At 73.1% G+C, this 56,347-nt stretch carries 47 protein-coding genes and 1 tRNA gene (2 of these 48 cut by a window edge); 23 read left to right on the top strand and 25 right to left on the bottom strand.

What is annotated here, in order from left to right; translation table 11 throughout:
* The 5 genes in view from ACWDXC_RS02360 to ACWDXC_RS02340 are tightly spaced (at most 58 nt apart) and all read left to right on the top strand, a layout consistent with a single transcriptional unit that may run on beyond the window.
* On the top strand, window positions 1–2,489 hold the 3' portion of the coding sequence (locus ACWDXC_RS02360) for a DUF4153 domain-containing protein (protein ID WP_449977172.1). 487 nt of this gene lie to the left of the window's left edge; the window shows 2,489 of its 2,976 coding nt (coding positions 488–2,976); its start codon lies beyond the left edge, outside the window; its stop codon occupies window positions 2,487–2,489.
* Window positions 2,490–2,507: 18 nt separating this feature from the next.
* The gene (locus tag ACWDXC_RS02355; protein ID WP_449977169.1) at window positions 2,508–4,034 is read left to right on the top strand and encodes an N-acyl-D-amino-acid deacylase family protein; all 1,527 of its coding nucleotides are present in this window, start codon (window positions 2,508–2,510) and stop codon (window positions 4,032–4,034) included.
* A 58-nt stretch (window positions 4,035–4,092) separates the two neighbouring features.
* The gene (locus tag ACWDXC_RS02350; RefSeq protein WP_449977167.1) at window positions 4,093–5,181 is read left to right on the top strand and encodes an alanine racemase; all 1,089 of its coding nucleotides are present in this window, start codon (window positions 4,093–4,095) and stop codon (window positions 5,179–5,181) included.
* The gene (locus ACWDXC_RS02345) at window positions 5,178–5,561 is read left to right on the top strand and encodes a RidA family protein (protein ID WP_219508358.1); all 384 of its coding nucleotides are present in this window, start codon (window positions 5,178–5,180) and stop codon (window positions 5,559–5,561) included. The genes ACWDXC_RS02350 and ACWDXC_RS02345 overlap by 4 nt, the downstream gene beginning before the upstream one ends.
* Window positions 5,562–5,570: 9 nt before the next feature.
* The gene (locus tag ACWDXC_RS02340; protein ID WP_357583919.1) at window positions 5,571–6,770 is read left to right on the top strand and encodes a hypothetical protein; all 1,200 of its coding nucleotides are present in this window, start codon (window positions 5,571–5,573) and stop codon (window positions 6,768–6,770) included.
* Here ACWDXC_RS02340 and ACWDXC_RS02335 read toward each other — a convergent pair.
* Entirely contained in the window at window positions 6,760–7,305 is a 546-nt protein-coding gene (locus ACWDXC_RS02335) for a TetR/AcrR family transcriptional regulator (protein ID WP_219508360.1), read from the bottom strand. The two genes, ACWDXC_RS02340 and ACWDXC_RS02335, sit on opposite strands and share 11 nt — an antisense overlap.
* 4 nt (window positions 7,306–7,309) lie before the next feature.
* Entirely contained in the window at window positions 7,310–7,927 is a 618-nt protein-coding gene (locus ACWDXC_RS02330; protein ID WP_449977164.1) for a LysE family translocator, read from the bottom strand.
* A 91-nt stretch (window positions 7,928–8,018) separates the two neighbouring features.
* Here ACWDXC_RS02330 and ACWDXC_RS02325 point away from each other — a divergent pair, with 91 nt between their 5' ends.
* Complete coding sequence (locus ACWDXC_RS02325) at window positions 8,019–10,769, top strand: helix-turn-helix transcriptional regulator (protein ID WP_449977161.1); 2,751 nt, start codon at window positions 8,019–8,021, stop codon at window positions 10,767–10,769.
* Here the strand turns inward: ACWDXC_RS02325 and ACWDXC_RS02320 are convergent.
* Complete coding sequence (locus ACWDXC_RS02320; RefSeq protein WP_219508363.1) at window positions 10,766–11,146, bottom strand: response regulator transcription factor; 381 nt, start codon at window positions 11,144–11,146, stop codon at window positions 10,766–10,768. The genes ACWDXC_RS02325 and ACWDXC_RS02320 overlap by 4 nt on opposite strands.
* Window positions 11,147–11,261: 115 nt before the next feature.
* On the opposite strand from ACWDXC_RS02320, the gene ACWDXC_RS02315 reads away from it, so the two are divergent.
* Window positions 11,262–11,333: transfer RNA gene (locus ACWDXC_RS02315), tRNA-Arg, on the top strand.
* A 500-nt stretch (window positions 11,334–11,833) separates the two neighbouring features.
* Here the strand turns inward: ACWDXC_RS02315 and ACWDXC_RS02310 are convergent.
* The 5 genes from ACWDXC_RS02310 to ACWDXC_RS02290 form a co-directional block, all read right to left on the bottom strand.
* The gene (locus ACWDXC_RS02310; protein ID WP_449977158.1) at window positions 11,834–12,637 is read right to left on the bottom strand and encodes a hypothetical protein; all 804 of its coding nucleotides are present in this window, start codon (window positions 12,635–12,637) and stop codon (window positions 11,834–11,836) included.
* A gap of 93 nt (window positions 12,638–12,730) precedes the next feature.
* Window positions 12,731–13,591, bottom strand: coding sequence for a polysaccharide deacetylase family protein (locus ACWDXC_RS02305; protein ID WP_449977155.1), 861 nt, complete (start codon window positions 13,589–13,591; stop codon window positions 12,731–12,733).
* A gap of 236 nt (window positions 13,592–13,827) precedes the next feature.
* The gene (locus ACWDXC_RS02300) at window positions 13,828–15,375 is read right to left on the bottom strand and encodes an MFS transporter (protein ID WP_449977152.1); all 1,548 of its coding nucleotides are present in this window, start codon (window positions 15,373–15,375) and stop codon (window positions 13,828–13,830) included.
* 48 nt (window positions 15,376–15,423) lie between these two features.
* Window positions 15,424–16,440, bottom strand: a complete 1,017-nt coding sequence (locus ACWDXC_RS02295) for a helix-turn-helix domain-containing protein (RefSeq protein ID WP_449977149.1) — start codon at window positions 16,438–16,440, stop codon at window positions 15,424–15,426.
* Window positions 16,441–16,869: 429 nt separating this feature from the next.
* Entirely contained in the window at window positions 16,870–17,688 is an 819-nt protein-coding gene (locus ACWDXC_RS02290) for a CPBP family intramembrane glutamic endopeptidase (protein WP_449977146.1), read from the bottom strand.
* 124 nt (window positions 17,689–17,812) lie between these two features.
* Between ACWDXC_RS02290 and ACWDXC_RS02285 the strand changes: the two genes are divergently transcribed.
* Window positions 17,813–19,024 carry a sensor histidine kinase gene (locus ACWDXC_RS02285; RefSeq protein ID WP_449977143.1) on the top strand — a complete coding sequence of 404 codons (1,212 nt, stop codon included), beginning with the start codon at window positions 17,813–17,815 and terminating at the stop codon, window positions 19,022–19,024.
* Between the two features lie 131 nt (window positions 19,025–19,155).
* Window positions 19,156–19,818, top strand: a complete 663-nt coding sequence (locus ACWDXC_RS02280) for a response regulator (RefSeq protein ID WP_449978151.1) — start codon at window positions 19,156–19,158, stop codon at window positions 19,816–19,818.
* A 206-nt stretch (window positions 19,819–20,024) separates the two neighbouring features.
* Here ACWDXC_RS02280 and ACWDXC_RS02275 read toward each other — a convergent pair whose 3' ends face one another.
* Window positions 20,025–20,342 (bottom strand): hypothetical protein, encoded by a 318-nt coding sequence (locus ACWDXC_RS02275; protein ID WP_449977141.1) that lies wholly within the window; start codon window positions 20,340–20,342, stop codon window positions 20,025–20,027.
* A 39-nt stretch (window positions 20,343–20,381) separates the two neighbouring features.
* A complete protein-coding gene (locus ACWDXC_RS02270) occupies window positions 20,382–22,244 on the bottom strand; it encodes a SulP family inorganic anion transporter (protein WP_449977138.1) in 1,863 nt (620 codons plus the stop codon).
* Between the two features lie 105 nt (window positions 22,245–22,349).
* On the opposite strand from ACWDXC_RS02270, the gene ACWDXC_RS02265 reads away from it, so the two are divergent.
* From ACWDXC_RS02265 to ACWDXC_RS02255, 3 genes are read left to right on the top strand one after another with little or no spacing between them, the layout of a single operon-like run.
* Window positions 22,350–23,009, top strand: coding sequence for a GAP family protein (locus ACWDXC_RS02265; RefSeq protein WP_449977135.1), 660 nt, complete (start codon window positions 22,350–22,352; stop codon window positions 23,007–23,009).
* Window positions 23,006–24,646, top strand: a complete 1,641-nt coding sequence (locus ACWDXC_RS02260; protein ID WP_449977132.1) for a SulP family inorganic anion transporter — start codon at window positions 23,006–23,008, stop codon at window positions 24,644–24,646. The genes ACWDXC_RS02265 and ACWDXC_RS02260 overlap by 4 nt, the downstream gene beginning before the upstream one ends.
* A gap of 44 nt (window positions 24,647–24,690) precedes the next feature.
* Window positions 24,691–25,857 (top strand): DUF2254 family protein, encoded by a 1,167-nt coding sequence (locus ACWDXC_RS02255; protein ID WP_449977130.1) that lies wholly within the window; start codon window positions 24,691–24,693, stop codon window positions 25,855–25,857.
* A 3-nt stretch (window positions 25,858–25,860) separates the two neighbouring features.
* Here ACWDXC_RS02255 and ACWDXC_RS02250 read toward each other — a convergent pair whose 3' ends face one another.
* The 3 genes from ACWDXC_RS02250 to ACWDXC_RS02240 all read right to left on the bottom strand — a co-directional run bounded on the left by ACWDXC_RS02250 (window position 25,861) and on the right by ACWDXC_RS02240 (window position 29,933).
* Entirely contained in the window at window positions 25,861–27,660 is a 1,800-nt protein-coding gene (locus ACWDXC_RS02250) for an alkyl/aryl-sulfatase (protein ID WP_449977128.1), read from the bottom strand.
* Between the two features lie 51 nt (window positions 27,661–27,711).
* Complete coding sequence (locus ACWDXC_RS02245; RefSeq protein WP_449977125.1) at window positions 27,712–28,827, bottom strand: AI-2E family transporter; 1,116 nt, start codon at window positions 28,825–28,827, stop codon at window positions 27,712–27,714.
* 98 nt (window positions 28,828–28,925) lie between these two features.
* Window positions 28,926–29,933 (bottom strand): DUF389 domain-containing protein, encoded by a 1,008-nt coding sequence (locus ACWDXC_RS02240; protein ID WP_449977122.1) that lies wholly within the window; start codon window positions 29,931–29,933, stop codon window positions 28,926–28,928.
* Window positions 29,934–29,995: 62 nt separating this feature from the next.
* On the opposite strand from ACWDXC_RS02240, the gene ACWDXC_RS02235 reads away from it, so the two are divergent.
* The 3 genes from ACWDXC_RS02235 (at window position 29,996) to ACWDXC_RS02225 (ending at window position 35,170) form a co-directional block, all read left to right on the top strand.
* Complete coding sequence (locus tag ACWDXC_RS02235) at window positions 29,996–30,286, top strand: hypothetical protein (protein ID WP_449977120.1); 291 nt, start codon at window positions 29,996–29,998, stop codon at window positions 30,284–30,286.
* 47 nt (window positions 30,287–30,333) lie between these two features.
* Window positions 30,334–33,087, top strand: coding sequence for an FAD-binding and (Fe-S)-binding domain-containing protein (locus ACWDXC_RS02230; RefSeq protein ID WP_449977117.1), 2,754 nt, complete (start codon window positions 30,334–30,336; stop codon window positions 33,085–33,087).
* A gap of 115 nt (window positions 33,088–33,202) precedes the next feature.
* Complete coding sequence (locus tag ACWDXC_RS02225; protein WP_449977114.1) at window positions 33,203–35,170, top strand: hypothetical protein; 1,968 nt, start codon at window positions 33,203–33,205, stop codon at window positions 35,168–35,170.
* Window position 35,171: 1 nt separating this feature from the next.
* Here ACWDXC_RS02225 and ACWDXC_RS02220 read toward each other — a convergent pair whose 3' ends face one another.
* Window positions 35,172–36,344: an alpha/beta hydrolase family protein gene (locus ACWDXC_RS02220; RefSeq protein ID WP_449977112.1), complete on the bottom strand. Its 1,173-nt coding sequence runs from the start codon at window positions 36,342–36,344 to the stop codon at window positions 35,172–35,174.
* 99 nt (window positions 36,345–36,443) lie between these two features.
* A complete protein-coding gene (locus ACWDXC_RS02215; RefSeq protein WP_449977109.1) occupies window positions 36,444–37,085 on the bottom strand; it encodes a TetR-like C-terminal domain-containing protein in 642 nt (213 codons plus the stop codon).
* 83 nt (window positions 37,086–37,168) lie between these two features.
* On the opposite strand from ACWDXC_RS02215, the gene ACWDXC_RS02210 reads away from it, so the two are divergent.
* On the top strand, window positions 37,169–38,347 hold the full coding sequence (locus ACWDXC_RS02210; RefSeq protein WP_449977107.1) for a DUF418 domain-containing protein: 1,179 nt from the start codon (window positions 37,169–37,171) through the stop codon (window positions 38,345–38,347).
* Between the two features lie 67 nt (window positions 38,348–38,414).
* Here ACWDXC_RS02210 and ACWDXC_RS02205 read toward each other — a convergent pair whose 3' ends face one another.
* Window positions 38,415–39,956: a beta-N-acetylhexosaminidase gene (locus ACWDXC_RS02205; RefSeq protein WP_449977104.1), complete on the bottom strand. Its 1,542-nt coding sequence runs from the start codon at window positions 39,954–39,956 to the stop codon at window positions 38,415–38,417.
* 96 nt (window positions 39,957–40,052) lie between these two features.
* Window positions 40,053–41,357 carry an MFS transporter gene (locus ACWDXC_RS02200; protein WP_449977101.1) on the bottom strand — a complete coding sequence of 435 codons (1,305 nt, stop codon included), beginning with the start codon at window positions 41,355–41,357 and terminating at the stop codon, window positions 40,053–40,055.
* Window positions 41,358–41,426: 69 nt separating this feature from the next.
* On the opposite strand from ACWDXC_RS02200, the gene ACWDXC_RS02195 reads away from it, so the two are divergent.
* Window positions 41,427–42,680: a hypothetical protein gene (locus tag ACWDXC_RS02195; protein ID WP_449977099.1), complete on the top strand. Its 1,254-nt coding sequence runs from the start codon at window positions 41,427–41,429 to the stop codon at window positions 42,678–42,680.
* 17 nt (window positions 42,681–42,697) lie between these two features.
* Here ACWDXC_RS02195 and ACWDXC_RS02190 read toward each other — a convergent pair whose 3' ends face one another.
* Window positions 42,698–43,528, bottom strand: coding sequence for an MBL fold metallo-hydrolase (locus tag ACWDXC_RS02190; protein WP_449977096.1), 831 nt, complete (start codon window positions 43,526–43,528; stop codon window positions 42,698–42,700).
* A 46-nt stretch (window positions 43,529–43,574) separates the two neighbouring features.
* On the opposite strand from ACWDXC_RS02190, the gene ACWDXC_RS02185 reads away from it, so the two are divergent.
* Window positions 43,575–44,003 (top strand): MerR family transcriptional regulator, encoded by a 429-nt coding sequence (locus ACWDXC_RS02185; RefSeq protein WP_449977094.1) that lies wholly within the window; start codon window positions 43,575–43,577, stop codon window positions 44,001–44,003.
* On the opposite strand, the gene ACWDXC_RS02180 is transcribed toward ACWDXC_RS02185, so the two are convergent.
* Window positions 43,970–44,842, bottom strand: a complete 873-nt coding sequence (locus ACWDXC_RS02180) for a siderophore-interacting protein (protein ID WP_449977091.1) — start codon at window positions 44,840–44,842, stop codon at window positions 43,970–43,972. The genes ACWDXC_RS02185 and ACWDXC_RS02180 overlap by 34 nt on opposite strands.
* A 42-nt stretch (window positions 44,843–44,884) precedes the next feature.
* Complete coding sequence (locus ACWDXC_RS02175; RefSeq protein WP_449977089.1) at window positions 44,885–45,742, bottom strand: SDR family NAD(P)-dependent oxidoreductase; 858 nt, start codon at window positions 45,740–45,742, stop codon at window positions 44,885–44,887.
* Between the two features lie 79 nt (window positions 45,743–45,821).
* Between ACWDXC_RS02175 and ACWDXC_RS02170 the strand changes: the two genes are divergently transcribed.
* The 5 genes from ACWDXC_RS02170 to ACWDXC_RS02150 all read left to right on the top strand — a co-directional run bounded on the left by ACWDXC_RS02170 (window position 45,822) and on the right by ACWDXC_RS02150 (window position 49,873).
* Entirely contained in the window at window positions 45,822–46,400 is a 579-nt protein-coding gene (locus ACWDXC_RS02170) for a TetR/AcrR family transcriptional regulator (protein WP_449977086.1), read from the top strand.
* A gap of 96 nt (window positions 46,401–46,496) precedes the next feature.
* Window positions 46,497–47,729: a serine hydrolase domain-containing protein gene (locus ACWDXC_RS02165; RefSeq protein ID WP_449977084.1), complete on the top strand. Its 1,233-nt coding sequence runs from the start codon at window positions 46,497–46,499 to the stop codon at window positions 47,727–47,729.
* Window positions 47,730–47,738: 9 nt separating this feature from the next.
* Window positions 47,739–48,476, top strand: coding sequence for a class I SAM-dependent methyltransferase (locus ACWDXC_RS02160; protein ID WP_449977081.1), 738 nt, complete (start codon window positions 47,739–47,741; stop codon window positions 48,474–48,476).
* 57 nt (window positions 48,477–48,533) lie between these two features.
* Complete coding sequence (locus ACWDXC_RS02155) at window positions 48,534–49,268, top strand: MerR family transcriptional regulator (RefSeq protein WP_449977078.1); 735 nt, start codon at window positions 48,534–48,536, stop codon at window positions 49,266–49,268.
* The gene (locus ACWDXC_RS02150; RefSeq protein WP_219508392.1) at window positions 49,268–49,873 is read left to right on the top strand and encodes a hypothetical protein; all 606 of its coding nucleotides are present in this window, start codon (window positions 49,268–49,270) and stop codon (window positions 49,871–49,873) included. The genes ACWDXC_RS02155 and ACWDXC_RS02150 overlap by 1 nt, the downstream gene beginning before the upstream one ends.
* Here the strand turns inward: ACWDXC_RS02150 and ACWDXC_RS02145 are convergent.
* The 5 genes from ACWDXC_RS02145 to ACWDXC_RS02125 form a co-directional block, all read right to left on the bottom strand.
* Window positions 49,870–52,395, bottom strand: coding sequence for a glycoside hydrolase family 9 protein (locus ACWDXC_RS02145; protein WP_449977076.1), 2,526 nt, complete (start codon window positions 52,393–52,395; stop codon window positions 49,870–49,872). The genes ACWDXC_RS02150 and ACWDXC_RS02145 overlap by 4 nt on opposite strands.
* 139 nt (window positions 52,396–52,534) lie before the next feature.
* Complete coding sequence (locus tag ACWDXC_RS02140) at window positions 52,535–53,686, bottom strand: macrolide family glycosyltransferase (protein WP_449977074.1); 1,152 nt, start codon at window positions 53,684–53,686, stop codon at window positions 52,535–52,537.
* Between the two features lie 51 nt (window positions 53,687–53,737).
* Window positions 53,738–54,238, bottom strand: a complete 501-nt coding sequence (locus tag ACWDXC_RS02135; RefSeq protein ID WP_219508394.1) for a hypothetical protein — start codon at window positions 54,236–54,238, stop codon at window positions 53,738–53,740.
* A 52-nt stretch (window positions 54,239–54,290) separates the two neighbouring features.
* Window positions 54,291–55,514 (bottom strand): acyl-CoA dehydrogenase family protein, encoded by a 1,224-nt coding sequence (locus ACWDXC_RS02130; protein ID WP_449977072.1) that lies wholly within the window; start codon window positions 55,512–55,514, stop codon window positions 54,291–54,293.
* Between the two features lie 9 nt (window positions 55,515–55,523).
* A protein-coding gene (locus ACWDXC_RS02125) for an ABC transporter ATP-binding protein (protein WP_449977069.1) crosses the window boundary here: on the bottom strand, window positions 55,524–56,347 show its 3' portion. It continues 154 nt past the right edge of the window; 824 of the gene's 978 nt are visible here — the last part of the coding sequence; its start codon lies off the right edge, out of view — the gene reads right to left on this strand; it ends in the stop codon at window positions 55,524–55,526.

Below are 56,347 nucleotides of genomic sequence, written 5' to 3'. Positions count from 1 at the left end.
TGGTGGCGCAGCTCCTGGACCTGTCGCGGTTCGACTCGGGTTCACGGCTCATCGAGCCGGAGGTCGTCGAGCTCGCGCCGCTCGCCGAGCAGGCGGTGCTGGAGGCGTCGCTGGCGCGCGAGGACGTCCGGCTGCGCGCGGCGGTCCCCGCCGGGCTGGCGGTCAGCGCCGACCCCGACCTGCTGGCGCAGGTCCTGGCCAACCTGCTCGACAACGCCGTACGCCACAGCCCCTCCGGCGGGTCGGTCACCGTGACCGCCTCGGCGTCGGCGGCCGGGGTGACGCTCTCGGTCGCCGACCAGGGGCCGGGCATCCCGCGGGACGCCCGGGGGCGGGTGTTCGAGCGTTTCTCCCGCCTCGACGCCGGTCGCACCGCCGACGCGGGCGGCGCGGGGCTGGGGCTGGCCATCGTCAAGGAGATCGTCGAACTGCACGGCGGCTCCATCCGCATCGACGACTGCGCGGGGTGCCGCATGGTCGTCGATCTGCCCGGGAGGATCACCATGCCCGCCGACCGTCCTTCGGACGCCGCCCCCGTGACCGCGAGGGAGGCCGGCGAGGGTCCCCCCGTCCCCGTCCCCGTCCCTGCCGCGCTCGTCGGGGCGGCGGTGACCGGCGACGCGGCAGCCGAAGCTCCTCAGGCCGCCCCTGCGGCGCCCGCCGAGGGCCCGCCGGTCGCCCCCACACCGATGGAGCCCGTACGCATGCCGGAGAGGCCCGCCGTGGCGAAGGGGATCGGGGCGGCGGAGGGGCTGGCGCGGGTCCTGGTGGGGCTCGTCCTCGGCGTGATGGCGGGGTTCGTCGGGGGCCTGTTCCTCGCCGTGTTCGCGGCCACGGTGTTCGGTGACGGGGCCGGGCTGCTGGTGTGGGTGGCGGGGACGACGCTGGTGCTCGGGGCGGCGGGCGCGTCGATGGGCGCCGCCTCGGCCCGCCGCGCGGCGGACAGGGCCCGCGCCACGGCCGTCCCGTACCAGGGTGAGCGGGGTGCGCAGCCGCAGCCCGGCGGCGGGCCGCCCGCGTACGTGCCGCCGCCCGTGTTCCCGAGGCCGGAGGTGCCGGAGACGCCGCGCTGGCTGCTGCCGGCGGCGGCGGGGGCGGGGGTGTTCGCGGCGGTGGCGCTGCCCGACGCGCACGTCGGGCTGGGGATCGTGCTGGTCGCGGTGATGATCGGGGCGGCGGCGCTGCCCGCGGTGATGCGGCGGATGACGCCGTGGACGGTCGCGTTCGGGCTGGCGGCGTACTGGCTGATCGCGATGGCGGCCGTGCGGGACGCCGACTGGCTGGTGGGTCTCCTGCTGGTGGCGGGCGCGGGGCTGGTGGCGCTGGCGGTGTCGGGGGCCGGGCTGGGCTGGCTGGGCGTGATCAGGGGCGGCGCGTCGGTGCTGCTGGCGCTGGGGCCGCTGCCGTGGTTCGTGGCCAGGCCGCTGAAGGGGCTGGCGGCGCGGCGGCGGGTGCTGCCGACGCTGGCGGGGCTGGGCATCACGGCGGTGCTGCTGCTGGTGTTCGGGGTGCTGTTCGCCTCGGCGGACCCAGTGTTCGCCGGTTACGTGGACCGGTTGACGGCGGCGCCGGAATGGGCGGAGTCGCTGCCGGTGCGCATCTTCCTGTTCGGGGTGTTCGCGGTGCTGCTGGCGGCGGTGGTGCTGGTGGCGCTGCGGCCGGTGGTGGACCCGATCGCGCCTGAGGTGCGGGTGCGGGTCAGCAAGGCCGTCTGGCTGGTGCCGCTGACGGCGGTGAACCTGCTGTTCGCGGCGTTCGTCGCGGTCCAGATCACGGCGCTGTTCGGCGGCGACGCGTGGGTGCTGGAGACGGCCGGGCTCACCTACGCCGAGTACGCCAGGCAGGGCTTCTTCCAGCTCGTCGTGGCCAGCGTGGCGGTGCTGGGCATCGTGGCGTTCACGGCGGGGACGGTCCGGGCCGAGCGGGGCGAGCGGTGGCTGCTGTCGGCGCCGCTCGGCCTGCTGTGCGGGCTGACGCTGGTGATCCTGGTCTCGGCGCTGCACCGGATGGAGCTCTACACGGACGCGTACGGGCTGTCGCGGCTGCGGCTGTCGGTGGAGGCGACGGTGTGGTGGCTGGGCGCGGTGTTCGCGCTGGTGCTGCTGGCCGGGGCGGTCCGGCTGGCGGGGCGCGGCACGGGCTGGCTGCCGCGCACGATCGTGCTGGTGACCGCGGTCGGGCTGGGCGTCTTCGGGATGGCGAACCCGGACCTGCGGGTCGCCGAGTCGCAGGCCACGCTGCGCGGCGTGCAGAACCTCGACGCCGACTACCTGGGCGATCTGGGCGCGGAGGCGGTCCCGGCGCTGGACCGGCTGCCCGAGCCGCAGCGCAGTTGCGTGCTGGCCGACGTGGTCAGGGCCAACGGCCTGGACGAGCCGGATTCGTGGAACGGCTGGAACCTGGACAGGTCACGGGCCCGCGCCCTGCTGGCGGAACGCCCGGTGATCGCGCAGTCGTCCTGTCAGGCCGTGTCCGGCCGCGGTTCCTGATGGTTGAATCTTGGGGTGATGTTCGACGTAGTCATCAGCGGCGGCCGGGTGCTCGACGGCACCGGAGCGCCGGCGTACCGGGCCGACGTGGCGATCTCCGGCGACAGGATCGCGGCGGTGGGCCGCCTCGACGGGGCCGGCGCGGCGGTGGTGATCGACGCGGCCGGGCGGCTGGTGGCGCCGGGGTTCGTCGACTGCCACGCGCACGGCGACGCCGTGGTGTTCGACCGGGGGGTGCAGCTCGCGGCGCTGCGGCAGGGCGTGACCACGTTCGTGCTGGGGCAGGACGGGCTGTCGTTCGCGCCGGGCTCCGCCGAGACCGTCGCCTACGCCTCGCGTTACTTCGCCGCCGTCAACGGGCTGCTCACCGAGGGGCCGCTGACGGTGGCCGAGCTGCTCGACGGCTACGACCGCTCGGTGGCGCTCAACACCGCCTACCTGCTGCCGCACGGCACGATCCGCTACGACGTGATGGGCGCCTCGCCGGACGCCGCCTCGCCCGAGGACCTGGCGGGCATGCTGGCGCGCGTGGAGCGCGGGCTGTCGGAGGGCGCGGTGGGGCTGTCCAGCGGCCTGGAGTACCTGCCGGGCCGCTACGCCTCCGCCGGGGAGCTGGCCGAGCTCTGCCGGCCGCTGGCGGGCCTGCCGTACGTCACGCACATGCGGGCCTACGGCGCCCGCGCCGGGGTCGGCATGGCGGACGTGGTGGAGATCGCGCAGCTCTCGGGCGCCGCGGTGCACGTCTCCCACCTGCACGGCCCCGCCGACGTGCTGCTGCCGCTGATCGACGAGGCGCACGGCAAGGACGTCGACCTGACCTTCGACACCTACCCCTACCTGCGGGCCAGCACGATCCTGGCCATGGTGGTGCTGCCGCCGTCGGTGCCGGGCGCCGAGGTCGACAGGGCGCTGGAGATGATCGCCTCCACCGAGCTCGACGCCTGGTGGGCGGGGCTGGCGCCGACGTGGCCGAGGCTGACGATCTCGCACGCGCCCGGCCTGGAGTGGGCCGAGGGGCTGACGATGGTCGAGGCGGCCGAGCGGGCGGGCGTCGATCCCGCCGCGTTCTGCCGCCGCCTGCTCGTGGAGACCCGCCTGGAGGCCGGCTGCGTGGCCGCGCGCCCCGACGAGGGCCCGGCGGGCGAGGAGTCCGTACGGGCGGTCCTGCGGCATCCGTCGCAGACCGGCGGCTCCGACGGCATCTACGTGGGCGGCCATCCGCATCCGCGGGGGTTCGGGGCGTTCGCCCGGTTCCTCGGGCGGCACGTGCGCGAGCTGGGCGACTGGACGTGGGAGCAGGCCGTGGTGCACCTGGCCTCGCATCCGGCCAGGCGGTTCGGCATGCACGACCGCGGGCTGCTGCGGCCCGGGTTCGCGGCGGACGTGGTGGTGTTCGACCCGCTGACGGTGGGCGACCAGGCCACCTATGACGCGCCGCGCACGCTGGCCGCCGGCGTGGACGACGTGCTGGTGTCGGGTCAGCGGGTGCTGGCGGCCGGTGAGCTGACCGGTGCGACCCCCGGCCGGGCCCTGCGCCCGCGCTGACCGTACAAGATCCACAGGATAAGGTCAGAAGCGGACAAAAGGGGGAGATGTGCGGGAGATGCTTGGACACTCCGTGCTCGACGGCGAGCTCGGGTTCCCGCTCATGGTCGTGCATCGCGACGCGCTGGAGCACAACATCGCGACGATGGCCGCGTTCGCCCGCGACCACGGCCTGGAGCTGGCGCCGCACGCCAAGACGCACCTGTCGCCGGAGATCGCCGCGATGCAGCTCGACGCCGGGGCGTGGGGGCTGACCGTGGCCACGCCGCGCCAGGCGATGACCGTGCGCGAGTTCGGCGTGAGCCGGATCATGGTGGCCAACCAGGTCGTGGACCCCGCCGGGCTGCGGTGGGCGGCCGGTGAGCTGGAGCGCGATCCGGAGTTCGAGTTCCTGTCGTTCGCCGACTCGGCGGCCGGGGTGGACATCCTGGCCGCGCACGCCGGGGCGCGGCCGTTCCGGGTGCTGGTCGAGCTGGGGCACGCCGGGGGCCGGGCCGGATGCCGGAGCCTGGACGACCTGCTGGCCCTGGCCGCGTACGTCCAGCAGACCGGCGGGGTCGAGCTGGTCGAGCTGGCCGGGGTCGCCGGGTACGAGGGGTCGCTGAAGTCGGCGGAAGAGGTCCGGAAATATCTGGACCAGTTGCAGGAGGCCGCCGAGCACCTGCGCATCCGCACCCCGATCCTCAGCGTCGGGGGCAGCCAGTGGTTCGACGTGATCGGCCGCCACCTCGCCGCCACCCAGGCCCGCATCCTGCTGCGCAGCGGCGCCTACGTCACCCACGACGACGGCTACTACCGCGAGCGCACCCCGTTCAACCGGATCGACGGCGAGCTGTGGCCCGCCCTGGAGGTGTGGGCGCACGTGCTGTCCACCCCCGAGCCCGGCCTGGCGGTCGTCGGCATGGGCAAGCGCGACGCCCCGTACGACGAGGGCCTGCCCATCCCCAGGCGCGGCGGCGTCACCATCGTCAAGATGCAGGACCAGCACGCGGTGGTGCACGCCGACGGGCTCAGGCCCGGCGACCTGCTGGCCTTCGGCATCTCGCACCCGTGCACCGCCTTCGACAAGTGGCGGGCGCTTCCCCTCGTCGACCGCGAATACCGGGTCGTCGGCACCATCACCACCCGTTTCCAGGAGTTGACATGAAGAAAGAGCTCAGGACCACCGAAGGCGCCGCCCCGGTCGGCGCCTACTCGCAGGGTCTCGTGGTCGGCGACTTCGTCTACACCTCCGGCATGGGCCCGCTGGACCCGCAGACCGGCGAGATCGTCGGCGGCGACGACGTGGCCGCGCAGACCCACCAGGTCATGCGCAACCTCGGTGCGATCCTGGCGGCCCACGGCCTCGGCTTCGACGACGTGATCAAGGCGACCGTCCACCTCCAGGACCTGCACCGCGACTTCGCCGCCTACAACGAGGTCTACAAGTCCTACTTCACCGAGCCGTACCCGGTGCGCACCACCGTCGGGTCCGAGCTGATGAACATCCTGGTGGAGATCGACTTCGTCGCGCACAAGAGCGCGTAAGGTCGGCTCGTGGACAGTTCGGTGTACGTCTTCGTGGAGGACCTGCGAGGCGAAGGGGTCGAGCGGGTGCTCGACAGGATCAGCGCCTACGGCGTGGCGGGAGTCACCGTCGGCGCCGTCCACCACGCCTCCCGAGACGTCACCCCGCACGGGCTGTCCCGGCTGACCATCAGGCACGACGGGGCCCACCTGGTCCCGCCGGCCGACCTGTTCTCCGGCCTGCGGCTCACGCCGACGGCGGGGCACCAGGACGCGCTCGACGGCCTGCGCGCCGCCTGCACGGCGCGCGGGCTCAAGCTCCACGGCTGGACCGTGTTCCTGCGCAACGCCACCATCGGCGAGGCGCACCCGGACGTGAGCGTGCGCGACTGCTTCGGCGACCGGGGCGCGCTGGCCGACCTGTGCCCCGCCCACCCCGACGTGCGCGACTACGCGGTCGCCCTGGCCAGGGCCGTCGCCCGGCTCGGCGTCGACAGCGTGGTGGCCGAGTCGCTGCACTTCAGGCCGCACAAGCCGCAGCGCTCGTTCGTGCCGCTCGGGCCGATGGACGCCTACCTGTTCGGCCTGTGCTTCTGCGACTACTGCATGCGCCGCGCCACCGACCTCGGGGTGAACGCCGAGGTGGCGCGGGACGAGTGCGCCAGGATCGTCGGCAGCGTGCTCGACGGCGACCCGCCCGCGCAGGGCGAGGTGACCAGGGCCGCGCTCACCGCCTACGCCGGCCCCGAGGTCGTCGCCTACGCCCGCGCCCGCTCCGAGACCGTCACCACGCTCGTCTCCGAGGTGGCGTCCGCCGTCGCCGACGAGGGCTCCAAACTGGTGTTCATCGACTCGACCGGCGCGGTCAAGGGCTACACCGACGGCCTGCCCACGCCCGGCCTGGCCGCCCACGACGCCTGGCAGTTCGGGGTCGACCTGGTGGCGCTCGGCGACCTGGTGCCCGCCTTCGGCGTGCTCGCCTACGCCCGCGACGCCGCCCGGGTGGCCGACGACGTGGGCGCCTACCTGCGTTCCGTGGGCAAGGACCGGGAGGTGCGGGCCGTGCTTCGGCCCGGGTTTCCCGACAGCGACTCCGCCGACCGGCTGGTGGCCAAGGCGCGGGGGGCCAAGGCGGCGGGCGCGGCGGCCGTCGACTTCTACGCCTACGGGCTGGTGCCGCACCCCGTGCTGGAGCGCATCCCGGCCGCGCTGGCCGAGGTCAAGGGCTGACTCCGTCGAGGACCAGCGACACCGTGCGCTCGGCGAACCCGGGCCCGAGCGGCTGCCCGCGGAACACCGCCCGCACCCACACCGCCCCGGCCAGCAGGTCCACGATCAGCATCGGGTCGGCCGAGGCCGCCAGCTCGCCGCGCCGCGCCGCGCGTTCGAAGACCTGACGCTCGCGGGCGAACCGGTCGGCGAAGAAGCGCCGTACGTCCAGCTCCGGATGGTCGACGGCGGCGGCCAGCGCGGCCACGGCCACGTCGCGCGCCGGAGGCTCCGTCAGGAGCCGGCGCAGCCCCTCCACCAGCGCGACCAGGTCGCCGCGCAGGCTGCCCGTGTCGGGCGCCTCGAACGCCAGCAGATCGGCCTCCACCAGCGCGGCGCCGAGCAGCGCGGCCTTCGACGGCCACCAGCGGTAGATCGTCGTCTTGTTGACGCCCGACCGCTCGGCGACCCCTTCGACCGTCAGCCCCGCGTAGCCCTTCTCGGCCACCAGCCGCAACGTCGCATCGAAGATCTCCTGCTGCTTCCTCGGCGCCATGCGCTCATTTTCTCCCGGTGAACGCCGTGGCCACGCCCAGCCCCAGGTAGACGACGCCGCTGAGACGGCGTAACGCCCTGGCCCGGCTCGTCAGGCGGTCGCTGAGCGCGCCGGCCGCGAACGCGTACACGATGTCCGACAGCGTGCCCAGCGCCAGCAGCGTCAGCCCGAGCACCACGATCTGCGCCGCCGGCGAGCCCGCCTCCGGCCGGACGAACTGGGGCAGGAAGGCCAGGAAGTAGAGCGTGACCTTGGGGTTCAGCAGGTTGACCACGACGCCTTCGAGGAACACCTTGCGCAGCGGCTGCCGCTCCGGGGCCCGCGCCGCCGCCCCGTCGCCGCCGGTGAAGGCCCGGATGCCCAGATAGACCAGGTACGCCACCCCCGCCCACTTGACGATCGCGAACAGCGTCGCCGAGCGCGCGATCACGTACGACAGCCCGGCGGCGGCCGCGGCGATGTGCACGAGCGTGGCCACCTCCACGCCGACCGCGCTCACCAGTGCCGCCGCACGGCCCTGGGAGAACCCTCTGGCCATGATGTAGAGGTGATTGGGTCCCGGGATCAGCACCAGGGCCAGTGAGGCGCTCAGGAAGAAGACGAACGTCGTCCAGGAGATCACCTGATGAGGGTAAAGGCGGCTTTGGTCCGGGCAGAAGGGCCAATGCACGGCCTGAAATACGGTCCATTGCGGTGCGTGGCATAGTAACTGCGTGAATGGAACTCTCGTCGGCCGCTCGATCGAGCTCGCCCGTCTTGTCCGGGTGCTCGACGCCGCCGCCGAGGGCACCGCCGGGGTCGCCCTCATCGGCGGCGACGCCGGGATCGGCAAGTCCCGCCTGGTCGGAGAGGTGGTCTCCGAGGCGCGCGAGCGCGGCTTCAACGTCCTCGTCGGCCAGTGCGCCGAGCTCGGCGACGCGCTGCCCTACCTGCCGCTGGCCGACGCGCTGCGAAGCGCCGACCCCGAGGTGCGCGAGGCCGCCGCCGCCCACCCTATGCTCAGCCAGCTCCTGCCCGGCACCGAGGGCACGCAGTCGGCCGCGCTGACCCAGCAGCGGCTGTTCGGCACGCTGCTCGGGCTGCTGTCGGAGCTGCAGCCGGTCCTGTTCGTGATCGAGGACCTGCACTGGGCCGACCGGTCCACGCGCGACCTGCTGGTGTTCCTGAGCCGGATGGTCCAGACCGAGCGCGTGTGCGTGGCCGGCACGTACCGCACCGACGACCTGCACCGGCGCCACCCGCTCCGGTCGGTGCTGGCGGAGCTCAAGCGGCTGCCCACGGTGACGAACGTGGAGCTGGGCCCGCTCGGCTCCGGCGACATGTCCGACTATGTCATGACGCTGGGCTCGCTGGACGCCCGCGAGCTCGGCATGGTCGTCTCCCGCGCCGACGGCAACCCCTTCTACGCCGAGGAGCTCGCCGGCGCCGTCGCCGAGGGCGAAACCCTGCCCGACAGCCTGGCCAGCCTGCTCATGTCCCGCGTCGAAGTGCTCTCGCCCGCCTCCCAGCAGGTGCTGCGCGCCGCCGCCGTGGCCGGCCGCCGCGTCGAGGACGAGCTGCTGCGCGAGGTCTCCGGCCTGCCCCTGCCCGACTTCGAGGAAGCCGTACGGGAGATCGTCTCGCGCGGCCTGCTGCGCGTCCATGGCCACGGCTACGCCTTCCGCCACGCCCTCCTCCAGGAAGCCGTCTACACCGACCTGCTGCCCGGCGAACGCACCCGCCTGCACGCCGACTTCGCCCGCCTGCTCACCTCGCCCGCCGAGCTCGCCCACCACCACCTGGCCAGCCACAACCTGGCAGGCGCCGTCGCCGCCTCCGCCGAAGCCGGCCGCCTCGCCGAGCGCCTGGGCGCACCCGCCGAGGCCCACCGCCACTACGACCAGGTGCTCAGCCTGTGGGACCGCGTCACTGACGCCGCCGAACTCGCCGGCGAGAGCCGCATCGCGCTCGCCTTCCGCAGCGCCGTCATGGCCGCCGACAGCGGCGACAACCACCGCGCCGTGCACGCGCTGCGCGCCCTGCCGCCCACCTCCGAGGTCAGCGAACGGCTCGCCTACTACCTGTTCGAGATGGACGACACCGAAGGCGCCATCGCCGCCGCAGAACACGCCGTCAACACCGCCTTCGACCAGACCGCCCTGGCCCGGGCCCTCGCCACGTACGCCCGCGCCCTGCTGTGGACGCCGCGCCACGCCGAGGTCGAGCAACTGGCCCACCGCGCGCTGGAGACCGCCCGCGCCGCCGGGGCCAAGGACGCCGAGGCCGGCGCCCTGCTCACGCTGGCCACGTTCACCGAGGTCCGCCACGACGTCATCCGCGCCCACGAGCTGATCGAGCTCGCCTCCGCCGAGAGCACCGGCGACCTCGCCATGGACCTGCGCGCCCACTTCCACCACGCCCGCGTCCACTACGAGCAGGGCCTGCTCCGCCAGGCCGCCGAGGTCGCCGACGAAGGCATCCGGCTCGCCGACGAGACCGGCCTGCGCTGGAGCACCTACGGGACCGACCTGCGCTTCCTGCGCTTCCTCATCCACTACGTGGCCGGCGAATGGGACGAGGCCGAAGCCGTCGCCTCCGGGTTCGGCGCCCGCGTCGGCACCGTGCCCGAGGCCACGCTGTCGTCCTTCGCCCTGTTCATCGAGGTCGCCCGCGGCCTGCCCGCCGTGGAGAGCCGGCTGGCCTGGCTGCGCCCGTTCTGGGACGACGCGCTCGTCGTCTACATGTCACGCGGGCTCGCCGCCGAACACGCCCTGTGGACCGGCGACCCCGCCGCCGCCCTCGACCACGTCGCCGCCGCCCTCGACTCCCTCCTGCCCGGCGAATCCGGCACCGTCCGCATCGCCGCCATCGGCCTGTGGGCGATGGCCTCGCTCGGCACCACCGAAGGCGCCGACGAACTCGCCGACCGCGCCCGCTTCGCCGTCGACTCCGGCCCGGTGGGCGAACGCGGCCCCATGGGCCCCGAAGGAAACGCGTGGGCGCTGCGCGTCGAGGCCGAATGGCACCGCGTCCACGGCCGCCTCGACGTCTCCCTGTGGCGCCAGGTCGTCGAAGCCTTCTCGTACGGGTTCGTCTACGAGGAGGCGCGGGCCCGCTGGCGGCTCGCCGAAGCCCTGCTGGCCGCCGGCGAACGCGACGAGGCCCAGGCCGAGTGGGAACGGGCGCGAGAGACGGCCCTGAAGCTCAAGGCGGCCCCCCTGGAGTCGGCCCTGGCCGAGTTCGGCAAACGAGCCCGCTTCGGCGCCGGACAGTCCGGCGGACACGTGGACGGCGCCCTGACCGCCCGCGAACAGGAAGTGCTCCGGCTCGTCGCCGAAGGACTGACCAACCGGGAGATCGCCGAGCGGCTGTTCATCGCGCAGAAGACGGTCAGCGTGCACGTCTCGAACATCCTGGCCAAGCTCGGCGCCTCCACCCGCACCCAGGCCGCCGCCACCGCCCGCCGCCACGGCCTCCTCGGCTAGGGCTTCGCCGCCAGCTCCCTGACCACCTGGATCAGCTCCGCCGGATCGAACGGCTTCGTCAGATAGGCGTCGACGCCCAGGCCCCGGCCGCGCCGCTTGTCGTCATCCTGCGCCCTGGCCGTGATCAGCACCACCTTGATGTGGCTCGTCGCCTCCTCGGCACGCAACCGCTGAGCCGTCGTCCAGCCGTCGAGGCACGGCATCATCACGTCCAGCGTGATCACGTCCGGCATCACGTCCAGCACCTGATCCAGGCAGTCTTGCCCGTCGGTCGCCGTCGTCACCTCGAACCCCTCAAGGTTGAGATTGACCGCGATCAGCTGACGGATGACCTCGTCATCGTCCACGACCAGTACTTTGCCAAGAACCTCGCCCACGGCGGCAAAGCTACCCGTAGCAGGGCGCTCACGTGCGGTTTTCGCGGGATGTGTGCACGGACGGTTATCTGGTGCCGAGTGGTCGCGGGATGCTGGTAGCCTTATCACTCGTCGAGCCCCCTTAGCTCAGGGGATAGAGCACCGGCCTCCGGAGCCGGGTGCGCAGGTTCGAATCCTGCAGGGGGCACCGCTCGACAGCCAGGTCAGACATCGTCTGACCTGGCTTTTTGCGTATTGGCCGATCGTTCGGCCGTGCCCTCTCGCTGCGCTTCCGCCCGCACGATGCGGCGAGTTTCGCGAGTCGGGGGCCACTGGCAGTGCTTCCGTGCGCGATCCACGCGTTCGATCCACACCTCGTCATGTCCGGTCACGCATCGGCGACAGATCCGCTGCGGGACCTTCACGCCGTGCCCCGCCCACCCGGCCGTCTGAGCCGCAGCAACGCCCATGGACAGCCGCCCGGCGATTCCCGGCACGGACGGGTGGACTTCGGCACCGTCCGATCCGTCTTCGGGCCAGGGGGCCGGGTCGCCACGCCGGGTGCGGCCTCGATCGTGGCGAGGTCGTCGCGGTTGCAGACGACTCGCGGCCGATCCGGCGGAGGACGCGTGCCTTCAGCGGCGGGCCCGCCGACGGCTTGGCGGGAGTCACCGGATGCACGAAGGCCACTCCCTGCGTGCGGACGGCTCAGGAGGCGAGGAAATCGAAGTGGAAACCGATGACGAATAGCCCGAACGCGAGCCATCGGGCAGGGTGAGCCGGCCGAGCGCGGTCCAGCAGGAAGGCCAGGCCGCGGCTTGCCGGCAGACACAAGCCATAGATGAAAATCACCCACGGCAGCATGAAGATTCCAACGGCTATCAGCGCCATCACGAGCACGGGCGCTATAAGCATTACCAAGTAGCCTTCGGATTTCAGCTCAGATTTGGATTTTCCTGTTGCGTCGGAGGAGCTGATATACCAGAAGGGCGCCGCGAATACTGCGATGAAGAAGATCGCGAGGAGGACGCCGATCGCGATCTTCCATCTGCCGTCGAGAGCGCCGACGGCCTCGTTGTAAGCCTTGGCAGCCTCTCGCGCAGGACCGAACGTGTCATCGAACAGGCCGATGACGGCGATGATGATCCAGGTGATCGCGGAAAGGACAGAGAGTATGGCTGCCGCCCGCTCGGCGCCTCGGGTGAACCGTGCTCGCCATGGAATTCTGGCCAGTTGCTTGCCGAACGCACGGAGCGCGTCGGGGCCGATCAGATCGAGGACGACTGTAAGCGCGGCGACAAACTGGAGCGCCTTTCCCCAGCGGGCCCAGTAGAAGAGGGGCTGCCCCCAGAGGGTGGCGCCAGTGAGTTGCTGGCCGTCCCGCCAGTGCGTCCATAAATCACAGAGTTCCCCCACGTGTACAGCGTGATCGAGCGGTCGGGGTACGTCCAGCGAGATGCCGATGTCTGAGGCGTCCCTATCCGACGCTGATGGCGGACCCAGAGTTTCCATGGATCAGAAACCCTGGTCACACGGCAGACATGGAGACGGCCAGGACCCACTACTGCTTGGCCCCGGCTCGCGCAGTCGGGGCGTTCATGCTGCTCATGGCATCGTGCTCGCGTAGTGGTCGGCGATGTCGTCGCTGGTGGTCAGCCACACGCCGGGGTGCCCGGCGATGTAGGCGAGCGCCTGGTCGAGATACTTGGTGCGGAAGGCCTGCCCGATCACGAACGGGTGCAGAGCCAGCGCCATGACCCGCCCGCTCGTGGCCGAGTCGGCGTAGAGCTGGTCGAACTGGTCCTTCACCAGCTGCAGGAAGTCGGGCCCCGTCATGCCGTGCATCGTGAACAGGCCGAGGTCGTTGAGCTCCACCGTGTACGGCACGCTCAGCATGCCGGGCACGTTCAGCCGGAACGGCTGGTCGTCGCAGGTCCAGTCGAGCACGTAGCTCAGGCCGAGCTCGGCCAGCAGGGCCGGGGTGCGCAGGGTCTCGTTGAGCGCGGGGCCCATCCAGCCGCGCGGCCGGCGGCCGGTGGCCTGCTCGATCGTGGCGATGATCGCGGTCAGCTCGGCGCGTTCCTCGTCCTCGGACATGCCCGCCGGGAGGACGGAGTTGGTCCGGCCGTGGGCCACCCACGCCCAGTCGCGGGCCAGACCGGCCTGGACGATCTGCGGATAGTGGTCGCAGACGGACGAGTTGAGCAGCACGCTGGCCCGGATGCCGTGGCGGTCCAGGCTCTCCATCACCCGCCAGAAGCCGACCCGGGCGCCGTAGTCGCGCCAGCCGTGGTTGAGCGGGTCGGGCACCAGGGCCGAGGTGGCCTCGTTCAGGCTCGTCGACGGCCGGCCGAACAGGAAGTGCTCGACGTTCAGCCCGACGTAGAAGGCCACCCTGGCGTCGCCGGGCCAGTGGAGGGGCTGCCGGTCGACGATCGGGTCGTAGTCGTAGAGTTCGTTCTCCATGGTTCTCCCTTGTTCAGGCCGAGGTGAGGCGGACGAGCATCTTTCCGGTTCCGGGGCCGTGAAGCGTTCCGATGAGGGCGGCAGGCGCCCGGCCGAGTCCGTCGACGACGGCGTGGTCGCGCTGGCCCGCGCCGTGCATGACCGTGACGCCGACGGAACGGCCGCCGCGCGCGAGTCGACGGCCTCGCCGGCGGGGGCGCCGACCGGCCGGGCGGCCAGCACGATCTGGTGGCTGATCACAGGGCGGCCATCTCGGGTTCCGTCGCCCCGTCAGGGGCGCTCGCCGCGCGTACGTGCCGCAGGGTGATCAGTACGACGGCGATGACCAGTACGGCGAGGCCGGCGCTTACGGCGGCGGCCGCGGTGAAGCCGGACAGGAAGGCGTCCTTGGCCGCGGCCACGAGCCGGCCCGCCAGGGGAGAGGGGAGGGCCTCGGCGGTGCCGATGGCGCTGCCCAGCGAGTCGCGCGCGGCGTCAGGCGCGCCTGGCGGGAGGGTCGTCGCGATCTTGTCGCGGTAGACGGCGACCGCGAAGCTGCCGGTGATCGCGATGCCCATGGCCAGGCCCAGGTCGTAGGCCGTCTGCCCGGCCGCGGCGGCGGAGCCGGCCTTCTGCGGCGGGGCCGCGCGGACCGCCAGCTCGGTGCCCAGCACGCTGATCGGCCCGACCCCGAGCATGATCACCGTGGCCGCGACCGCAGCGGCCAGAGAGCTTGCCGCACCCACGGCCAGCAGATACCCGGCCAGCGACACCAGAGCGCCGAGCGTGATGACGTACGCCGGCCGCAGCCGCCGTACCAGCAGCGGCGTGAGCTGCGAGCCGAGCAGGAAGGCCGCGGCCGACGGCAGCAACCACAATCCGGCCGCCACCGGGTCGAGCCCGCCGAACAACTGCAGGAACTGCGGGATCAGGTACTCCACGCTGTTGAGCGCCATCATGGCCAGGAACAGCATGGTCAGCGCCCCGGTGAAGGACCGGTCGGCGAACAGCCGCAGGTCCAGCAGCGGCGAGGCGAGCCGGTTCTGCCGCCGGACGAACAGCACGAAGAACACCACCCCGGCCAGCCCGGCCAGCACCACCGCGGGCCGCCAGCCGTGTTCGGCGATGCGCTTGACCGCGTAGACGACCGGCAGGATGCCCAGCAAGAACATCGCCACGCTGGTCAGGTCCAGCCGTCCGGCCGCCCGGTCGCGGTACTCCGGCAGCAGCACCGGCCCGGCCGCCAGCACCAGCAGCATGACCGGGGCGCCGATCAGGAACACCAGCCCCCACCACAGGTTCGCCAGCAGCAGCCCGCCGAACACCGGACCCAGCCCGACCCCCAGCGCCAGCGCCGTCGCCCACAGCGAGATCGCCCGCGTCCGCTGGCGGGGATCGGTGAACATGGTGCTGATCAGCGACAGCGTCGAGGGCAGGATCGCGGCCCCGGCCACACCCAGCACCGCCCGCGCCCCGATCAGCAGCCCCGGGCTGGCGGCGTACGCGGACGCCACCATGACGAGCTCCACCACCAGGTACGTCGCGGCCCCGGCGAGCAGCAGCCGGCGGCGGCCGATCCGATCGCCCAGCGTGCCCATCACCACCAGGAACCCGGCGGTCATGAAGCCGTAGATGTCGATGATCCACAGGAACTCGGTACTCGACGGCCGCAGGTCAGCGGTCACGAACGGGGTGGCCAGCCACAGAACGCCCAGATCGGCGGTGAGCATCATGGTCGGCAGCAACAAGACCGCCAGCCCGAGCCACTGCCGGGGCCCGGCCTTGTGTTCAGTGCGAACGTTCATGCCGGGACCGTACGGATCAGCCCAGGCCCACCAGGAGGGCCGGGCGCGTCAGGTAGGGGACCTGACCCGCCGCAGCGCCGCGGGCCCGGAGCCGTACCAGCGATGGACCGCCCGGCGCAGCGCGCGCTGGTCGGCGTAGCCGGTGCGGGCGGCGATCGAGGCCACCGTCATGGGGGTGTTCAGCAGCAGATGCTCCACCCGTGCCCGCCTGACCCGTTCGACCTCCTCGCGCCAGCTCGTCCCCTCCTCGCGCAGGCGGCGCTGCAAGGTGCGCGGCGCCATGCGCAGCCGGCGCGCCAGGGCGGCCAGGTCCCCGTCGGGCAGGATCAGCTCGACCTCGACCCGGAAGCGGTCCAGCCAGCCCAGCACCGGCCGGGCGCCGGCCAGCGTGGTGCGCGCGTGCTCGCGCAAGATCCTGGCCAGCGCCGGATCCGCCCGCGGCAGCCGAGCCCGCGCGTCGGCGGCCGAGAAGGTGACCGAAGGCAGCGCGGCGCCGAACTCCAGCCGGTCGGTGCCGTACGCCTCGATCAGGTAGGCGTGGCGGCGGGGCGGCGCGCAGGGCAGCGTCACCCGCACCGGGGTCAGCGGCCGTCCGGCGCCCGACCGCGCCGAGGTCAGGATCAGCCCGGCCGCGAACTCCGAGATGATCGGGAACACCGGATGGCCGGCGAACACGCCACGGAAGCCGACCGTCAGCCGGCCATCGGCCTCGACGGTGACGGCGAAGGACTCCGCCGGATCGGTGATCGCCGCCGCGTGCCGGTCGCCCTCGCCGAACGCGTCGACGAGCGTGTCGGCGGTGGCGAAGAGGTAGTCCCACACCCCGAGCAGGCCGGGCCGCCACAGCTTCCACGGCAGCGTGCCGCCGCCGCGCTCGCGCAGCGCCGTCTCCCACTCCTGCCAGATGCGCACCAGAGAGGCGGACGGCAGCCGGATGCCGTCGTCGCCGACCACGTCCAGCCCGGGAACCCGCGGCAGCCGGCTCCGGTCGAGCCCGGCCGCCTCACCCGCCAACAGGACCAGTCTCGTGATGTGCGGCGGGCAGGTGTGCTCCATCCCCGTCATGCCTACCCCCGGTGATCCATGTGACCGGCCCTTCGGACCGTGACGCTAGCGATCAAGCTTCGCGCAGGGCAATGACGGTCATCACAGTGGATCCCGGTCAGATAAGCCAGGCCGGGTCGTTGCGCTGGAAACGGGACGTTCGCGGTGCCGGCCCGTTCCGGACGGCGGCGAGGCCGGCACGACGCTGAGACCTTCGGCGTGACCGCCCCGGGAGCGCCAGAGGGCTCGTCGGCGCCCGCATTAGTTGGTGTCGTCGGTGGCCGTACCGGGTCCCAGCCCACAGACGGACATGGTGGCTCGGGCACGGCACGGCACTCGTGATCGACGGGTCCGGCCGGACCCCAGCTCGGGGCCGCTCCACGTACAACGCTGACCATGGCCGAGGAAGCCGGCCGTGCGCTGACGGGCAAGTTGGGCATCTGCGTACCTTCAGTGAGCTTCGGCGGGGCCTGACGGGTCTGGGGCCGGTTGTGCACGCTTCTCCTCCTGTCCTGACCGGAGCAGCAGCAAGCCGGTGCCGGCGAGCGCGCAGGTCAGGATGACGAGGTGCACGCCATAGTGGACGGCCTCTGCCGGAAGCAGGAGGTTCGCGGTGTGCGTGCCGGTGTGCACGCCGACCGCCATCCACAGCGTCCCCGTACGCGCACGCGCCGCCGCGCACGCGAAACCGAGTGCGACGGCCTGCAGCACGTAGAGCAGGCGTTCGCCCGGTGAGTCGGCCGGGCTGCTGGAGAGGATGTGCAGCGCGCCGAACCCGACCGACACCACGATGAGCACGGCCCTCGGCGACAACCGGGCCGACAGCGTGTCGAACAGGTGCCCCCGCCACAGCAGCTCCTCCGGAAACGCCTGGCTCAGCAGGGCGAACGCGATGCCGTACGGCAAGAGACCCGCCTGGGCGAAGACCATGTCACTGGGCGGTAAGGACATCGCCCCGAGCGCCACCGACAGCATGATGGCCGCGGCCACCGGGACAGCGCCCGCCACGACTCCCAGGAACAGCTGCGGCACGGCCCGCCGGGATCGTTCCAGGCCCACGCCGGCCCAGGACTGGCCACCGAGGAAGCGCCGGACCAGGTAGACCAGCCCGAGCGAGGCCAGCGTGATCCCGATCATGCCGAGTGGCCGGTAGAGGGGGTGATCGGCGTCCAGCAGCAAGGTGACAGGAGCGGTGCCGACGACGATCTGCCCGAACGTGGCGGCGAGGGTGATCAGCACTGCCCAGACGGGGTGGGTGGCTCTTCTCATGGAAGAACACGCTAAGCAGCCGGGCCGGCCGGCACATCGGACCGGGGTCGGAACCTGGCATGACCATGGTCATGGGTCCTCGGGAGGATCACACGGCGAGGGCGTGCGGCTAAAGTCGTGCGCCATGCTGCCCTCCCTCGCCGGCCTGCGCAATCCTGACCGGCCGGACCTGTTCAGCGTGGTGTTCTGGGTGGTGCTCGCGGGCACCGCGATCGCGTACACCTCGCACCCGGGGACGACTGTCCAGATCGTGGTGTTCTCCGCCGACCTGGCGCTCGTGGCCGTGCTGTGGCTGCTGCTGCCCTGGCGGCGTGCCACCGGGTGGCGGCGTCCGGTCGCGGTGGTGTTCCTGCTGGCGACCCTCTCACTGGGCCCGGCGGGGTCGGAAGAGGTCCACATGCTGCTGACCCTCATCGCCATCGCCAACGTCGCGTTCGTGCACGACATGCGGGTCGCGACGGTCATCATCGGCTGCCTCAGCGTCGTCATGTTCGTCCTGGACGTCGCGCTGTCCGGCCATGGTCCGATGGAGGCCGTCGGTCAGACCGTGCCGTTCATCGCGTTCTCCTCGTTCGTGCTGGGCATGACGTCGGCCGTGCTGGAGGCGCGGCGCAGACGGGCCGAGGCGCAGCGGCTCCTCGCCCGCGTGCGGGAGCTCACGGTCGCGCAGGAGCGGGCGCGGATGGGCGCGGAGATGCACGACTCGATCGGTCACCACCTGACGGTGATCAAGATGAGCCTCGAGAACGCCGGACGCTTCCGGTCGCGCCGCCCCGAGACCGCCTCGGACGGGGCAGTCTCGGACGGGGCAGCCGCTTCGGACGGGGCAGCCTGGGAGGAGGCCGCCTGGGAGGAGGTGCGGCTGGCGAAGGAGACGAGCGTGGCGGCCCTGGCCGACGCCCGTCGCTGGGTCAGGGCGCTGCGGCCGCTCGCGTTGGAGGGCCAGGTGAGCGGCGCGGCGCTGGAGCGACTGGCGGCCTCGTTCGACGGCACGGGGCTGGCGGTGTGCTTCGAGGTCGAAGGGGACGAGGTGTCCCTGGAGCCGGACGTGGAGCTGGTGCTCTACCGCGTGCTGCAGGAAGCCCTGACGAACGCCGTCCGGCACTCCGGGGCCCGCCACGTACGCGGACGGCTGGTGTTCGGCGGCGAGCGGGTGGTCCTGGTGGTCGCCGACAACGGCTGGGGTCGGCGCGCGGGCGTGCGCGACGGCTTCGGCCTGCTCTCCCTCGCCGAGCGTGCCCGCGCGGTGGGCGGCTCCCTGACCGCGAGCGACCGTCCGGAAGGCGGTTTCGAAGTACGGGCGGAGCTTCCGGTACGAGTGGGGGTGGCGGCATGACGCAGGGCGAGCGCGTACCGGGCGGCGAGGACGGAGCGGGGGACAGGGCGGCGAGCGACAGGGTGGCGGGGGACATGGTGGCGGGGGACATGGTGGCGGGGGACGGGGTGGCGGGGGACAGGGCGGAGGGCATGGCGGCGATCAGAGTCCTGCTGGTCGATGACCAGGAGCTGATCCGGCGGGGTTTGCGCAAGATGCTGGAGATCGAGGACGGGATCGAGGTGGTCGGTGAGGCCGCCGACGGCGAGGACGCGCTGCGCGTGGCGGGGAAGTGCCGGCCGGACGTGGCGCTGGTGGACGCGAGGATGCCCAGGATGGACGGCGTCGAGCTCATCCGCCGGCTGTCGGCCGGGCACCCCGGCGTGGCCGCTCTCGTGCTCAGCACCTTCGACGAGGACGACTACATCTTCGGTGCGCTGGGCGGCGGGGCCGTCGGCTACCTGCTCAAGGACCGCACGCCGGAGGAGCTGGTCGACGCCGTCCGCAGGGCCGGGCGCGGGGAGACGGTGCTCGCCCCGCCCGTGGCCGGACGCCTGGTGGCCGAGCTACGACGCACCCCCGCCGTGCCGAGGGCGCTGCCGCACAAGGAGCGCCTGTCGGCCAGGGAGTCCGACGTCGCCAGGCTGGTCGCCGCCGGGGCCGCGAACCGGGAGATCGCGGCGCGGCTGCGCATCACCGAGGGCACGGTGAAGAACCACGTCTCCAGCCTGCTGCGCAAGTACGGCACCCCCGACCGCACCCGCCTCGCCCTTCTTCTCAAGGAGACCGGGGGCAGGAGCCGCACCATCACCTGATCCGGCCCTCTGGACGACGCATGGGCTGCAGGTGACCCTGGTCTCCGGCATCTTCGTCGTGCGTCTCGACGGGGCCATGCCCGCTCCACGGCCCGCCTCACGCGAGCCGGCCGTGCCTGCCGCCCGGTGTCTGGCGCCCGAAGTGCCTGCCTGCCGGTGCCTGCGAACCAGTTCTGGCGGGAGGGGTGGCCAGGGGCCGGGCGGGGTCAGCGGGGGCGGCTGTGGGCGGCTTCGGCGAGGTCGGTCCACTGGTCGGCGAAGGCGTGGGGGACGACGACCCAGTCCTTGACCACCTTGCCCTGCCCGGTCGGGTCGAAGAGGGAAGCGCCGTCCAGTTGCAGGGCGGCCGCGTGCTCGGGGGTGTCGCGGACCAGGCGGAAGACCATGGCGCCGTCTCGTTGGAGGCTGGCGAACACCTTCCCGGCCTGGTCCTTGAGCGCCGGTCTGCCCATCATGCTGGACACCAGCACGCCCAGGTCGGCCAGTTCGGCGCCGACCTGCTTGAAGTCCTCTTCCGCGCTCACCGGTGCCCCCAAGACTCGTCAGGCAGAACGGCGATCAGGCTAGCCGTCCCGGGAGGTGCTGATCAAACGGCGCCGGAGCCAGGCGCGCAACCACCGGAGCCAGGCGCGCAACCGCCGGACCGGGCTGCGCCAGATCGGGCTGCGCCAAATCGGGCTCTGCCGGATCCGGCTCCGCGAAATCCGGCTCCGCCAGATCCGGCTCCGCCCGAGGCCGCGCCGGTGTGGCCGGGTGGAGCGTACGGCGGGGCGGTGTCCGGGGTGTTCGGCGCGGTAGGCGGCGACGGCGTCGGCCACCCGGTGGAAGAAGCGGACGCGCTCGTCCAGCCCCGTTTCGCGCATGAGGGCCCGTACGGGCACGCGGGTGCGGGCGAAGGACAGCCGAACCCCGGCGCGGTCGCAGTCGTCGGCGACGCGGTGCAGGGCTTCGACGCCGGTGGTGTCCAGGTCGTAGACGGCTTCGGCGTCGATGACGATCTCGCGGAGCGGGGGTTCGGCGTCGGCGATGAGGCGGCACAGGTCGGCGCGGAGGACGTCGGCGTTGGCGAAGAACAGCGGCGCGTCGAAGCGGTAGACGACGAGGCCGGGCAGCGTCTCGGCGTCGCGGTAGTTGACGACGTCGCGGTAGGCGCGCTCGTCGCCGGTGCGGCCGAGCACGGCGGTGTAGGGCATGACGGCGCGGCGCAGCACTTCCAGGAGGGAGACGGCGACGCCGACGACGATGCCTTCGAGCACGCCGAAGGCGAGGACGCCGGCGGCGGTGACGGCGGCGAGGACGAAGTCGGTGCGGCGGAGGCGCCAGAGCCTGCGGAAGGCGGGCAGGTCGATGAGCCGGGCGGCGGTGAGGATGATGACGGCGCCGAGGGCGGCCTGGGGGAGGTCGCGGATGAGCGGCATGAGGGCCAGCAGGGTGATGATGACGGCGAGGGCGGCGCCGAGGCCGGCGAGGCGGGTGCGGGCGCCGGAGCCGGACAGCAGGGCGCTGCGGGAGTCGCTGCCGTTGGCGGGGAAGCCGCCGAGCAGGGCCGATCCGGCGTTGGCGGCGGCCAGGCCGAGGAACTCCTGCTGCGGATCGGCGTCCTCGCCTTCCTTGGCGGCCAGGGAGCGGGCGGTCAGGACGCTGCTCGCGTACACGAGCAGGGCGAGGCTGAGCGCGGGCCCGATCAGGCGCATGGTGTCGGCGAGGCCGGTCCAGGGCAGGCGCGGCACGGGCAGGCCGCCGGTGGCGGGGCCGAGGACGGCGAGCCGGTCGTCGAGCCCGGCGAGGGCGACGACGGCGGTGGCGGCGACGAGGGCGATGAGCGGTCCGGGCAGGCGCCGGGCGTAGCGGCCGATGAGCAGGACGGCGGCGGCGGTGAGGAGGGCGCAGCCGAGCGCCCACGGGTTCAGGTCGCCGAGGTTGCGCAGGACGGCGCCGATCTTGGTCAGGTGGTGGCCCCGGGGTTCGATACCGGTGACCTTGCGGAGCTGGCTGACGATGATGACGACGCCGGAGCCGGCGAGGTAGCCGGTCAGGACGGGCGTGGACAGCAGGCGCATCAGCACGCCGGCGCGGATCGCGTACCCGATCGTGAGGAAGGCGGCGATCAGCAGGGCGAGCTGGGCGGACACGAGGGCGGGGTCGCCGCCGGGCACGGTGGCGAGCGCGCCGGCGACGACGATGGCGACGGACGACTCGGGGCCGACGTTCAGGAAGCGGGCGCCGCCGAAGAGCGCGTAGCCGATCATCGCGCCGAGCGCGGTGTAGAGGCCGGCGGCGGCGGGCAGGCCGGCGAGCTGGGCGTAGGCGAACGCCTGCGGCACCAGCACCGCCCACAGCGACAGGGCCGCGAGGAGGTCCGGGCGCAGCCAGGCCCGCCGGTAGCCGCGCAGGGCGGCCCAGCCGGGCATGGCGGACAGGTTCACCCGGTTCCTCCCCCTGGTCGGGCTCCTCTGGTTCCTTGCCAACGGCGGGGCAAGGGAAAGCCTGGGAGAGCATCGTTCCTGCTCAAAAGGGGTACGCCAGGCCGCATGGGTGGGGTGCTGGGGGAGCTGCTGCCACTCGCGCTGGCCGTGGCGATCAGCCCGGTGCCGATCATGGCGGTGATCCTGATGCTGCTGGCGCCGCGCGCGGGCGGCACGAGCGCGGGGTTCCTGGCGGGCTGGGTGGCCGGGATCGCGGTGGCGACGGGGGTGTTCGTCGTGCTGGCGCGCACGGTGGGGCTGTCGGCGGGCTCGGGGGAGCCGTCGGCGGCGGTCTCGTGGATCAAGCTGGTGCTCGGCGTGCTCATGCTGGGGCTGGCCGGCAAGCAGTGGCGCTCGCGCGGGCGGCCCGGCCTGCCGGGCTGGATGAAGGCCGTCGACAGGCTCACGCCGGTGAAGGCGGCCGGGCCGGCCGCCGCGCTGGCGGCGGTCAACCCGAAGAACCTGATGATGTGCGTGGCCGCCGGCGTCACCATCGCGCAGGGTGCGGTGCACGAGCTCGCGCTGCTCGTCGTGTTCACGCTGCTGGCCGCGTGCAGCGTGGCGGTCCCGGTCGTCGTGTACGCGGTCGCGGCCGAGCGGATGCGGGCGCCGCTGGACCGGCTCAAGAGCTGGCTGGAGCGGGACAACGCGACGGTGATGTTCGTGCTGCTGCTGGTCATCGGCGTGGTGCTGATCGGCAAGGGCCTGGGCGGGCTGCTGCCGTGACGTGGTTCGCCGCGGGCATCAGCAGGCCGCTGGACTGGCCGAAGGAGATCACCGCCGGAGTCACGCTGGCGGCGCTGGCCATCCCGCTCAACATCGGCTACGCGCAGATCGCGGGCCTGCCGCCGGTCGTCGGCCTGTACGCGGCGATCGTGCCGATGCTGGTGTTCGCGCTGTTCTGCTCCTCGCGGCAGCTCGTGGCCAGCCCGGACGCGCCGATCGCGGCGCTCATCGCGTCGCTGCTGACGGCGATGGCGGTCCGGCCGGGCAGCGCGCAGTACGTCGAGCTGGCCTACGCCCAGGCGCTCGTGTGCGCCGGGGTGTTCCTGCTGTTCTTCGTGTTCAAGCTCGGGTTCCTGGCCGACTTCCTGTCCGAGCCGGTGCTGGTCGGGTTCATCGCCGGGCTGGCCGTGGAGATCCTCACCAGCCAGGTCGAGAAGATCCTCGGCGTCCACACCACGGCCGACCGGTTCTTCCCGGAGCTGTGGGAGATCATCACGAGGATTCCGCAGGCCGAGAAGTGGAGCGTGGTCATCGGCCTGGCGACGGTGGCGGTGATCGTCGCGCTGCGCAGGTTCGTGCCGGCGCTGCCCGGGCCGCTGGTCGCGCTGGTGGCCGCGACGGCGGTGGTGGCCTGGGCCGGGCTGGACAAGCGCGGCGTGTCGGTGCTCGGCGACGTGCCGTCCGGGCTGCCGGTGCCGCACTGGCCGTCGATCACGCTCGGGCAGTGGGCGGGGCTCGTGCCCGGCGCCATCGCGATCGCCGCCGTCACCCTGGCCGACGGCCTGCTCACCGCCCGCCGCTACGCCGAACAGCGCGGCTACCGGATCGACGCCAACCAGGAGCTGCGCGCGTTCGGCCTGGCCAACGTCGCCGCCGGGCTCACCCAGTCGATGACGGTCGGCTCCAGCGCCTCGCGCACCGCCGCCATGGACTCCACCGGCTCCCGTTCCCAGGTGCCCAGCGTGGTGTGCGCGCTCGTGGTGGCCGTCCTGGTCGCGTTCTTCTCCGGGGTGCTCGCGTACCTGCCCAACGCCGCCCTGGCGGGCATCGTGGCCGTCGCCGTCGTCCGGCTCGTCGACGTGCGCAAGCTGGCCGAGCTGTGGCGGCTGCGCCGCTCGGAGTTCTGGATCGCCGTCGTCTGCCTGCTCGGCGTCCCGGTGCTCGGCTCGCTCACCGCCGTCGTCATCGCGTTCCTGCTGTCGGCCGTGGACGTCGTACGGCGGGCCGCCCGCCCCAGCACGGCCGTCCTGCGTCCCGGCGAGCACGGCCGGTACGTGCGCGAGGAGGATCACCGGGACGGGGACGGCGAGGCCGGGCCGCTGACCGTCTACCGGTTCGAGAGCCAGCTCTTCTTCGCCAACGCCGCCACCTTCAAGGCCGACGTCGAACGTCTCGCCGAGCGGGGCGCCCGGTGGATCGTGCTGGACGCCGAGGCCATCCCCGACGTCGACACCACCGGCGCGCAGGCCCTGCGGGACACCGTCGCCCTGCTGGGCGAGCGCGGCGTCACCTTCGCCGTCTCCCGCGCCACCGCCGGGCTGCGCCGCCTGCTCACCCACTACGGCCTGACCGGGCTGACCTACTACGACTCCAACGAGGCCGCGGCCGACGCCTTCCGGGAGAGCTCAGCCCCATGAGGCCGCCGGAGAGTCCCGCAGTGTTCACCCGCAAGGGGGAACGCGTGCCCCCGGCCCTCTTCCGGCGTCCCCGGCGGCGGTTGCGGGCCGGCGTGGTCCAGGTCGGCTGCGCAGGGGCCGGGCTCGCCGCCGGGCTGATCCTGCCGAACCTGCCCCCCACGGTGCCGCTGCCCACCAGGGACGCCACCGGGGCGCTGTTCACCATCGGGTTCGGCGTGCTCGGCCTGGCCAGCGTGATCTTCTCGCTGCTGTTCCTGGTCATGCAGTTCGCCGCGGGCACGTTCAGCCTGCGGCTCACCCTGTTCCGCGACGATCCGACCGTCTGGCGCACCTTCGCCTTCGCCGTCGGCGTCTTCGTCTACACGATCACCGCGGCCCTCGTCGTCGCCCACCGAGGCGCGGTCTCGCTCAGCGTGCCCGTGCTGGCCGTGCTCCTCTCGCTCGTCGCCGCGCTGCTCATGCGCACCGTGCAGGTCCGCGCCTTCATCTCCATCCAGCTCGCCCCCTGCCTGAACGTGATCAACCGGCGTACGCGCCGGGTCGTCGACGTCGTCTACCGCAGCCCCTACCGGGCAGACCGCGAACCGCTCGACCTGCCCGCCCCGGTGTCGTCGATCCTCTGGCGGGGCAGGCCGGCCCGGCTCCAGGAGGTCGACGTGGCCGCGCTCGTCGCCCTGGCCGCCCGGCGCGAGGCCGTCATCGTGCTGCGCGCCCCCATCGGGGCGCAGCTCTTCGACGGCGACCCGCTCGCCGACGTGCACCACCACGCCGTGCCCGAACGGCTGCTGCGCCGCCACGTGCTCACCGGGCCCGAACGCGCCTTCGCGCAGGACGCCGCGTTCGGGTTCCGGCTGCTGGCCGACATCGCGCTCCGGGCGCTCTCGGCGGCGGTCAACGACCCGGTCACGGCCGTGCAGGCCCTCGACCACGCCGAGGACCTGCTGCGCCGCATCGTGGGCAAGGCGCTCGACGTGGGCTCGGCGGCCGACGCCCGCGGCCGGGTCCGCGTGGTGATCCCGCTGCCCTCCTGGGAGGACTACCTGCGGATCACGTTCGACGAGCTCATCGCCACCGCGCGCAGCCCCATGGTCCTGCTGCGGCTGCGTGAGCTGCTGCGCGGGCTGCACGAGGAGGCGCCGCGCCCCCGCAGGGACGCGGTCGCCGCCCGCCTGAGCCGCGTCGAGGCGCGCCTCGGGCAGCGGAGCGGCTGACGCTCACGGGGTCACGATCGCGAACGCCGGAGCCGGGTCGTCGAGCACGGCGGTCAGGCGGTTCAGCGCGTTCAGGTCGCCCTCGTGCCGGATGCCGTCGGCCGGCCCGCCGGTCAGCAGGCCGAGCAGGTCCCGCTTGGTGAGCGTGAGCGTCAGGTCCACCGGCCGGGACGGCGGATCGGCCTGGTGGATGAGCACGCCGTTGGACAGCGCGGTCCGGTGCCGCCGGTCCAGGTCCGTCAGGTGCCAGTCGATCGCCAGGCTCTCGTTCCACGCCTTCGGCCCGTCCACGCGGATGGCGATGGAGTCGAAGATCTGCTCCAGCGACAGGGCCTGGAGCATCTCCGGCGAGGTGGTGTCGAGGTCGGGCGGCACCACGCCGGAGGTCAGCTCCCGGGCGGCGACCAGGTAGAAGTTGCGCCAGGTGCCGTTCTCGGAGCCGTGGCCGAGCCGGGTGTAGACCTCGGCGAGCAGCTCGCGCGCCTGCCGGTCGCTGTCGTCGGCGAACACCGCGTGGTTGAGCAGCGTGGCCGCGAAGCGCAGGTCGCCCTCGTCGACGTAGCGGCGGGCGTACGACAGGACGCCCTCGCGCCCGCCCATGCACTCGACGTAGCGGCGGGCCTGCTCGACCGGCGGGTGCTCCCACAGGTGGGCCGGGTTGCCGTCGAACCAGCCGAGATAGCGCTGGTAGATGGCCTTGACGTTGTGGCTGACCGAGCCGTAGTAGCCGTGGGTGTGCCACGCCTGCTCCAGGGCGGGCGGCATCCGGATCGCCTCGGCGATCTCGATGCCCGTCATGCCCTGGTTCATCATGCGCAACGTCTGGTCGTGCATGTACGCGTACATGTCGCGCTGCTGGGACAGGAACGTGACGATGTTCTCGCCGCCCCAGGTCGGCCAGTGGTGGGAGGCGAAGACCACGTCGGCGTCGCCGGCGAACAGCGTGATCGCCTCGTCGAGGTAGCGCGCCCACACCCGGGTGTCGCGGACCAGCGCGCCGCGCAGCGTCAGGATGTTGTGCTGGTTGTGGGTGGCGTTCTCGGCCATGCAGAGCGCCCGGCGGTCCGGGACGTAGAAGTTCATCTCGGACGGGGCCTCGGTGCCCGGCGTGAGCTGGAAGACCAGCCGTACGCCGTCGATCGTCTCCTCCTGGCCGGTGCGCGTGATGTCGAGCGTGGGCGGGATGAGGGAGATGGTGCCGGTCGAGGTGGTCATCCCGAGCCCGGTGCCGATCTGGCCCTCCGGCGAGCGGGGCAGGTCGGGGCCGTACATGTAGACCGCGCGGCGGTTCATCGCGGTGCCCGCGTAGACGTTCTCCGACACCGCGTGCTCCATGAACCCGGCGGGGGCCAGGATCGGCACGTCGCCGTCGGTGACGCCGCGCACGCCGCCGAAGTGGTCGGCGTGCGAGTGCGTGTAGACGACGGCGGTGACCGGCCGGTCGCCGCGCTGCTCGCGGTAGAGCTTCAGGCCCGCCGCCGCGCACTCGTTGGACAGCAGCGGGTCGACCACGATGACGCCCTCGTCGCCCTCGATCAGCGTCATGTTCGACAGGTCCAGCCCGCGTATCTGGTAGATGCCGTCCGTGACCTCGTACAGGCCCTGTTTGACGCAGAGCTGGCCCTGCCGCCACAGGCTGGGGTGCGCGGTGTCCGGGCATTCGCCGTCGAGGAAGCCGTACGCGTCGGAGTCCCAGACGACGCGGCCGTCGGCCGTTCTGATCACCGCGGGGTCGAGCGCGGCCAGGAACCCGCGGTCGGCGGCCTCGAAGTCCGCCCGGTCATGAAAGGGAAGGTCAGCCATGAAAGCGACCTTCCCCCCGGGCGTCCTGGTGCCCGGCGGCAGCCGGTACCTTCACCCGCCCGTGGCCATCTCTTGCACCGGCTCCGGCCGCGTCGCCGCGTACGTGTCGACGAGCGCGAACAGCATCGCCACCACGGGGATGGACAGCAGCGCGCCCACCGGCCCGAACAGCGCCGCACCCAGGAGCACGGCAGTGAACGAGACCGCCGGGTGCAGGTCGACCGAGCGCGCGCTGATCCTCGGCTCCAGCGTCAGGTTCTCCACCTGCTGATACAGGATCGCCCAGCCCAGCGCCACCGCCCCCACCCACGGCTGCGGCGAGGCGAACCCCACCACCGCGGGCAGCGCGATCGAGATGTACGTGCCGATCGTCGGCACGAACTGGGCCACCACCCCCGTCCACACGCCGAGCGCCAGCCACGACGGCATGCCGATCAGCAGGAACACCGCGGCCGACAGGCACCCGTTGATCGTGGCCAGGATGAGCCGGGCCGACACGTACCCGCCGGTCTTCTCGATCGACAGTTCCCAGACGCGGCCGAAGAGCTGCTGCGGCCGGCGCGGCAGCAGGCGCGCGATCCAGTGGCGCAGGCGCGGGCCGTCGGCCGACAGGTAGAAGGCCAGCAGCAGGATGGTGATCAGGTTGAACACGGCCTTCGTCACCGCGCCCAGCAGGCTCAGCACGCCGCCGAGCACCCCCTGGGCGTACTCGGCGGCCTGCTGCGGGGTGAGGTGGATGGAGGCGAGGATGTCGTGCACCCGGTACTGGGTGCCGAGCCGGGCGTTGATCCACGAGATCACGGCCTCGGCGACGGTGGGCAGGTGGCGCAGGAGCTGCGCGGCCTGCTCCAGGAACAGGTTGCCGAACAGCCCCAGGAAGATCAGCGCCGCCAGGATGAGCGCCACCATCATCACCATCGTGGCCCGGCCTCTCGGCATCCATCTCGACAGCCTGCGCACCCCCGGCTCCATCGCCAGCGACACGAACCAGGCCAGCACCACCAGGACGACCAGCCAGCCCGCGTCGGTCAGCACGAAGTGCAGGAACAGCGCCGCCGCGACGACGGCGGCCAGCGCGAGCCCGGCCCGCGCCACGTTCGCGGGCGACAGCACCACCCGCACCTGTCGCGGCCGGTCGGCCCGCGCCGCCCTGCCCGGCTTGATCATGGGTTCCTCCTGGTCGGCTCGCCGCCGTCCAGCCTTTCAAGCGGTGGCGCGGCACGCGGGCGTGGCGCGTCAGCGGCCCAGCAAGAACGGGTAAATCCTCACGAGTCACCGCCAACCCGGCCGGCCCGGATCGTGCTCCCGCGTGTCGTCTCCACCACGACCGGCACCCCGTCCGGGATCTGCCCGCGCAGCGCCCCGAGCAGGCCGGAGACCGGCGGCAGCTCACCCGGCGTCTGCACCCGGACGCGCAGCTCCCGGGAGACCACGTCCACGCCCGCGATCGACGACCCCGGCACGCCGGCGATCCACTCGGCGGCCACCGCCTTCGCCCGCGCGCTCCACGTCGTGAGCAGCCAGCTCACCACGGTGTTCGCCGACAGCGGGACGACCACCAGGACCAGCAGCGACGCCAGCACCAGCCGGGCCCGGCGGCGGCTGCGCCCCGACTCCGCGACGGCCTCGGCCCCGTACCCCGTCGCCGTGAACACCACGATGCCGCCGAGGATCAGCGCCAGCAGGTTCGACAGGAAGAGCACCAGCGCGCCCAGCGCCAGCCAGCCCGCCCCCCGGCCCAGGCACACCCCCACGACCGCCAGCGGCGGCACCAGCGAGATCGCGATCGCCACCCCCGGCAGCACCGCCGCCACGTCCCGCCGCGCGTGCGCCACCGCCCCGGCCAGCCCGGTCGCCAGCGCCGCCACCAGATCCATCAGCTTCGGCGACGTACGCCCCGCGATCTGGCTGTTGGTCAGCAGCTCGTACGAGGCCGGCAGCAACGCCGAGAACACCACCCCGATCCCGACCACCAGCAGCCCGCCGAAGAACACGAACCCGACCGCGCCCTGCCCGCTGTGCCGCACCGTCGCCAGCGCGGTCCCCATGATCGGCGTGGCCAGCGGCGCGATGATCATCGCCCCGATCACGGTGGCCGTCGAGTCCGTCAGCACCCCGGCCGACGCGATCACCGCCGACAGCGTGAGCATCGTCCAGAACGCCGACCGCTTGGCCCCGCTGTCACCCGCCGACAGATCCAGGCTCTCGACCAGATCCTCCAGCGGGCGGCGCTGCGTGTCGGGCAGCACGCGCTCTCGAAGTCCGCTCAGCATGCCCCGAGTATCCGAGCAGGTCACGCCGGGAACCCGCACCGACACGGCTCTGGACACCGGCCGTGTCCGACCTGATTCTCGTTCCGGTCGGCTCGTGCGGCCTCGGAGGGCTGTCGGCCGCCTACCTGGCCGATCTGGCGCTGAACGAGGTCTTCGCCGCCGTCGCGTACGGGGTGCGGCGGCTGGTCAGGAACGCGCCGCCGGTCCTCGGCCACCTGTCCGGCATCGCCGCCGTGCTGACGGCCGCGTGGACGTCCCTCATACTCGGGCTCGCCGCCGCCGGGCTCTCAACCGCCTCTCCGACGCCTGGCAGCTCCGCCGCAGCGGGCACGGCTACTGATCGACCGGGATAGCGTGTCCCGTTGTGGATCGACATCCGCGCCGATGAGAGAGTACGAACGTGATCGACAGCACCGCCCTCGCCGCAGTGGAGAACGCCGTTCCGGGGATCACCCGCACACGGGCGAGCGACCGGCTGGGCATGGCCCACGACGCTTCCCATTACCTGCTGACCCCGCAGGCCGTGCTCGTGCCGGAGAGCGCCGACCAGGTGGCGGCGCTGCTGCGGACCGGGCTGCCGCTGACGTTCCGGTCGGGCGGGACGAGCCTGAGCGGGCAGGCGGTGAGCGAGCACCTGCTGGTCGACACGCGCAGGCACTTCCGTTCGATCGAGGTGCTCGACGGCGGGGCGCGGGTGCGGGTCCAGCCCGGCGCGGTGCTGCGGCAGGTGAACGCCCGCCTGGCGCCCTACGGCCGCAAGCTCGGCCCCGACCCGGCCAGCGAGTCGGCGTGCACGATCGGCGGCGTCGTCGCCAACAACTCCAGCGGCATGACCTGCGGCACCCACGCGAACACGTACCGGACGCTGGAGTCGATGACGCTGGTCCTGGCGAGCGGCACGGTCGTCGACACCGGCGCGCCCGACGCCGCGCAGCGGCTGCGCGCCCTCGAACCCGAGCTGGCGGCCGGGCTGGAACGGCTGCGCGACCGGATCCGCGGCAACCCGGACTCGGTGCGGCGCATCGAGGCGCAGTTCGCGCTGAAGAACACGATGGGCTACGGCCTCAACAGCTTCCTCGACCACGACGACCCGGTGGACATCCTCGCGCACCTGATCGTCGGCAGCGAGGGCACACTCGGGTTCGTGGCCGAGGCGGTGCTGCGCACGGTGCCCGCCCACCCGCTCGCCGCCACCGGGCTGCTCGTCTTCCCCAGCCTGCACCAGGCGATGGCCGCGATGCCCGGCCTGGTCGCCGCCGAGCCTGCCGCCGTCGAGCTGCTGGACGCCGAGTCGCTGCGGGTGGCGCAGACCGACCCCAAGGCCGACGACCTCCTGCGTACGCTGACCGTACGCGATCATGCGGCGCTGCTGGTGGAGTGGCAGGAGTCCGACGCCGGCGCGCTCGGCGAGCGTGAGGGCGCGGCCGCCACCGTGTTCGGCGAGCTGGAGCTGTCCGCGCCCGCGCGGCTGAGCAGGGACGCGGGCGGCCGGGCCGCGCTGTGGCACATCCGCAAGGGGCTGTACGCGTCCGTCGCCGGGGCCAGGCCGAGCGGCACCACGGCGCTGCTGGAAGACGTGGCCGTCCCGGTGGCCGCGCTGGCCGACCTGTGCGACGACCTGGGCGCGCTGTTCGCCAAGCACCACTACGAGCGCAGCGTGATCTTCGGGCATGCCAAGGACGGCAACCTGCACTTCATGCTGAACGAGCGCTTCGCCACCGACCTGCGGCGTTACGCCGAGTTCACCGAGGACATGGTGGAGGCGGTGCTGGGCCGGGGCGGCACGCTCAAGGCCGAGCACGGCACCGGCCGGGTCATGGCGCCGTTCGTGCGCCGGCAGTACGGCGACGAGCTGTACGAGGTGATGCGCGAGGTCAAGCGGCTGTGCGACCCGGCGGGCACGCTCAACCCCGGCGTGCTGCTGACCGACCGGGAGGACGCCCACCTGCGCGACCTCAAGACCGTCGTCACCGTCGAGCCCGAGGTCGACCGGTGCGTGGAGTGCGGCTACTGCGAGCCCGTCTGCCCCAGCCGCGACCTGACCACCACCCCGCGCCAGCGCATCGTGCTGCGCCGCGAGCTCGCCGCCGCCCAGGCCGCCGGTGACCACGCGCTCGCCCGCGAGCTGGAGGAGGAGTACGCCTACGACGCTGTCGACACGTGCGCCGTCGACGGCATGTGCGCCACCGCCTGCCCCGTCCAGATCAACACCGGCGACCTGACCCGGCGCCTGCGCGCCGAACGCCACGGCCGGGCCGCGCGCACGGGCTGGAAGAGCGCCGCCAAGCACTGGGACGGCGTCACCCGCGCCATGAACCTGGCCCTCGACACGGCGGCGAGCCTCCCGCCCGCGCTGCCCGAAGCCGCCAGCGGGCTGGGCCGCGACCTGGTCGGCGCCGAGACCGTGCCCCGATGGAGCCGCGACCTGCCGCGTGGCGGGACCCGCCGCCGCGCCGCCCCGGCCGCCTCGCCCGACGCCGTCTACCTGCCGTCCTGCCTCAACACGCTGTTCGCCCCCGCCGACGGCGGCCCCGGCGTCATGGCCGCCTTCCGCCGCCTGGCCGGGCGCGCCGGCCTCCGCCTGCACGTCCCCGAGCAGATCGCCGGCCTGTGCTGCGGCACCCCGTGGTCGTCCAAGGGCTACACCGACGGCCACGACACGATGGCCCGCCGCGTCGCGGACGTGCTCGCCGAGGCCACCGACGGCGGCCGCCTGCCCGTCGTCACCGATGCCGCCTCCTGCACCGAAGGGTTCGACAAGCTCGGCTTCCAGGTCGTCGACGCGGTCGCGTTCACCGCCGAGCGCATCCTGCCCCGCCTGCCCGAGGCCCGCCGCCTGCCGTCGCTGGCCCTGCACCCCACCTGCTCCTCGACCCGCCTGGGCCTCGACGCCGCCATCACCCGCATCGCCGAGGCCGTCGCCGAACGGGTCGTCGTCCCCGACGGCTGGCAGTGCTGCGCCTTCGCCGGCGACCGCGGCCTGCTCCATCCCGAGCTGACCGCCTCCGCCACCCGCGCCGAGGCCGCCTCCGTCACCGCCGGCGACTTCACCGCCCACGCCTCGGTCAACCGCACCTGCGAGCTCGGCCTCACCCGCGCCACCGGCAAGCCGTACCACCACCTGCTCGAACTCCTCGACCGCGTCACCAGATGACAGCGCCGATTGTCACACCCTCGTGAGAGGCTGCGGCATCGACCGGAGAGGCGGTGCCGTGTTAGAGGGTGTGGACAAGGTCCCTTGGGCGAGGATGTGGGCCGGCCGGGAAGACATGCCCGGCCTGCTACGGGAGATCGCGGCGGCGCCCGCGCACGTGGCCACGTCGCCGGTGTGGCGGCTGTGGCACGGGCTGTTCAGCGACCTGAGCGATGCGGAGGTCTACGCGGCGGCCCCCCACCTGGTGCCCTACCTGCTGGAGCTGGCCAGGATCGCGCGGCGGCCGCACCGGGAGCTGGTCCTCGACCTGATGACCGGCATCGCGGCCGCCCGGTCCTACAGTGACCCGTTCCGGAAGTTCGCCACCCGGCCCGGGACCGACCACGCGGAGCTGGCGCGCGAGGCCATGGCCAGCGGCGTCGGGGTGCTCCTGCGGCTGCTGGACGACGCCTCTCCGAAGGTCGTCGTCGAGGTGGCGCGCCTGCTGGTCCGCCTGCCCGGCACCGCCCCGCACAGCCTGCCCGCGTTACGCGCGCGGGCCCGGAAGGGATCGCGGCCGGCGGCCGACGCCGGGGCGGTGGCATGCGTGCTGGCGGTGGCGTGGCTGGCGGCGGCCGACAACAGGGAGTGGTTCGCCGGGATGCTCGCCGACACCGCCGCGCACGCCGATCTGCGGGCCGCTGCCGCCGCCGGGCTCGCGATGGCCGAGCCCGGGCAGGACCCGGCGGGCCGGCCGGCCGGCGACACCGTGATCAGGCTGGTCGCCGACGTGGCCGCCGATCGCGGCTCGGCGCTCCGGCGCATCCGATGGCACGGTGACGGCGTCACACCCCTCAGCTCGGCTCTCGCGCCGGCCGAGCACCTGCAGCGGGCCGTGGCCCGCGACCTGCTGGCCCGCCCGGAGCCGCAGGAGATCGACCACGCCCTGGACCTCGCGAGGGAGGCGATCGAGCACTGGCGGTCCGCGCCCGCCGAGCTGCTGCCGATGGTCGCCCGGCTGGTGCCCGACCTGCCGGCGGCCCCGCCGCGCGGACGCGGCCGGCTGGGAGACTGCGGCCCGCTGGTGGACGCCGTGAAGCTGATCGCCGATGCCGGGGAGGCCGCCGCCGCGCACGCCGACCTGCTGGCCGGGCTGCTGACCGGCGACCCCGCCGAGCCGTGGCCGGACGTCGCCGGCCCGGCCGTGGAGGGGCTGGCCCGGCTCGGCGACGACCGCTGCCTCCCGTGGCTGATCGCCGCCCTCCAGGACGATCACGGCAGTGATGTGAGCATCCCGGCGGTCCTCCCCGCCATGGCGGCGCACGCCGAAGCGCTCGTTCCCGCCCTGGAGACCTTCTACCGGCTGGGGCGGAACGGCATCCAGCATGTCGAGTGCCTGCGGGCGCTGGCCTCCTGGGGAGCGGCGGCGGCCCCTCTGGCGCCGATGATCGCCGAGGTCGTGACCCAGCGCTACCTGTCCATCGCGCTGCCGCTGCTCGGGGCGATCGGCCCAGCCGCCGCCGAGGTCGTGCCCCAGATACGCGCCCTGCTCGACGAGGACGACGAGCATGACAGGCACCTGGCGGCCTGGGCGCTGTGGCGCATCACCGGCGAGCTGGGCCGGGCGCCGGAGCTGCTCGTCGAGAACCTCGCCCGCTCCGGCGGTCATCACGCGGGTGAGGTCGCGCCGATGCTCGAAGACCTCGGTCACGCCGCCGGGGCCGCGGTCGCGGTCCTGCGCGCGCACTTCCACGATGCCGAGAACGGCCACCTGTTCGCCCGGGTGGAGATCGCGCGGGCGCTGTGGGCGATCACCGGCGAGAGCGACGGGCTGGCCGCCCCGCTGCTGGAGTCCGTCACCGAACGGCCGCTCACGGACCGGGGGTTCCGCCGGCCCGCGTCCGACCTGCTCGCGGTCGACGCGCTGGGCGTGATCGGCGGGGCGGAGGCCGTACCGGCGCTGGAAGCCATCGCGCACGGCCGGGCCAGGGTGACGAGCCGTGACGTGTGGGCCGACGAGCGGTTGCGGCGGGTCGCCCGGCGTGCGCTGGCCCGGGCCGGGAGCGGGACGGAGGCCGCTCTGACGCCCTGGTGGAAGGTGTAGGTCAGGACGGGTTCTGGAAGGTGACTTCCGGGTTGGCCGGGGTGGGGCCGTCGAGGAGGGGGCGCTGCTTGCCGCGCAGGTGCTGGTCGAAGAACGCGCCCACGTACGCGCGGGTGATCTCGCCCGAGCGCTTGCCCGACAGCGGCGCCGAGGGGTCGCTGTGGCCGGCCTGGCCGCCGAGGATGGGCAGGTCGATGAAGGTGAAGTGGCCGGAGTCCGCGACGGTGAGCCAGCGCTTCCAGCCGTCCAGCCGCTTCCAGTCGCGCGGCCAGCTCGTGTCGCGTGCGGTGGGGGAGTGGCCGGCCTGGGTGCCGAGCATGAGGAACGGCCGCCCGCCGAGGCCCCGCTCGGGGACCGGGGCGAAGAACGTCCCGTCCATGTTCACCCCGGCACGGACGCGGCGGTCGGCGGCCATGACGCTCGCCGAGGCGTTGCCGCCGAGCGAGTGGCCGGCCGCGCCGATGCGCCGCGGGTCGATCGAGCGCTTCCACGCGGGCAGGTTGGTCAGCCGGTCGACGACGAAGGAGAGGTCGGCGGCGCGGCCGGTGGCGGCCTTGGCCAGCAGCTTCTTCTCCGCGGCGTCCGAGCCGGCCCCCTCGATGGTGTCGCAGGCGACGCAGGTCAGCGTGCGGCCGCCGGGGAACGTGGTGCCGAACGACTCGTAGGCGTGATCCACGAGCGCGACCACGTACCCGGTGGAGGCGAGCTCCTCGGCGAGCGAGGTGAGGGTGGCGCGGTTGAGCGTGAAGCCGGGGGAGAGCAGGACGAGCGGGTGCCTGCCGGGGGCGGGGCGCGCGCCGGTGCGGGCGTTGGTGCGGGTGGCGGCGAGGATCTTCGGCGGGAAGCGCTTGTCGAGGTTCTGGGCGCGCAGGAGGAGCTCGGCCTCCTTGAGGGACATGTACGGGGCGGGCTTCCCGCCGCCGCGGGCCGGATAGTACATCGAGACCATGAGCTGCCGGGCTCCCGCCGAGGGCACCCACGGGTCGCGCCGGTCGCGGTCGACCAGGTGCAGCGTGTCGCGGCCGACCGCGTACGAGCCGGTGGGCGCGGGGATGGCCAGGCGCACGTCGTCGGCGGCGGGCGCGGCCTGCGCGGCCTGCGCGGTCTGCACCAGGGGCGTCGCGACGGCCAGGGAGAGGAGGAGAGCGGTGGCGTTGCGCCGGATCGTGTTCATGGAAGGGAGCGTACGAAGGCGCACGTCAGCGCCGACATGCGCGAAAGTCCAGAGCGACCCCTGACGAAAGTCAGGGGCGTTGCTGGGGCGTGGGGCTGCTCACGCCGGCGGTGGTGGTGTGGCGGCGTCAGCTCGATCACTGTCAGAGCTCGGGGCACTGAGGCCGAGCGCGGGCAGGATCGCCTGGTCGACGAAGTCGATCAGGTCGGAGTCGCTCGGCGGCATGCCGTCGAGCAGCCGTTTGACGACGAGCGCCTCGCCGATGTCGGCGACCACCGGGGTGAGGCGGCCGGCGGGGAAGGCGCCGCGCTCGGCGTAGTGGCGCAGCACGGTGCTGGTGAACGTGCCGCCCCGGTGGGCGAACACCCGCTCCTGCAGTGCCTCGGACATCTTCGTCGCGCTCAACGGGTCGGTGAGGATGGCCGCCACGGCGCGTCCGGCGGGGCTCAGCGTCCAGGTGACCATGAGCCTGAGCGCCCGGATCAGGTCACCGCGCAGGTCGTCGGCGCCGGGGGTCGGCTCCTCGACCGGATGGGCGTGGTAGAGCGCGTCGAGCAGCACTTCGACGGGGTCGGACCAGCGCCGGTAGAGGGTGCTGCGCGGGGTGGCGGCGCGCTTGCCGATGCCGTCCATGGTGAGCCTGCCGACGCCGACCTCGACCACCTCTTCCAGCACGGCAGTGTGGATGGCGTTGATCAGGTCGTCGCCGCGCCGCCGGGTCCGCCCGCTTCGATCGCTCACGTTTGCCCCTTGCTCAGCTACAAGGCTGTATCTTACTGTCCAACATAAGCTACAGTCGTGTATCTAATGCTGAGGGGACACCCATGTCCATCACCGCCCCACCCCCCGTCCAGCAGGCCGTGCCGCTGAGCCGGCGGTCCCTGGCCCCCGACCTCGCGCGCGGTCTCATGCTGCTGCTCATCGCGGTGGCACACGCGCACATGTACCTGTCCGGCCACCCCGCCGGCTTCCGCGGCTACACCCTCGACGGCGGCCTCCTCGACCGGCTGGTGGCCGGGATCCAGATCCTGCTCGTCGACGGGCGGGCGCTGCCGATGTTCGCCGGGCTGTTCGGCTACGGCCTCGTCCAGCTCGCCGACCGCCAGCTCGCCGCCGGGCGCACCTGGCCGCAGGTGCGGAAGGTGCTGCGCGCACGGAGCCTGTGGCTGCTGGCCTTCGGGTTCTGCCACGCCCTCCTGCTCTTCTTCGGCGACATCCTCGGCGCGTACGGCCTGGTCGGGCTGGTGCTCATCGGGTTCATCCGGCGCAGCGACCGGGCCCTGTTCTGGGCCGCCGGGGTCAGCACCGTGCTGCACATCGCCGTGCTCGGCCTGTTCGGCCTGCTTACGGTGACCGCCGAGAAGGGCGACACGCCCGCCGCCATGGCCGACCCGATGGAGGCCGCCGTGATGCGGATGATCGGCTGGTCCGGGATGACGCCGACGTACTTCGCCGTCAGCGTCGTGCCCGCCTTCCTGCTCGGCATCTGGGCGGCCCGCCGCCGCCTGCTGGAGCAGCCCGCGGAGCACCGGGCGCTGCTCCGCCGGGTCGGCGTCATCGGCACGCTGATCGCCGTCGTCGGCGCCGTGCCGCTCACGCTGATCGACACCCGGCTCTGGGACGCCACCGACGCCATCGGCATCACCGCGTACGCGCTGCACAGCGTCACCGGCATCGCGGGCGGGCTCGCGTACGCCGCCCTCATCGGGCTCGCCGTCGCCGGCCGGGAACGCCATGCGCGCCCGGGGGCGGTCACCCGCGCGCTCGCCGCGTGCGGCCAGTGGTCGCTGACCTGCTACCTGCTGCAGTCGGTGGTCTTCGTCGCGCTCTTCGCGCCCTACTTCGGCGGGCTCGGCACCCAGCTCGGCGACGCCGCCGCCTCCGGTGTCGCCGTCGTCACCTGGCTGTTCACCGTCGTGCTCGCCGCCACCCTGTCGCGTACGGGCCGCCGCGGTCCCGCCGAGACGCTGCTGCGCCGCCTGACGTACCGCCGCGTGAGGTAGCCGGCTCAGAGCCCGGGGCGCCTGGCGAACGCGCCACCCGCCCGCCCCGGGTCCGGGTCTGCCGTGGTCAGTCGCGCCACGGGACCTGGGGGGAGCGGTGGAAGCCGATGCCCAGGGTCTGCCATCTCGGGGCCTGGGCGGCCAGGCGCTCGCGGAAGCTCGCCCAGTCGTGCGTGGACCGGGGGGACCAGGCCAGCTCGGCCACGGCGGGCAGCCTGGGGAAGGCCATGTACTCCAGGTCCTCCTCGGTCGCGAGCGTCTCGGTCCACAGTGGCGCCTCGACGCCGAGCACCGCCGACTCGGGGACGCCCGTCAGGTGCGTCCCCGGGTCCCAGCCGTAGGCGTCACGCACCTCGATGAGAGCCGCCCAGGTCGTCCCGAGCTTGGTCGTGGCGTCGTACTTCATGTCCAGGTACGTCTTGTTCGCCGGGGACATGATGACCTTGGCGCCGTTCGCGACGGCCTGGGTGACGGTCGCGTCGTTGCTCGTCAGGCCCCAGTACTGCAGGACGCGGCCGGGGGAGTGGCGCACGTCGGGCGCGGCGATCTGGTGCCAGCCCACGACCTTCTTGCCGAGGGACACGGCCATGGGGTGTACCCGGTTGACGAAGGTGGCGAAGTCGGCGTCGGAGGTCGCGTCGGCCTCGTCGCCGCCGAGGTGCACGTACGGGCCGGGGGTCAGCTCGGCCAGCTCTCTCAGCACGTCGCGGACGAAGGTGTAGGTGATCTCCTTGGACGTGCACAGCGAGCTGAAGCCGACCTTGACGCCGGTGTAGAGCGGCGGGGCGACGCCGTCGCAGTTGAGCTCGGCGTAGGAGGCGAGGGCGGCGTTGGTGTGGCCGGGGACGTCGATCTCCGGCACGATCGTGATGTGCCGCCGGGCGGCGTGCGCGACGATCTCCCGGTAGTCGGCCTTGGTGTAGTAGCCGCCGGGGCCGCCGCCCACCTGGGTGCTTCCGCCGTGGGTGGTCAGCCGGGGCCAGGAGTCGACGGCGATGCGCCAGCCCTGGTCGTCCGACAGGTGCAGATGCAGGTGGTTGATCTTGTAGAGGGCGATCCGGTCGAGGTAGCGCTTGACCGTCTCGACCGGGTGGAAGTGGCGGGCCACGTCGAGCATCGCGCCCCGGTAGGCGAAGCGCGGGTGGTCCACGATGCGCCCGGCGGGCACCTGCCACGGCCCCGGCCGCACGCTCGGGCTCTCCACGCTCGCGGGCAGCAACTGCCGGAGCGTCTGGACGCCGTTGAACAGCCCGGCCGGCGTCCGCGCCCTGATCGTCACGCCGCGGGGCGTGACGTCGAGCTGGTAGCCCTCCGGGCCGACGGACGCGGGTGCGCCCTCCAGCCGGAGCGAGATCGCGCCCTTGGGGCGGATCGGCAGGGCGTAGCCGGTGGCCGGGCGCAGGACCCCGGCCAGGTAGGCGGCCACGCCCGCGTCGTCGGATGCGATGGCCGTGCCGGGCCGCAGCGTGAACGCGCCGCGCGCGGGCCGCACCGAGACCGGGGCCGGCACCAGGTCGTGCATCGCCGTGCGCCCGTGGGCGACGATGGCCGGTGGCGGCGCGACGACCGCGAAGGCCAGCAGCAGGGTCCCGAGAGCGAACAGCCTCACCGTGCACCGCCTTGTCAGTAGGGTTAGTCAATAGGAAGCTTTACTAACTGATTCGCTCTGTCAAGACCTGTTTCGCCTCGTGGGCCCCGTCGCCCGTCAGGCCTTCGCGCGATCGAGCGGGTGGGCGAGCTCGTCGGCGGGCATGCGGGCCAGCAGGACCGCCGCGACCGCGATCGGCAACGGCAGCAGACCGGCGATCACGAAGGTCGTCGTCAGGCCGATCGCCTCGCTGAGCGGGCCGGCCAGCGCCATCGACACCGGCATGAACACCAGCGACACGAAGAAGTCGAGGCTGGACACCCGCCCCAGCAGCTCGGGCGGGACACGGCGCTGCAACAGCGTGCCCCAGATCACCATCGGCGCGCTGAACAGCGCCCCGATCACGAACGCGCCCAGCGCGATCAGCCACACGTCACGGGCGACGCCGATCAGCACGAACGGCAGGCAGGCCAGGCCCCACATGACGTTCATCGCGGTCAGGTAGCGCCGGGGCAGCCTGCGCGAGGCCATCACCAGCGAGGCCAGCGCCCCGCTGACGCCGAAGGCCGCCATCACCAGCGCGTGATCCTCGGGGCCGCCGCCCGCGCCGTCCTTGACCGCGAACGGGATCAGCACCTCCATCGGGCCCATCACCACGAGGATCATCAGCGAGGCGAAGACCAGCGTGGCCAGCAGCCACGGAGTCCGGATCATGTACGCGAAGCCCTCGCGCAGGTCGATCAGCATCGAGCGCACAGGGTGACGCGGCTCCTCGTCGGTGCGGTCGCGGCGGATCGGGACCGGCTTCATCAGCAGCAGGAACACCGTCGCCGCCACCTGCGACGCGGCGCCCACGGCCAGCGCGGCGCCGGGGGAGTAACCGGCCACCAGGATGCCCGCGAGCGCCGGGCCGCCGGCCTGCAGCACGATCGGGCGCAGCGTGCCCTCGATGCCGTTGGCCGCCAGCAGGTGCTCGGCGGGCACGATCGAGGGCAGCATCGCCGAGTAGGCCGGATAGTAGAAGCCGCTGCACAGGCCGCGGACCAGCGCGACCACGGCGAGCTGCCAGACCTGGACGGCGCCGAGCAGCGCCAGCGCGGCGATCGCGGTGGCGGAGACGGCCAGCAGCAGCTCGGTCGTCAGCAGCACCCGGCGCTGCGGCACCCGGTCGGCGATCACGCCGCCGAGCAGGACCGTGGCGACCATGCCCAGGGCCGTGCAGGTCGAGACGAGCGACAGCGCGCCCGCGCCGCCGCCCAGCTCGATCACCTGCCACACCATGGCCATCAGCCACAGGCCCTCGCCCAGCATGGACGCCGTGAGCGAGCCGGTCAGCAGCCCGTACTGGCCGTGCTGGAAGGGGCGGAGCGGGCCACGCAGCCAGCGCGAGGCCCGCGTGCCGGTGGTGGTCGGTTCCGTCATGGGTCCGACGCTAGCGGGGGCTGCCGACATAATTCCTCGCCGCGCCGCTGCGGCCCTCAAAATAGGGATATGTCGTATCCTCCGCCGCCCCAGCCCGAAGGCGGCACCCCGCCCCACCACGCCCACGGCCCGTCCGGCCCACCCCCCGCCGCCGGCCCGGGCCAGCACGGCACCGCACCGGGGCAGGGACAGCCCGGCCCGTACGGCGGCGCCCCCCAGGGCCAGTCCCCGTACGCGCCCCCGCCCGGCCAGGCCCCCTACGGCGGCCCCCCGGGCCAGTACCCCCCGCCCCCGAACCAGGGCCAGAGCCAGGGGAACTACGGCGGGCAGCAGGGGCAGGGGCAGGGGCAGGGGCACTACGACGGGCAGCACAACCCCGGCCAGTACGGCGGCCCGCAGGGCCCGTACGGGACGCCGCCCAGCCAGCCACCGTACGGGCAGCCACCATACGGCCAGCCTCCGCACGGCCAGCCTCCGCACGGGCAGCCTCCGCACGGGCAGCCTCCGTACGGCCAGTCCCCCTATGGTCAGCCCCCGTACGGCCAGCCTCCCTATGGCGCGCCGCAGGCGCCGAAGCGCGGGAAGGGCCTGGTGATCGCGCTGGTCGCGGGCCTGGCGGTGCTGATCCTGGGCGGCGCGGCGACGGCGGTCGTCTACGTGGTGAACAACCGGCCGGACGAACGCGTCGTCGCCCAGCCGCCCGCCGCCTCCGACACCCCCACGGCCCCGGAGACCACCCCGCCCGGCACCCCGGACCCGGCCACGTCCGCTCCGGCGACTCCCGACCCCTCGGCGTCCGCGGCCGAGACCCCGGCCCCGTCCCCCAGCGACACGGCCCGCGCCGAGCCGGGCGCGAAGCTCAGCCATGACGAGTTCAAGGACTGGAACTTCAAGCTGAGCGGCGTCTCGTACCAGGCGAAGAAGGTGGGCGGCTGGAACTACTCCTCCTGCGACCCGGTCGACGGCGCCGGCGTGCTGGCCAAGACCAACTGCGACCACGCCGTGCAGGTCGCGTACACGGCGTACGGCGGCGCGCTCAAGGGGGTGCGGATCGTCATGGCGTTCCCGACCGAGGCGGACGCCGAGGAAGCCTCGACGAAGCTGGGCAAGCTGTCGTCGGACGCGGTGCTGTGGCGCAAGGACAGGACGCACGCGAGCTACGCGTACGGCAAGATCCGCATGGGCGACGCCCGGAACGTCGTGGTCGTCACGATCGTCACGGCGACCAAGGCGGCCGAATCCAAGGCGACGAAGTTTCACAACTACTTCCAGGCGGACGCCGCCGGATATTTCCTCTTCCGGGATGACGTATCGGTCGCTTGACGCCGGGGTGCGACCGGTCAGCAGCCCCCGCCGGACGTGGCGCGGGCGAACTCCCACGGGTCGTGCGCGCTGATGAGCGTCACCTGGTCGCCGTGGTGGCGCACCAGCTCGCGGAGCCGGGCCTGGGTGCCCAGCCGCAGGTCGTGGTGGACCTCCGAGCTGGTCTGGACGAGGTTCAGGACCGGGTGCGGGTGCGGGTCGGCGTCCAGCTCGCGGTGGTAGTAGTACGCGTCGCCGCAGTGCAGGAGCCAGCGGTCCCCGTCGTGCAGGGCCACGCCGGTGTGCCCCTCGGTGTGACCGCCGAGCGGGACCAGCCGGATCTCCGGGGGAAGGCCCTCGGCCTGCACGGAGGTGAAGCCGAACCAGTCGTCACCTGAGCCGTCCGGAACCGGGCCGCCGCCCGCGTACGTCACCCAGTCCGGGCCGTGCGCCCAGTGGGCCGGGCGGTAGCGGAAGCTGGGCGCCTGGCGGGTCGCCGCGTCGAGCTCGGCGGCCAGGACGTGCACCTTGGCGGCCGGGAAGTCGGGCAGCCCGCCGCAGTGGTCCACGTCGAGGTGGGTGACGATGACGTGCCGCACGTCGCGCGGGTCGTGGCCGAGCGCGGCGACCTGGCGCACGGCGGTCTCGCTCTCGTCCAGCACGGGCTCGGCCAGCTCGACCCAGTCGGCGCCGAGGCTGCTGAGGGGGTCGCGCACGTCGGCCAGGCCGAGGCCGGTCTCGACGAGGACCAGCCCGGCGGACTCGGTCTCGGCCAGCAGGCAGTGGTTGACGGCGTGCGCGCCGGGCGGGCCCTGGTAGGTGGGCTCGATGCGGCGTACGGATCCGCAGTTGAGGTGATGGATCTTCATGCCGCTAGGGTCTTACTTGAAGCGCGGTTCAAGTCAAGGAGGCGGGATGGACGGCGAACTGCTGGACATCGGCGAGGTGGCCCAGCGGACCGGGCTGGCGGCGTCGGCGCTGCGCTACTACGAGAAGCAGGGGTTCATCGCCCCGGCCGGGCGCAACGGGCTGCGCCGCAGCTACCGCCCGGACGTGCTCGACCGCCTGGCGCTGATCGTCTGCGCGCGTGACGCCGGGTTCACCATCGCCGAGATCGCGGGGTTCCTGCGGGCGGCCCCCGGTGATCCGGAGCTGCGCGCCCGGCTGGCGGACAAGGCCGTGCGGCTGGAGGACGACATCGCCCGCCTGGAGCGCATGCGCGACGCCCTGCGGCACGCCTCGGCCTGCGCGCACGAGCCCCTGGTGGAATGCCCCGACTTCAAGCGCCACTTCCGGCCGGACGGCGGTGGTCAGTCGGTCTCGGAGCGGCCCTCGCGCCAGTAGCCCATGAACGCGACCGCGCGCCGGTCCATGCCACGGTCGGCCACCAGGTGCCGTCGCAGCCCCTTGATCACCCCGGCCTCGCCGGCCAGCCAGGCGTAGAGGGGGCCGGGAGGCCGCTCGTCCTCGGGGACCTCCCACAGGTCGTCGACGTCCACGTCCTCGACGGAGTCGTTGGCGGCCAGCGGAGGCAGCAGCCGGTCGGCGGCGGCGACGACGGCCGGGTGGAGCAGGCTGCCGCGCGGGGCGCCGGACCTCGCCAGCCAGGTGATCTTGACCTGGCTGGGCGTCTCGATGTCGAGGGCGTCGGCCTCGTACGGGACCTCCATCAGCGCCTCGCCGGTGCACCCGGCGGGGAGCCGTTCGAGGGTGGCGGCGATCGCGGGGACGGCGGTCTCGTCGCCGGCGAGCAGCACCGGGCCGTTCTCGGCGTGCGGGCGGAAGGCCATGCCGGCACTGGGGCCGTCGAAGCCGGCGTTCGGGCCGAACAGGAGGGCGGGCGCGCCGGGCCGCACGGTCGCGGCCCAGCGGGCGACCGGGCCGCTGTGGCCGTCGTCGTGCAGCGCGATGTCCACGTCGACCTCGCGCAGGTGCGGCCGGGCCAGCCGTACGGTGAGCGTGCGGATGGGGTTGCGCAGCTCGCCGGGCAGCTCGCGCCAGCGCCGATACCAGTCGGGGCCCTGGGGCATGGGGGTCAGGCCGTGCCCGGCCAGCGGCAGGATGAGCTTGATCCGCTGGTCGTAGCCGATGTCGGCGAAGTGTGCCAGGTCGGCCCCGCTGAAGGTCACGCGCAGGAACGACGGGCTGAGCCGTTCGGTCCTGCTCACCTCGACCTCGAACATACCAAAAGGCTCCGTCATATTAGGTGAGCCTAACCTAAAACGCTATCCGGGCAAGCCGGTGAGCAGGGCGCTGTCGCGCCACAGGGTCGCGGCCACGTCCCGGTCGCGGGCCAGTGCGGACGGCTGCGGCCAGGTCAGCTTCCCCCGGACCAGCGACGCGTACCCCTGGCCCGACGGCGGGCGTACGGCGCCGAGCGCGAGGTCGGCGAGGGTCGCGCCGGCGGCCTGCCGGGTGTTCATGCGCGGCACCAGGCGGCCGAGCGGCGAGCCGAGCAGCGCCCAGGCCAGCCGGATCGCCGGGCTGAAGTCGCGCGACAGGCCGGTGCCCGGCGTCGGCCCGGGGTCGTAGGCGAGCACGGTCAGCCGAGCGGCCTCCGGGCGGGCGGCCAGCGCCCGCGCGGTCAGGATGCCGCAGAGCTTGGAAGCGGTGTAGGCGTGGCCGCCTGCCGCCCTCGGGCCGGCGTGCAGGCCGTCGTCGCGCTCGGGGTGGGCCAGCAGGCCGGCGTGGGCGTGCCGGGGCGGCGGCAGCGTGCCGCCGAGTTCCGGGTCGTGCGTCGAGCTGCTGGTGATGACCACGCGGGCGCCGTCCGCCAGGCGTGGCAGCAGCAGGTTGAGCAGCAGGAAGTGTGCCAGGTGGTTGACCGCGAACGTGGTCTCGAACCCGTCGGCGGTGCGCCGGTCGACGCCGTGGAAGGACACCCCGGCGTTCAGCACCAGGGCGTCGAACGGTCCCGGCCCGACGGCGGCGGCGAACGCGCGGACGGAGTCGAGGACGGCCAGGTCCAGCGGGAGCGGGCCGCCGCGTGCGCCGATGAGCAGCCGGGCGCCGGAGGAGGTCATGCGGGCGGCGGCCACCTGGCCGAGTCCGGACGTGCCGCCGGTCATCACGATGGTCGTCATGTCGTGCACCCCTGTAATGTGAGTGATCACTCGACTTGGGACAATATGAGTGATCACTCGACTTGTCAATGGAGGACCGTTGAACCAGAAGCCGCTGCGGGCCGACGCGAGCCAGAACCGGGCGCGCATCCTGCAGGCCGCCGACGCCGTCTTCGCCGCCAAGGGCCCTTCGGCGCCGACCGAGGAGATCGCCAAGCGGGCCGGCGTCGCCATCGGCACCGTCTTCCGGCACTTCCCGACGAAGGAGGCGCTGGTCGAGGCCGTGTTCGTGGACCGCCTGCGCGGCCTGGCCGCCCGCGCGGGCGAACTCGCCACGGCGGACGACCCCGGGGCCGCGTTCTTCGCCTTCTTCGCCGAATGGGCCGAGCTGTCGGCGGCCAAGCACACGTTCGCCGACGCGCTGGCCAACGACGGCGTCGACGTGGCGGCCGCGGCCCGCCAGGGCGACTACCCCCGCGTCCGCGAGGAGCTGCTCAAGGCCGTCGGGACGCTGCTCGTCCGGGCGCAGGAGGCGGGCGCGGTCCGCCGCGACATTGCCGTTCCCGAGCTCAACGCGCTGCTCATCGGCGCGGCCCGGGCCGCCGAGCACACCCGGCACGACCCCGCCGTGCACGCCCGCACGCTCGCGGTCGTGCTGGACGGCCTGCGCGCGGCATGACATCCGTCATGTCAGGTCCATGACGGAGCGGACTGGTAGCCCCGTACGCCATCCATAAGGATCAAATCAACACAAAACATCGATCTTGGAGGTGGCATGCGACGCGTGATCGTGGGAGTCGGGCTGGGCGCGCTGCTGGTCGCGGGCGCGGGGACGCCGGCGGCCGCCGAGCGAGCCGGCCTGGACCGGGACGCGCTCGACCGGACGCTGACGGCGATCGAAGCAGCCGGCATGTACGGGACCTACTCGGCGGTACAGGACGGGCGGCAGGCGTGGAAGGGCGCCGCCGGGGTGGCTGACGTCGAGACCCGCCGGCCGGTCCGCGCCGACATGCGGCACCGGGTCGGCAGCGTCACCAAGACCTTCACCGCGGTCGCCGTCATGCAGCAGGTGGCGCGCGGCACGATCGAGCTGGACGCGCCGGTGGCCCGCTACCTGCCCGGCCTCGTCACCGACGAGCGCGTCACCGTCCGGATGCTGCTCAACCACACCAGCCACATCGCCGACCACGTGCCGTACGCGTTCCCGTCGCTGTTGCAGGGCTCGACGGCCAGCCTCGACGACAACCGGTTCCGCTCGTTCACCGACGAGGAGCTGGCCCGCCTCGGCCTGGCCGCGCCGCCCACCGGGGAGCCGGGCGCGCTGCCCGGTTCGTACTCCAACACCAACTACGTGCTCGCCGGGATGGTGCTGGAGAAGGTCACCGGCCAGGACGCCGAGCGCTACATCACCCGCCACGTGATCCGCAAGGCCGGGCTGCGCCACACCTCGTTCCCGCGCTCGCCGCACATCCCCGGGCCGCACTCCAAGCTGTACGAGTCGTGGTTCGGCTTCATCGACCCGCCGCGCGACTACAGCGTCTACGACATGTCGTGGATCGGCACCGCCGGGGCCGTCGTGTCCACCATGGACGACCTCAACCAGTTCTACCGCGCCCTGCTCGGCGGCCGGCTGCTCGGGGCTGAGCAGCTCGCCGAGATGAAGCGCACGGTGCCGGTCTCGCTCGGCGCCGGGCCCTTCGCGTACGGGCTCGGCATCTACCCCGCCGACCTGCCCTGCGGCCGGTTCTGGGGGCACGACGGCGCCGTGTTCGGGTCGATCACCCAGTCGCTGACCAGCGAGGACGGCAAGCGGCAGGTGTCGATCGGGCTGAACCTGGCCAAGTACCAGCGGATCGAGAACGGCACCATTCCGATCCACCCGATCGACGTGGCCGCGGGCAATCACCTGTTCACCGCCCTGTGCGGCGGCGAGGGCGCCACGGCCCGCACCGCCCAGGCCCCGTTCGTCCCCTTCCAGGCCGACCGGACGCTGATCAAGCGCCAGTAGGTTGGGCGCATGCTCGACTATGACCGTGAAGCGGCCTCGTACGACGCGACACGCGGCGGCGAGGCCCGGGCCGGGGCCGCGGCGGAGGCGATCGAACGGCTGCTGCCGCCCGGCGCGCGGGTCGTGGTGGACGTGGCGTGCGGCACCGGGATCGTCACCACGCGGCTGCGGCGGGCCGGGCGGCTCGTCGCGGGCGTGGACCGGGCGGCCGGGATGGCGGCGGTCGCCGCCTCGCGGCTGCCCGGCGGCGTCGTGCGGGGCGACGCGGCGCGGCTGCCGTTCGCCGGCGGGTCGGCCGACGCCGTCACCATGATCTGGCTGCTGCACCTGCTCGACCGCGACACGTCGGCGGAGGTGCTGGCCGGGGCGGCGCGGGTGCTGCGGCCGGGCGGCACGCTGATCACCACCGTCGACAAGACCGACGCCGTCTACCGGGCCGGTGACGAGCGGCTCAGCCGGGCCCGTGACGCGCATGCGCCGCAGGCGAGCGACGCGCTGGATCGGGTGCTCGACGTGGGCGCCGGGTGCGGGCTGGCGATGGCGGGCCGCACCACGTTCGCAGGGGTGGGACAGGGGCGCAGCCCGCGCGCGTGGGGCGACCTCCTCGGCGGGACCGGCCTCGGCTGGACCCGGCACGCCGACCCGGCCGTCGTCGCCGGGCTGCGCGAGCACCTGGCCGGGCTTCCCGGCCAGGACGTGCCGGGACCCGACCCGGTCTACACGCTGCTCGCGCTGGTCAAGTCCTAGGAGCCGGCGGCCGGGCCGGCTTGACCTTGACGCTACGTCAACGTCTTCAATGGAGGCATGCTGATCGGCGAGCTCGCCGCGCTGGTCGGGGTGTCGACCCGGACCGTGCGCCACTACCACCACCTCGGCCTGCTGCCCGAGCCCGAACGCACCTCGGGCGGCTATCGCGCGTACCGGATGCGCGACGCCGTGCTGCTGGCGCGGGTGCGGCGGCTGGCCGAGCTCGGGCTGTCCCTGGACGAGATCCGCGACGTGCTGGCCGACGACCAGGGCAAGGAGCTGCGCGAGGTGCTGCGCGAGCTGGACGACGACCTCGCCAGGCAGCAGGAGGCGATCGGGGCGCGGCGGGCGCGGCTGGCGGCGCTGCTGGAGGAGCCCGAGCTGGGCGCCGACTCGGCCGTGTCGCCCGAGATGGGCGAGGTGCTGCGCGACCTCGCGCCCGACGGGTCGGCGTTCGCCCGGCTCGACCAGGGGATGCTCGCGCTGCTCGACACCGTGGCCGACCCGGAGGACCGGGAGTGGGCGGTGCGGGCGCTGCGGCCCTTCACCGAGCCCGGGATGGTCGAGCGGGTCCACGAGATGTACGCCAGGCTCGACGAGATCGCCGGGGCCGACCCCGGCGACTCCCGGCTGCCGGCGCTGGCCGCCGACCTGGCCGCGCACATCCCGGCCGAGCTGGCCGGGGCGATGAGCGGCAGCCAGGAGTGGATGGACCGGGTGTTCGCCGAGCTGACCCCGGCGCAGGCAGTGGTTTTCAGGCAGGTCGTGGCGTTGCTGAAGAAGGAGGGCTGATGGACCGGGTTCGCCGGATCATGGACTTCGACCGGAAGGGGATGGCCAGCCTGGTGCTGTGGGCGCGGCGGCGGCGCGACGGGGTGCCGCCCGGCGCCGTCGAGGTCTCCTACTCGCGGGAGCAGTCGACCACCATGATGGTCTTCGCGTTCGCCATGGCCGTGGAGCTGATCGCCGTCGAGGTGCTGCTCCAGGCCATGGACGTGGACCTGTGGGTGCGGCTGGTCGTGCTGGTGCTGGACGCGTACTCGCTGCTGTTCGTGCTCGCGATGATCGCCGCCTGCGTCACCCGGCCGCACGTCGTCACCGGCGGCGAGCTGCGGATCCGCTACGGCGCGTTCCTCGACGTCCGCGTCCCGCGCGAGCTCGTCGCCTCCGTCCGCCTCGTGCGCAGCTACAACGAGACGGGCCTGGTCACGGTCGCGGACGGGCGGCTCGGCGTGGCCGTGTCGTCGCAGACGAACGTGGTCGTCCAGCTCACCGAGCCGATCACCGTGACCCGGCCGCTGGGGCAGCGGGCCGAGGTCACGGTGATCCGGTTCTTCGCCGACAGTCCGGGCGACCTGGTGGCCGCGCTGAAGTCGGCCGAGCCGAGCCCCGCCTAGCGGCAGCGGCCGCCGTTCAGGTGGAAGACCTCCGGGGCCGGGTTCGGGCCCGGGGTCGCGGCGCCGACGAAGCCGAACGTCACCGAACCGCCCGGCTTGATCCGCGCGTTCCAGCCGAGGCCCTTCGCCGTCACCACCGGGCCCGCCTGCGTGACCTCGGCCGCCCAGGCGTGCTTGACCTCCTGCGCGCCCGGGAACGACCAGCGCAGCGTCCAGCCGTCGATCGCCCGGTCACCGGTGTTCTCGATGACGACCTGGCTGGTGAAGCCGCGCGGCCACGAGCCGTGCGCGGTGTAGCGGACCTCGCAGGAGGCCCGCGCCGAGCGGTCGGCCAGGAAGGACGAGATCCAGGCCAGCGGCGAGTTCCAGTTGATCGTCAGCTCGTTGGTGGCCCAGGACTCGATGTGGTCGATGTAGCAGAACTGCGGCTTGCAGCCCTGGAGCAGCCGCTGCGCCAGCGGGTCCTGGATGGCCGAGTTGGGGCCGCCCGACAGGGTGCCGCGCGGCGGGTTGGGCAGCGCGGGGTCGAGCTGGCGGGCGTACCAGCGGCTGTGCTGGTTCTTCGACGCCACCTCGCCGTAGCCGGTGACGTACGACTGGTTGAGCGCGTTGCGGCCGAGGATGTAGTCCATGCTCTCGCGGACGGCCGCGCGATACTTCTCCTGCCCGGTCAGGTCGTACGCGGTCGCCAGCACCACCATGTTGTTGAGGATCAGGTTGTTGGACCCCCAGTCGAACGACGGCGGGTCGTACGGCATGCCGTACGGGTGCTCGCGCTGGATCTCCAGATACGTGTCGGCGCCCTCGACGACCGAGGCGCGCACCCGGTCGCGGTCCGGCAGCGCGTTGGGCACGGTGGCCAGGTCGAGGCGGCCGAGCGGCGCGGTGAAGCCCCAGTCGAAGCCGCGCTCGCGCCAGATGTCGCCGGTGTGGTGCGGCGAGGCGAGCACGTACTCCTGGAACGCCTTCTCGCCCGTCGTGATGAACAGCTCGGCGGCGGCCCAGTAGAACTCGTCGCTGACGTCGCCGTCGGCGTAGGAGCCGCCGCCGACGCCGTCGTTCGGGTCGGCGTACCTGTCCGGGTTCGCCACGGCGGCGGCCCAGGCGGCACGCGCGGCCTTCAGGTTGCGGGCGGCGAAGGCGGCGTCGTACGGGGCGAACAGGCGGGCGGCCTGCGCGGCGGTGGCGGCCAGGTTCAGCGTGGCCGCGGTGGACGGCGGGTGCAGCTCGCGGGGCTGCGGGTCCAGGTGCGGCATCAGCGGCAGCCCGGTCCAGGCCCGGTCATGGATCTTGTGGTGGGCCATCCCGGCCAGCGCCTCGCCCTCGGGCACCTGCATGCTGAGCAGGAACTCCTGCTCCCAGCGGACCTCGTCGAGCACGTCGGGGACGCCGTTGCCGCTCTCGGGGAGGGCGAGCTGGCCGTCGGTGAAGGCGGCCTTGTCCCGCTCGTAGGCGGCCATCAGCTGGTAGGCGGAGATGCCGCCGTTGACCACGTACTTGCCGTGGTCGCCCGCGTCGTACCAGCCGCCCTTGACGTCGAGCGTGTAGTCGCAGACGCCGGGCTGGCAGGGGACCTTCGTGTCGCCCTGGTTGGGCTCGACGCCCGCGTGGCCGGCGGGGCGGCCGTAGCCGGGGCGCAGCTCGTCCAGGATCTCGACGCCGCTGCGCTGGGTGTAGTAGAACTTCAGCGCGTCCACCCGCATGTCGTCATACAGGCCGGGGGCCAGGTCGAACGGGCGGCTGGTCTCGCCGTCGGCCGTGAGCGTGTAGCCCTGGCCGGGTTTGGCGTAGGCGGTGAAGTCGATCGTGTGGACGTTCTGGCCGGAGCTGGCGTCCATGCCGCGCGGGGTGCTCGCGCCGGTGGCGACGGTCTCGCCGTCGGCGTCCTTGAGCTGCCAGTCCACCGCTTCGGTCTTCTCGGTGACGACGGTGGCCTTCTTGGGGCCGTCGGGCAGGTAGCCGACCATGTTGACCCGGACGCGCGGGCCGGTGTCGGGCTCGTACTCCTCCGGCTCGGCGCCGCCCTTCAGCGACACGTCGTCCATGCAGAACCTCCAGGGCTCGGCGCTGCCGCCCAGCTGGAAGACGACCTGGGCGTTCGGCAGCGAGACGGGGGCGGTGAAGGTGTAGGAGTAGTCGTTGCCCGACACGCTCAGCTCGGGGGCCGCCGACAGATACTGCGTCCACGGGTCCACGGGGAGCTGGATGAGGGCGCGGCCGACCTTGGCGGGGGTGGCGGAGGCGGTGAACGAGTAGGCGTACGTCTCGCCCTCGACGAGCGGCAGGTCGTTCTGGCCGATGATCACGTCCCACGGGTTGGCGGTGCCGCCGGGGATGTCGGCGCACAGGCGGCCGGTGTCGAGCTCGGGGGTGACGTTGGCGGTGCCCCACCAGGGGGCGGTGGAGGAGTCGAAGGTGCCGTTGACGATCTGCTCCGGGCCCTCGTCGGCGTGGGCCGGCGTGGCGGCGGCCAAGGGGAGCAGGAGGAAGAGGGCCGCTGCCGCGGCCCGGCGTAGGGTCATGGGGGGTGTCCTTCGGGAGGTTGGGAGCGCTCCCAGGATCTTGCGGCCGAGGCCGCCGCCCCGTCAACGGCCCCTTCTCACCGCCTGTGAAACTTTCCCGCCGCCTGCCTGGCCATCGCCGCGGACGAGCGTGAAACTTTCATCCGGCCATCGCTTCCAGCAGGTCGGCGGCCCGGACGGTGCCGCCCTCGGCGCGCGTCTCCTCGCGCAGCAGCGCCGAACGCCGCGCCACCGCCGGGTCCGTCGTCAGCGCGGTCAGCGCCTCGCGCAACGCCTCCGGAGTCGCCTCGGCCGTGTCGAGGCGCCGGGCCACCCCCAGCTCCACCAGCCGGTCGGCGTTCATGAACTGGTCGACCGCCTGCGGCACGGCGATCATCGGGACGCCCGTGAACAGCCCCTCGCTGCTCCCGCCCATGCCCGCGTGCGTGACGAACGCGTCGGCCTGCTCCAGGATCGCCAGCTGCGGCACCCAGGAATGCACCTCCACGTTGCCCGGGATCGGCCCCAGCTCCGCTGGATCGGTGCGCTTGCCGATCTGCAGCACGACATGCCAGCCCGGCAGGTCGCCGAAGGCGGCCAGGCAGTTGCGGTAGAACTCCGGCTGCTGCGTGTAGGCCGACCCGAGCGACACCAGCAGCACCCGCTCCGCGCCCGCCGGCTTCGTCCAGCCCTCCCGCGCCCCCAGGCACGGGCCGACGAACGTCACCACGTCCGTGTCGACCTCGTCCGCGTGCGGCTGCATGGCGCGCGGGATCGTCGCGATGCAGCGCGGCGGATGGCCGGAGAAGTCGTCCATGTCGGTCGTCGTCGCCCCGTTGCCGGCCAGCCAGCCGGTGAACTTCGCCCGGTAGGCGTCGGCGCCGGGAAGCTGCCAGATCTGCGCGGCCACGTCGTTGTCGTACTGCTTCCAGGCCACCATCGCCGGGGAGAGCTGCACGATCGGACGGCCCTGCGACTCGGCCAGCGCGCGGGCCGCGTAGGAGCCGATGTCGTACAGGTAGAGGTCGGCGGGATCGCGGTCGTAGACCTCGCGGAGCTGCGGCAGCATCTGGATGTTGTCATCCAGGAACACGCCCATCGCCTCGATCGGGTCGTCCGGCCAGTCGTAGTCGGCCACCGGCAGCGTCGACCGGTAGGCGACCAGCTCGGCGCCGGTCGCCGTGACCACCTCGCGCACCGACGGGTCGTTGGCGTAGGTCACCCGATGGCCGCGCGAGGCGAGCTCCCGGATGATCTCCAGGCTGGGCAGGATGTGGCTGATCGCGGGGATGCCGACCATCGCGATGTGCATCCGCCGATCTTATCGGCTCCCCGCCCGGCCTCCCTGCCCGCGCGGCCCGTGTCAGGCGCGCCCGTCACACGCCCGGGGCTTGCGGGGCCGCTCCGGCTTCCCCAGCGCCTTCATCAGCTCCGCCGTGAGCGGCCCCATCCCGTACGTCCTGTCCGACAGGCGCAACGGCTTGTCCCCGGGCGGCAGGACCCGGTTGCCCGAGCACAGCCCCGTGGTCAGCCCCTTCTTCCCCTTCCTGGCGAACACCAGGTAGCGGGTGCCCTTGGCGAACTGGTAGCCGCAGGCCGCGCTCTGCGCCCGGGTGCGCACCTGGGTCCGGACGCCCGGCGACCCCTTGTACACGTGGTCGACGCGGAGCGTGGCCACCACCTCACCGCCGTCCAGCATCGGCTCCACCACGCGCACGCCCGTGGCCGTGGCCGTGAACACGGCCGACGACCCGCGCACCAGCTCCTTCGGCTTCGCCACCGCGCAACTGCACGCGGCGGCCGGACCGGCGACGCCCACCAGGAAGCCCGCCACCATCACGAGCACGACGAGAACACGACTCATGCCCTCACACACGTACGCCGGCCCGCCCCGGTTCACCCCGGGACGCGCCGCGTCACAGGGGGAGGCCGCCGGTGGCCGCGTTGGTGGAGCCGGTGGAGCGGTAGGCGTCGATGGTGCGCTCGGCGATGCGCATCTGGTGGATCTCGTCGGCGCCGTCGGCGAAGCGGGCCCAGCGAGCGTGCTGGAACATGTGGGCCAGCGGCGTGTCCGTGGAGTAGCCCAGGGCGCCGTGGACCTGGATGGCCCGGTCGACGATGCGGTTGAGGCTGCCCGCGACGAAGTGCTTGGCCATGGACACCTCGGTGCGGAAGTCCTCGCCCTTGTCGATCTTGGAGGCGGCGTGCAGGACCATGAGCTTGCACTGGTAGAGCTCCATGGCGGAGTCGGCGATGAGCCACTGGACGCCCTGCTTGTCGGCCAGCAGGGAGCCGTGGCTGTAGCGGTTGAGCGCCCGGTCGACCATCATGTCGAGCGCGGTCTCCGCCTGGGAGATCCAGCGCATGCAGTGGGCGAGCCGGGCGGGGCCGAGACGATACTGGCCCAGGCGGTGGCCGTTGCCGCGTCCGCCGAGGATCTGGCCGGAGGGCACGCGCAGGTCCTTGATGACGATCTCGCTGTGGCCGGTCGAGCCGTGCATGGTCTCGATCTCGCGGACGTCGTTCCAGCCGTCCTGGGGCAGGTCGATGAGGAAGGCGGTGTTGGCGCCGCGGGCGCCCTCGGGGACGTCGAGCTCGGTCCTGGCGATGAGGATGGCGAAGCTGGCCCGCCGGGCGTTGGAGATGAACCACTTGTGCCCGTTGATGACCCATTCGTCGCCGTCCTGGACGGCGTTGGTGCGGATGAGCGTCGGGTCCGAGCCGGCGACCTCGGGCTCGGTCATGGCGAAGCACGACATCTTGACGCCGTCGAGCAGGGGCCGCAGGTACTTGTCCTTCTGCTCGTCGGTGGCCCAGTGCAGCAGGGTGTGCATGTTGCCCTCGTCGGGGGCCTGGCAGTTGAGCACCCACGGCCCGAGCCGGGTCTTGGCCGCCTCCGACTGCACCATGGCGAGCTCCACGTGGCCCAGGCCCATGCCGCCCCACTCCTTGGGCATGTGCGGCAGCCACAGCCCTTCGGCCTTGGCCTTCTCGCGCAGCTTGAAGATGCCGCGCAGGTAGGCGTCGCGGTCGCTCTCGCGCAGCTCCTCACTGGCGGGGATCACGACCTCCTGGATGAAGGCGCGCACCCGCTTGCGGATCTCCTCGTGCTCGGGGGCGAGGGTGAAGTCGATGGCCATGTCGTTCTCCTATTGGTCGGGATAGTGGCAGGCGACGAAGTGGTCGCCGCCGTTCAGCGGGCGGATCTCGGGCTCCTCCGCGGCGCACCGGGCGGCGGCGCGGGGGCAGCGGGTACGGAAGCGGCAGCCGGTGGGCGGGCTGACCGGCGACGGCGGCTCGCCGGTGATGAGCCGGTCGGCCGGGGGCAGGCCGAGGCCGCCGCCGGGGATGGAGGCGAGCAGCGCCCGTGTGTAGGGGTGGGCGGGGCGGGCGACCAGCTCCTCGCTGGGGGCGAGCTCGCACGTCTTGCCCAGGTACATCACCAGGACGCGGTCGCTGACGTTCTTGACCACGGCCAGGTCGTGGGCGATGAACACGAGCGTCAGCCCGAAACGGGCCTTGAGGTCCTCCAGCAGGCCGAGGATCTGGGCCTGCACCGACACGTCGAGCGCCGACACCGGCTCGTCGCAGATCACCACCTCGGGCTCCAGCACGAGGGCGCGGGCGATGGAGACGCGCTGGCACTGCCCGCCGGAGAACTCGTGCGGCCGCCGCTCGGCCGCCGTGGCCGGGTCGAGGCCGACGGCCTCCAGGACCTCGTCGACGGCCAGGCCGTCGTGGCCCCACACGCGCGGCCCCTCGGCGACGATGTCGCGGACGCGGCGGCGCGGGTTGAGCGACGAGATCGGGTCCTGGAAGATCATCTGAAGCCGTCGCCGGGTGCGCCGCAGCGCCTCGCCGCGCAGCGTGGTCAGCTCGACGCCGTCCAGCCGCACCGAGCCGGATCGCGGCGGCGGGAGCTGGATGAGCGCCCGCGCGGTGCTCGACTTGCCGCAGCCGGACTCGCCGACGA

The sequence above is a fragment of the Nonomuraea sp. NPDC003214 genome, assembly GCF_053590035.1.
Note: the sequence above shows the minus strand (reverse complement) of the source record. Positions and strands in the feature narration are given on the sequence as shown.

What these genes read in the sequence shown, in the direction of transcription:
- ACWDXC_RS02355 (WP_449977169.1), top strand. Translation starts at nt 2,508, where the DNA reads ATGTTCGACGTAGTCATCAGCGGCGGCCGGGTGCTCGACGGCACCGGA.
- ACWDXC_RS02350 (WP_449977167.1), top strand. Translation starts at nt 4,093, where the DNA reads ATGCTTGGACACTCCGTGCTCGACGGCGAGCTCGGGTTCCCGCTCATG.
- ACWDXC_RS02345 (WP_219508358.1), top strand. Translation starts at nt 5,178, where the DNA reads ATGAAGAAAGAGCTCAGGACCACCGAAGGCGCCGCCCCGGTCGGCGCC.
- ACWDXC_RS02335 (WP_219508360.1), bottom strand. Translation starts at nt 7,305, where the DNA reads ATGGCGCCGAGGAAGCAGCAGGAGATCTTCGATGCGACGTTGCGGCTG.
- ACWDXC_RS02310 (WP_449977158.1), bottom strand. Translation starts at nt 12,637, where the DNA reads ATGGAAACTCTGGGTCCGCCATCAGCGTCGGATAGGGACGCCTCAGAC.
- ACWDXC_RS02305 (WP_449977155.1), bottom strand. Translation starts at nt 13,591, where the DNA reads ATGGAGAACGAACTCTACGACTACGACCCGATCGTCGACCGGCAGCCC.
- ACWDXC_RS02300 (WP_449977152.1), bottom strand. Translation starts at nt 15,375, where the DNA reads ATGAACGTTCGCACTGAACACAAGGCCGGGCCCCGGCAGTGGCTCGGG.
- ACWDXC_RS02295 (WP_449977149.1), bottom strand. Translation starts at nt 16,440, where the DNA reads ATGACGGGGATGGAGCACACCTGCCCGCCGCACATCACGAGACTGGTC.
- ACWDXC_RS02290 (WP_449977146.1), bottom strand. Translation starts at nt 17,688, where the DNA reads ATGAGAAGAGCCACCCACCCCGTCTGGGCAGTGCTGATCACCCTCGCC.
- ACWDXC_RS02285 (WP_449977143.1), top strand. Translation starts at nt 17,813, where the DNA reads ATGCTGCCCTCCCTCGCCGGCCTGCGCAATCCTGACCGGCCGGACCTG.
- ACWDXC_RS02280 (WP_449978151.1), top strand. Translation starts at nt 19,156, where the DNA reads ATGGCGGCGATCAGAGTCCTGCTGGTCGATGACCAGGAGCTGATCCGG.
- ACWDXC_RS02265 (WP_449977135.1), top strand. Translation starts at nt 22,350, where the DNA reads ATGGGTGGGGTGCTGGGGGAGCTGCTGCCACTCGCGCTGGCCGTGGCG.
- ACWDXC_RS02250 (WP_449977128.1), bottom strand. Translation starts at nt 27,660, where the DNA reads ATGGCTGACCTTCCCTTTCATGACCGGGCGGACTTCGAGGCCGCCGAC.
- ACWDXC_RS02245 (WP_449977125.1), bottom strand. Translation starts at nt 28,827, where the DNA reads ATGATCAAGCCGGGCAGGGCGGCGCGGGCCGACCGGCCGCGACAGGTG.
- ACWDXC_RS02240 (WP_449977122.1), bottom strand. Translation starts at nt 29,933, where the DNA reads ATGCTGAGCGGACTTCGAGAGCGCGTGCTGCCCGACACGCAGCGCCGC.
- ACWDXC_RS02225 (WP_449977114.1), top strand. Translation starts at nt 33,203, where the DNA reads ATGCCCGGCCTGCTACGGGAGATCGCGGCGGCGCCCGCGCACGTGGCC.
- ACWDXC_RS02220 (WP_449977112.1), bottom strand. Translation starts at nt 36,344, where the DNA reads ATGAACACGATCCGGCGCAACGCCACCGCTCTCCTCCTCTCCCTGGCC.
- ACWDXC_RS02210 (WP_449977107.1), top strand. Translation starts at nt 37,169, where the DNA reads ATGTCCATCACCGCCCCACCCCCCGTCCAGCAGGCCGTGCCGCTGAGC.
- ACWDXC_RS02200 (WP_449977101.1), bottom strand. Translation starts at nt 41,357, where the DNA reads ATGACGGAACCGACCACCACCGGCACGCGGGCCTCGCGCTGGCTGCGT.
- ACWDXC_RS02195 (WP_449977099.1), top strand. Translation starts at nt 41,427, where the DNA reads ATGTCGTATCCTCCGCCGCCCCAGCCCGAAGGCGGCACCCCGCCCCAC.
- ACWDXC_RS02190 (WP_449977096.1), bottom strand. Translation starts at nt 43,528, where the DNA reads ATGAAGATCCATCACCTCAACTGCGGATCCGTACGCCGCATCGAGCCC.
- ACWDXC_RS02185 (WP_449977094.1), top strand. Translation starts at nt 43,575, where the DNA reads ATGGACGGCGAACTGCTGGACATCGGCGAGGTGGCCCAGCGGACCGGG.
- ACWDXC_RS02180 (WP_449977091.1), bottom strand. Translation starts at nt 44,842, where the DNA reads ATGTTCGAGGTCGAGGTGAGCAGGACCGAACGGCTCAGCCCGTCGTTC.
- ACWDXC_RS02175 (WP_449977089.1), bottom strand. Translation starts at nt 45,742, where the DNA reads ATGACGACCATCGTGATGACCGGCGGCACGTCCGGACTCGGCCAGGTG.
- ACWDXC_RS02165 (WP_449977084.1), top strand. Translation starts at nt 46,497, where the DNA reads ATGCGACGCGTGATCGTGGGAGTCGGGCTGGGCGCGCTGCTGGTCGCG.
- ACWDXC_RS02160 (WP_449977081.1), top strand. Translation starts at nt 47,739, where the DNA reads ATGCTCGACTATGACCGTGAAGCGGCCTCGTACGACGCGACACGCGGC.
- ACWDXC_RS02155 (WP_449977078.1), top strand. Translation starts at nt 48,534, where the DNA reads ATGCTGATCGGCGAGCTCGCCGCGCTGGTCGGGGTGTCGACCCGGACC.
- ACWDXC_RS02150 (WP_219508392.1), top strand. Translation starts at nt 49,268, where the DNA reads ATGGACCGGGTTCGCCGGATCATGGACTTCGACCGGAAGGGGATGGCC.
- ACWDXC_RS02145 (WP_449977076.1), bottom strand. Translation starts at nt 52,395, where the DNA reads ATGACCCTACGCCGGGCCGCGGCAGCGGCCCTCTTCCTCCTGCTCCCC.
- ACWDXC_RS02140 (WP_449977074.1), bottom strand. Translation starts at nt 53,686, where the DNA reads ATGCACATCGCGATGGTCGGCATCCCCGCGATCAGCCACATCCTGCCC.
- ACWDXC_RS02135 (WP_219508394.1), bottom strand. Translation starts at nt 54,238, where the DNA reads ATGAGTCGTGTTCTCGTCGTGCTCGTGATGGTGGCGGGCTTCCTGGTG.
- ACWDXC_RS02130 (WP_449977072.1), bottom strand. Translation starts at nt 55,514, where the DNA reads ATGGCCATCGACTTCACCCTCGCCCCCGAGCACGAGGAGATCCGCAAG.